A 57671-nucleotide genomic window follows, 5' to 3' on the forward strand; every position below is an offset into this window, starting at 1 on the left:
GCCCGCTCGCCCCCTCCGCGTCGTGGATGCGGCGGCGGCGCCGGCCCCACAACCGCAACCTGCACCGCACCCGGCAAAACCACACGGGGCCCACCCTATCGGGGTGCCCCGCTTCTTCACTGTGGAGCTATGGAGAATTGAACTCCAGACCTCCTGCATGCCATGCAGGCGCTCTACCAACTGAGCTATAGCCCCTCGTACTGCCTGTCGCTCGGTGTCCCTTGCCGGTTCCCCTCGGCGACGTCTCAAACATTACACGGTCATGGCCCTGGTCCAAAAATCGATTTCCACCGACCACGGGCCATGTCCGTTTTAGCCTGCTTACGTCACGCTCGGGCGAACTGGTAGAACCGCTTGAGCGTGCAGTGCTCGTCGAGCAGCCGGCCGTAGATCGGCTCCCCTTCCAGCTCACGGTAGGTCTCGATCGGATCGCCTTTTATGATCAGCGCCCGTGCGCATTCCTCGCACCAGTACTGGTAGTCGGAGTTGACCGGGTCCATGTCCCGCACGATCGGCGTGCCGTTGTTGCACCAGTCGCACCGCCGCCGGTGTGCACCCATCCGTCAGCGACTCCCTCCCGCGTCGGGCCGTCGTGTCCCCCTCCGGCGGTCCGATTCTGCCATGCCGGTACAGGCCCGGCCAGCAAGCGCAAAGGGGGCAAAAGCAAGAATCCCGCCCCCAGTTGGGGACGGGATTCTGATTTTGTGGAGCTAAGGAGAATTGAACTCCTGACCTCCTGCATGCCATGCAGGCGCTCTACCAACTGAGCTATAGCCCCGCTCTCCGCCGCGCTCCCCCCGTCTCCGGTGTTCTGCGCTGCGAACAAGAAGAACTCTAGCCTGCGACCAGCCGGAAAGTGAAATCCGGGTGGCTGCCCCGGCAGGAGGGCCGCGGGGAGCTGCTCAGTCGTCGTCTCCGAGCACCGGTTCGGGGAGCGTTCCGGCGTTGTGCTCCATCAGGCGCCAGCCGCGCGCGCCCTCGCCGAGGACGGACCAGCAGCAGTTGGAGAGCCCGCCGAGGCCCTCCCAGTAGTACGAGTCCAGGCCCAGCAGACGGCCGATGGTCGTACGGATCGTGCCGCCGTGGCTGACGACGACGAGCGTCCCGCCCCGCGGCAGCCGGCCGGTGTGCTCCAGCACCACGGGCGCGGCGCGGTCGGCGACCTCGGTCTCCAGTTCGCCACCGCCCCTGCGGACCGGTTCGCCGCGCTTCCACGCCGCGTACTGCTCGCCGTACTTCTCGAGGATCTCGTCGTGCGTGAGGCCCTGCCACTCCCCCGCGTACGTCTCCCGCAGCGCCGGGGTGTGCTCGACCGTCAGGCCGGTGACGGCCGCCAGCTCGGCAGCCGTGGCCGAAGCCCGGCTGAGGTCGGAGGCCACGATGGCGTCCGGCTTCAGCGAGGCGAGGAGCCGGGCGGCGCGGCGCGCCTGCGCCACACCCGCATCGGTCAGCTCGATGTCCGTGGAGCCCTGGAAGCGTCGCTCCAGGTTCCACGCGGTCTGGCCGTGCCGCCACAGGACGATCTTCCTGGTGGTCGTGCCGGAGGTGGTCCCGCTCAGAACAGATCACCGTCCAGCTCGTCGTCGCCCGCCGCCTCGCGCAGCTTGGCGTGCTCCTCGGCCTTGCCGAGCGTGAGCTTGGCGTCCTCGGGCAGCTCGATCTCGGGGCAGTCCTTCCACAGGCGCTCCAGCGCGTAGAAGACGCGCTCCTCGCTGTGCTGGACGTGGACGACGATGTCGACGTAGTCGAGCAGGATCCAGCGGGCGTCGCGGTCGCCCTCACGGCGCACCGGCTTGGCGCCGAGCTCCTTGAGGAGGCGCTCCTCGATCTCGTCGACGATCGACTTGACCTGGCGGTCGTTGGGCGCCGATGCGAGCAGGAAGGCATCGGTGATCGACAGCACGTCGCTGACGTCGTACGCGATGATGTCGTGCGCGAGCCGGTCGGCCGCGGCCTGGGCGGCGGCGGTGATGAGCTCGATGGAGCGGTCCGTGGCGGTCACTGGCCATGCTTTCGGGTTGGCGGGCAGATCCTTACAAGGGTCTCATGTACCGCCGACACCGCCCGCGCGGAACGTCCCGCGCGGGCGCGACCGCGCCTGCGAACCCGTTCGGGGCCCGGGTCAGGATGGTTTGTAGTCCTTTCCGAGGATCACCACGACGTCCGCGTTCACCGCGTTCTCGGCCTTCTTCACGACCGTCTCGGGCAGGCCCAGCGTCTTGGCGACCTCGACGGCCCGGTCCCGCTGGGCGTCGTCCTGGTACGTGATCTGGGACGCGGCCGCCATCTTGCCGGCCTTGCCGCCGTCCACGAAGGCGTAGCCGCCGTTGAGCAGCGCGGCCCTCGCCGCCGCCTGCGCCTTGTCGTCGCCGGTGGCGTCCTTCAGGCCCACCCGGGGGGTGGCGCCGGGCTGCGTGGCCGAGACCGAGCCGCCGAGGACCTCCTTGACGACCTTCTTGTTCGTCTCGTCCGTGAGGGTGCCGTCCGGCTTCACCGCGAGGACGTCCGTGCGGTACGCGCCCACCTTGGCGTGCTCGCCGAGCCGGGACAGCAGGGCGCCGAGGGTCTGCGCGTCGAGCGCCGGGTCGAGGATCTGGCCGATGCTCTCGACCGTCACCGCCGCCGCCTTGGGATCGCCCGGCACCTTGCGCAGGACCCCTTGGAGCACCCGGCCCATGCGTTCCTGCTGCTTGGACTCCGGCTCGCCCTGGGCGCGGTACGTGGCGTACGCGACGGCCATCGGGCCGCTCAGGCTCTGCTTCTCGCCCTGCCCGACGGCGGGGGTCTTCGCGGCGTCGTCGGCCGGGACCGCGGCGTCGGTGTCGGTCTCGATGCCGCCGACGAGCTCGACCAGGTTCTCCAGGAACGGGGTGTCCAGCCGCCAGGTGCCGCCGATGCTGGTGCCGAGCACCGAGTCCAGGGACTCGCGGGTGCCGAGGCCGCCGTCCTCGACCGATTTGCCGAGGGTGGTGGCGGTGCCGTCGGCCGCGGGGACACCGAGGGCGTTCGGCAGCAGGACCGTGGCCCCCTGCTTGGCGGTGACGTTGTCGACGAGCAGCGCCGAGGAGGTGCCGCCCTTCTTCGTGTTGTGCAGGTGGACGACGATCATGTCCCGCTTCTGCGCGCCGGCGCCGGCCGTCGCGGCGGTCTTGTCCTTCCCCGGTCCGTCGAGGAACGGCAGCTTGCCCTGGTACCAGAGGTAGCCGAGGCCCGCGACGACGAACAGGGCGAGGACGACGATCAGCGCCACCACCCGGTTGCGGCCGCGGCGGCGGATCTCCTCGCGGCGCTCGGTCCGGCTCTCGGTGAACTTGAGCCAGTCGATGACGTCCTCGGAGTCCTCGTCCGGCTGGTCGATGAAGGAGAACTGCTCGGTGCGGTAGTCGGGGGCGGCGTCCGCGTCGGAGCGGCGCGGCTCGGGGACCTGCGCCGCGGGCGGCCCGGGGCGGGGCGCCGGCTCCGGCGGCGCCTGGGGGGCGGCCTGCTGCGGGGCGGTTTGCTGCGGGATCCACTGCTGGGTCTGCTGCGTGTCGTACCCGTAGGCGGGTGCCTGGGGGTACTCCTGCTGCGCGTACTCCTGGGCGGGCGGCTGCGAGGCGTAGTAGTCCTGCTGCTGCGGTTGCCGGCCGTAGTCCTGCTGCTGGTCGTAACCCTGCTGGTCGTAGCCGTAGGACCGGTCGTCGTACTGCTGCCCGTACTGCTGCGGGTCGTACTGCTGCTGCTCGTACGGCTGCTCGTACTGCTGCTGTTCGTACCGGGGCGCGGGCGGAACGGGCCGGTCGGGCTGCGCGGGCGCCGGGCCGTACACCGGCCGCCCGTACGCGTCGTAGCCGATGAGCTGCTGCTCCTGGGCTGCGTACGGGTCGTACGCGTCCTGTCGGTCGTTCACGCGGGGCCCCTCTCTCCGGAAGCTCAGGCTCCCCGGTACAGCTCACGCTTGTCGATGTAACGCACGACACCGTCCGGCACCAGATACCAGACCGGGTCCGCCTTGGCGACCCGCGCCCGGCAGTCGGTGGACGAGATGGCCAGCGCGGGCACCTCGACCAGGGAGACGCCGCCTTCGGGCAGGCCGTCGTCGGTGAGCACGTGGCCCGGCCGGGTGACCCCGATGAAATGCGCGAGGGAGAAGAGCTCGTCGGCATTGCGCCAGGTCAGGATCTGCGCGAGCGCGTCGGCACCGGTGATGAAGAAGAGGTCGGCGTCGTCGTTCAGCGCCTTCAGATCGCGCAGGGTGTCGATCGTGTACGTCGGCCCGCCGCGGTCGATGTCGATGCGGCTCACCGAGAACTGGGGGTTCGAGGCCGTGGCGATGACCGTCATCAGGTAGCGGTCCTCGGCGGCGGACACGGCGCCCTGCGACTTCTGCCACGGCTCACCGGTCGGTACGAACACCACCTCGTCGAGATGGAACAGGGCGGCCACTTCGCTGGCCGCCACCAGGTGTCCGTGGTGGATCGGGTCGAATGTCCCGCCCATGACGCCGAGCCGGCGCTTGACCGGGCCGGTAGGCATTTCCTGCTCTCCCATGAGCGCAGAGCCTACTGGCCCGGTGGAGCGGCCCGGACCCGCTTGCGAGCCCGTACGGGACACCGGTGCGAAACCGTCCGCGGTCTAGCGGTCGCGGTTCAGGCGGGTGGTGATCCAGAGCATCAGGAGCAGGATGCCGAGCGCGGCGCCACCGGTCAGGTACGGGTTCAGGCTGCTGTGGTTGCCGCCGTGCTCGGCCCCCTCCGATGCGAGGACGACCAGGTTGTGGGCGGTGGAGGAGAGGCTCATCAGGCAGGTACCTATCGAGTCGGGGGAGCGGGCGGAGACTTCGCTCACATCGTATGCGGGGGCCTGGGGCACGCTCACGTCGACTCAGGCGTTGGAGAGGATAGACGCACGGCCAGGCAGGCCGATCCAGGGGAGGGCGCAATGACGGAGAAGACGGGTTTCGAGAAGGCACCGGCGCGGGACCGCAGGAGGTTCCCCGGTATTTCCTCGCGGGCGTACGAGCACCCCGCGGACCGTTCGGCGCTGGTGGCGCTGCGGAAGCTGAGCGGCTTCGACACGGTGTTCAAGGCCCTGAGCGGGCTCCTCCCGGAGCGGAGCCTGCGGCTGCTGTTCCTGTCGGAGTCGGTGCGGGTCAGCGATGCGCAGTTCCCCCACCTCCACACGATGCTCCGCGACGCGTGTTACATCCTGGACCTGGAGAAGGTCCCCCAGATGTACGTGCAGCAGGACCCGAAGCCCAACGCCATGTGCATCGGCCTCGACGAGCCGATCATAGTGGTGACGACGGGCCTGGTCGAGCTGCTCGACGAGGAGGAGATGCGGGCGGTGGTGGGCCACGAGGTGGGCCACGCCCTCTCCGGGCACGCCGTGTACCGCACGATCCTGCTGTTCCTGACGGGTCTGGCGCTGAAGGTGGCCTGGATCCCCCTGGGCAATGTGGCGATCATGGCGCTCGTGACCGCGCTGCGGGAGTGGTTCCGCAAGTCGGAGCTCTCGGCGGACCGGGCCGGGCTTCTGGTGGGCCAGGACCCGCAGGCCTCGATGCGCGGGCTGATGAAGATCGCGGGAGGCAACCACCTCCACGAGATGAACGTGGACGCCTTCCTCGCCCAGGCCGAGGAGTACGAGTCGAGCGGCGATCTGCGCGACTCCGTGCTGAAGATCCTCAACGTGCTGCCCCGGACGCACCCCTTCACCACGGTGCGGGCGGCCGAGCTGAAGAAGTGGGCGGAGAGCCGCGACTACCAGCGGATCATGGACGGCCACTACCCGCGGCGGGACGAGGACAAGGACGCCTCGGTGAGCGACTCGTTCCGGCAGTCGGCCACGCACTACGCCGACGCGGTGCGCACCAGCAAGGACCCGCTGATGAAGCTGGTCGGCGACATCGCGGGCGGTACGGCCGACCTGGGCGGCAAGCTGCGCGACCGGTTCACCGGAGCCGGTGCGGGTTCCGGTGCGGGCGGCGGCTCGGCCGCCGGCACGGAGGGCAAGGGAGGGGCTACGGACCAGGGCTGACGGGCGCGGCCCCCGGGGTCGCGGGCGCCGCCAGTACGCCGCACAGCCCGGCCGCGCGCCGCGGGTGGCCGCTGGCGTACGGGTCGCTCGCGGCCGGGCCCACCGTGGTCGGGGCGGCTCCGGCCGGCAGCGGGCGGAAGCCCGCGGCCGGGTCGGCGGAGCAGTCCTGCGGTCCGGCCATCACGTAGGCCGAGGCGAGTTCCGCGCGACGGGCACCCAGGTCGTCCCGGTCGAAGCGCAGCCGCAGCTCGCGCCGCACCGTGAAGAGCGAGGCGCCGTCGGCGGCGGCCGGAGGCCCGGTGGCCGGGCGGACGGCGTAGACGAAGGTGTGGTCGGTGGTCACCTCCAGTACGTCGGGGGCCTGCTCCTCGAAGCCGAGGGTTCCGCTGACCCGGACCCGGGGATCCGCGACGACGGCGGTTCCCGGGTCGAAGCGGACCAGCCAGCCCGTCGCCGCGTGCCGGCCGTCTCCGGAGGGCGAGGCCATGCTCCGGTCGAACTGCGTCAGCTGGTCGGGGTCGATGAGCACCCGGACCGGGCGGGAGGCGGTGCCGGCCAGGACGTCGGGGTCCAGGGAGGACTGCACCAGGTAGTCCTTGGCGATGGACAGGGCGATGGCCACCTGGCCGTCGGTGAAGTGCGGGGTGCGGCGCACGGCGGGCATGGTGATCCCGACCGCTCCGATGCGGTAGTCGGCCGCGGGGCTCTGCGCGAACAGGTCGGCGGGCTGCCCGCCGGGTACGGGCGTGCCGGGCGCCAGCGGCACGACGGTGCTGGTGAGGGGCTCGGCCACCCCGTCGGGCGGGGGGACGTACGGGTTGCGCAGCCCCATGTAGACCGCCGTGGCGAAGGCCAGGGCGATGAACAGCACCAGCAGCCGGCCCTGTCGGGCGCCCCGGCCGGGAGGGCCGCCGCGGGAGCCCGCGCCTCCCCCGACGGACCAGATGGAGCGGCTGCGCACGGCGCGGGCGTGTTCGCCCATGCGTTCATTCGCGGAGTACTCCTGGATCCGGGCAGCCCGTACGAAGTCCTCGTCGAACACCACCGACCGGTACTCGTCCGCCCGGAACTCGTCGTCGTCACCGCCGGTGCCGTCGGGGGCGCCGTTGGGTGGATCGTCTGGTCCGGCCATCGCTTCTCCCCGCTGTCCCCGCTTCAGAGAAGCCCCCAGCTCCGGCGAAAATGCGAGTGGGGTCGTACCTTCAGGGTTGGCGGCCGACGGGGTCCATAAACGCGCCGGCGCCGCTGACTTCCCCCAATGGTGTACTGGCGGGGGCCGGAGCGGGGTCCGCCTGGCCCGAGGCGCTGCGGTAGACGGCGCTGAAGGCGAGCGCGACCATGCCGAGCCCCAGCACGAAGGCGAGGACCCAGGCGACGGGGCGGAGCCAGGGCGAGCGACCGCGGTAGGGGCGCAGGCTGCCGCCGTAGGCCCCGTACGGGCCGTCGTAGTAGCCCTGACGGTCGTGGTCCCAGCCGTGGTCCTCGTACCCGTCGGGGTGGGTGTACCCGTAGGTGTCGTCGTCGGCCGTCCATCCGCCCGCGACGGCGGTCCGGGCCGCTTCGGCCTCGGCGCGCGCCCGGTCGGCCGCCCTCTGGCGCTCGGCGGCGCTCGGTTCATGGATCTCGGCGTTCCGGACGAAGGCCTCGTCGAACACCACGGAGGCGAAGTCGTGATCCGCGCCTCCGCGGTCGTCGTCGGGCTCCCCGTCGTCCGGGAACGGCTTGCCCCCCACGTCGTCCGGCACAGGACCAAGCGTAGACCTGGGGGGCTCCTTTGGGCAGGGTGTACGGCTAATCCGGCCACCCGGTGTGGGAGGGCCGACTACCGAATGTGACCGTCTCCGGTGACGATGTACTTGGTGGAGGTGAGCTCCGGAAGGCCCATGGGGCCCCGGGCGTGCAGCTTCTGGGTGGAGATTCCGATCTCGGCGCCGAAACCGAACTGGCCACCGTCCGTGAACCGGGTGGAGGCGTTCACGGCGACCGTGGTCGAGTCGACCAGCTGGGTGAAGCGGCGGGCGGCGGCCTGTGAGGTGGTGACGATCGCCTCGGTGTGGCCGGAGGTCCAGCGGCGGATGTGGGCGACCGCGTCGTCCAGGGAATCCACGACGCCGGCCGCGATGTCGTAGGACAGGTACTCGGCGGCCCAGTCCTCGTCGGTCGCGGGCAGGGCGGTGACCTTGCTGTCCCGGGCGGCCGCGAGGACGCGGTCGTCGCCGTGCACGGTCACTCCGGCGTCGGCGAGGGCGTCGAGGGCGCGCGGCAGGAAGGCGTCGGCGATGTCGCGGTGGACCAGGAGGGTCTCGGCGGAGTTGCAGACCGAGGGCCGCTGGGCCTTGGAGTTGACGAGGATGTCCACGGCCATGGCGAGGTCGGCCTGGGCGTCGACGTAGACGTGGCAGTTGCCGGTGCCGGTCTCGATGACCGGGACCGTCGACTCCTCGACCACCGTCTTGATGAGGGAGGCTCCGCCGCGCGGGATGAGCACGTCGACGAGGCCGCGGGCGCGCATCAGCTCGCGGACGGAGTCGCGGGACTCCCCCGGGACCAGCTGGACGGCGTCGGCGGGCAGGCCCGCGCCCTCGACGGCGTCGCGGAGGACGGCGACGAGTGCGGTGTTGGAGGCGTAGGCGGAGGAGCTGCCGCGCAGGAGGACCGCGTTGCCGGACTTGAGGCAGAGGGCGGCGGCGTCGACGGTGACGTTGGGGCGGGCCTCGTAGATGATGCCGACGACGCCGAGCGGGACGCGGACCTGGCGGAGGTCGATGCCGTTGGGCAGGGTGTTGCCCCGGACGACCTCCCCGACGGGGTCGGGGAGGGCGGCGACGTCCCGCACGTCGGAGGCGATGGCGGCGACGCGCTCCGGGGTGAGGGTGAGGCGGTCGATGACGGTCTCGCTCGTGCCGGCGGCCCGCGCCTTGGCGGTGTCGACGGCGTTGGCCTCGACGATCTCGGCCGTACGGGCCTCCAGCGCGTCCGCGACGGCCAGCAGGGCCGCGTCTTTGGCGGACCGCGGGAGTGGGGCGAGGACGGCGGCGGCCGTGCGGGCGGCTCGCGCCGTGGCGAGGACGGGCGAGGTGGCGGTGGCGTCGTCGAGCGAGGTCATGCGGCCAGGGTAGTCCCCGGCCGGGCCGCGGCCGGCGGGGTCCCACCCCCCGAGACACCGGCGGGGCCGGAGATCCCTGGGGCTCCGCCCCAGACCCCGCGCCTCAAACGCCGGCGAGGCCGGATCTTGCGCAGCGGGGCCGGATGAATGCCCGCGGAGGGAAGGAATCCCGCACGGGTGGGGCGCCCTCACCGGCCGGTGCGGCCCGTGAGGGTCGGGGCGCCCGTCGGGGTCGGGGCCCGTCCCGGCGGCCAGGGGTGCGGGGTCAGTACGGGTGTACGCCCACCGGGTGGGCCGGGGGCGGGCCGTAGCCCTCCGCCACCCGCTGGTGGTAGGTGGCGCGGTCGATGACCTCCAGCCCGACGATCTCCCAGGGCGGCAGCTGCGCCGACGAGCGGTGCTCACCCCACAGCCGCAGGGCGACAGCCGCGGCGTCGTGGAGGTCGCGGGCCTCTTCCCAGTAGCGGATCTCGGCGTGGTCGTCGGCGTAGCGGCTCGTCAGCAGGAAGGGGTGGTCGTGGGCCAGCTGCTCCAGTCCGCGCCGGACCTCGGACAGCGGCGCCGGCTTGCCGGAGACGCTCAGGGTGACGTGCCACAGGCGGGAGTCGTGGTCCGGCTCCTGCTCGTGCCCGCCGCCCTCACCGTCCCCCGTACCGACGCTGGTCAGCGCTCGTCTCACCAGCCGCCTCCTGTCTCCGCTACGCGTGTCCACCCGCCCCTCACAGTTGACCAGTCCCCAGGCCCCCGCGCGGCGGTTTTACCGAACCTCAGCCCTGCAGCAGGACGAGATCGTCGCGGTGGACGACCTCCCGCTCGTACGCGGGTCCGAGTTCCCGAGCGAGCTCGCGGGTGGAGCGGCCGAGCAGCTGCGGAAGCTCTTTGGCGTCGAAGTTGACCAGGCCGCGCGCGACCGCCCGGCCCGAGGTGTCGCGCAGCTCCACCGGGTCCCCCGCGATGAAGTCGCCCTCGACGGCGGCGATGCCCGCGGGCAGCAGAGAACTGCCGCGCTCGGTGACGGCGCGGACCGCGCCCTCGTCCAGGACGAGGTGCCCCTGGGGGGTGGAGGCGTGCTGGAGCCAGAGCAGCCGGTCGCCGGAGCGGCGGCCCGTCGCGTGGAAGTGGGTGCCGGTGGCGCGCCCGGCCAGGGCGTCGGCGGCCTGGCTGGCGGAGGTCAGCACCACGGGGATGCCGGCGGCGGCGGCGATCCTCGCCGCCTCGACCTTGGTGACCATGCCGCCGGTGCCCACGCCGGCCTTGCCCGCGCTGCCGATGGAGACGTGCGCGATGTCCGCGGGGCCGCGGACCTCGTCGATCCGGGTGGTGCCGGGCAGGGAGGGGTCGCCGTCGTAGAGGCCGTCCACGTCGGAGAGCAGCACCAGCAGGTCGGCCCGTACGAGGTGGGCGACGAGGGCGGCCAGGCGGTCGTTGTCGCCGAAGCGGATCTCGTCCGTGGCGACGGTGTCGTTCTCGTTGACGACGGGCAGCGCGCCCATGGCGAGCAGCTGGTCCAGGGTCCGGTAGGCGTTGCGGTAGTGCGCCCGCCGGCTGGTGTCGTCGGTGGTGAGCAGGACCTGTCCGACGCGGATGCCGTAGCGGGCGAAGGAGGCGGTGTAGCGGGCGACGAGCAGGCCCTGCCCGACGCTGGCGGCGGCCTGCTGCCGGGCCAGGTCCTTGGGGCGGCGGCGCAGGCCGAGCGGGGAGAGGCCGGCGGCGATGGCTCCGCTGGAGACGAGGACGATCTCCTTCTCGCCGCCGCCGCGCGCCTTGGCCAGGACGTCCACCAGGGCGTCCACCCGGTCGGCGTCGAGGCCGCCCGCCGCCGTGGTCAGGGAGGAGGAGCCGACCTTGACCACGATCCTGCGGGCGTCCACGACACCTTGCCTAGCCGCTGACACGTATGTCCCCTTGCCCCTTGCCGAATGCCTGTGACCTCAATCTACGGGGTGGCCGGGAGGGGCTGCGCGGGGGTTTCAGACCCTGGACGACCCGCCCGGACCGCCGTGCCCGCCCTGACCGCCCCGCCCGACCTCGCCGGTCCGGCCGACCTCGCCGCCCCGGCCCGCCTCACCGGTCGTCCGGTCCGCCTCACCCGCCTCACCCGCCTGCCCCGCCGGTCCCGACCGCACGGGTTCCGGTTCCGCCTTCCCGCCCCGGGCGCCGCCCGGGACGAGGATCTTGCGGGAGAGCAGGTAGGTGAAGGGGATGGCCACGACCGCCGCGACCAGCGGGGCGATCCGCGTGCCGAGGCCGGCCCAGGTCACCAGGGCGTACAGCCCCACCGACTGGACGACGTAGTTGGTGACGTTCGTCAGGGGGAAGAGCAGGAACTTCTTCCAGGTGGGGCGGGTGCGGTAGGTGAAGTAGGTGTTCATGAAGAACGAGCCGACCATCGAGAGCAGGAAGGCGAGGGTGTAGGCGGCGAAGTACGGCATCCAGGGGTGCATGAGCAGGTACAGCAGGTAGAAGGTGCCGGTGTTGACGGCCCCCACGAGGCCGAAGCGGAAGAGCTGGCCGAGCTGTTGCCTTCTGCTCATCTGGTGCCGCGCTCCGCGCTGTGCTCGACGGCCGTCGCCTCTGCGGCCGGGCCGGACCTCCCCGGTTCCGCGGTCAGCGCCACGCGCGGGACGGGGTCGGAGCCGTGGGCTTCCTTCACCAGGAAGTGCGGCCGCCGCTTGGTCTCATAGTAGATGCGCCCGATGTACTCGCCGATCAGGCCGAGCATGATCATGTGTACGCCGCCGAGCCCCACGATGATCGCCACGAGGGTGACGTACCCCGGCGACTCGACGCCGTTGGTCATCGCCGCGACCGTGATCCACAGCGCGTAGAGCGCGGTCAGGGCCACCAGCGACACGCCGAGCCAGATGCCCGTCCGCAGCGGCCTGTTGTTGAAGGAGATCAGGCCGTCCATGCCGTAGTTCAGCAGGGCGCCGAACTTCCACTTCGTCTCGCCGGCCTCGCGCTGCGCGTTCCGGTAGTCGAAGTGGACCGTGTCGAAGCCGATCCAGGAGAACAGGCCCTTGGAGAAGCGGTTGTACTCCGGCAGCGACAGCAGCGCGTCCACGGCCGGACGCGAGAGCATGCGGAAGTCACCGACCCCGTCGGCGAGTTCCACGTCCACCCAGCGGTTGACCCCCCGGTAGTACAGCCGGCTGAGCACGGAGCGGACCTTCTTGTCCCCCTCGCGCGAACGGCGGGCGATGATCTGGTCGTGCCCCTGCCGGTGGTGCTCCAGCATGGTGGCGATGAGCTCCGGCGGGTGCTGGAGGTCGGCGTCCATGATCACGACGGCGTCGCCGGTGGACACGCGCAGGCCGGCGAGCATGCCGGCCTCCTTGCCGAAGTTGCGGCTGAAGGAGACGAAGCGGGTCCGCTCGCCGTGCTCGGCCGCGATCTTCCGCAGTTTGCGCAGCGTGCCGTCGCGGCTTCCGTCGTCGACGTAGCAGACCTCGTAGTCGACGGGGAGGGCGTCCAGGACCCTGCGGATCTCCACGTCGAAGCTGTCGATGACGGCTTCTTCGTTGAAGCAGGGGACAACTACGGACAGCTTGGTCATGAACACATCCTGCTGGGTCCGAACGGGTGATTGCCGACGACCGGACCTGCCACTCACCTCTTCCCCAGAACCCGCATGCCGAGCGTCGGCCTGCCTGAGTCGAGTGCGGTACGCGGTAGCTTTGACTGGTTAAGCGGAATCAGCTGAGCGAAACGAATCGAAGGGATCGAGGTGCACGTGCCCGACGTCTCCGTGGTCGTCATCGTCTACAACGACGCAGAGCGTCTGTCGACAGCAGTCCAGTCGGTTTTGGACCAGACCCTGCACGGGGTCGAGGTCGTGATCGTCGACGACTGCAGCAAGGACAGGTCCTTCACCGTCGCCCAGGAACTGGAAGCCGCGCACCCGGGGAAAGTGCGCGCGTTCCAACTTCCGGAGAACAGTGGGGGCTGCGGCGCCCCGCGCAACCACGGCATCGCGCAGGCCACCGGCACGTACGTCATGTTCCTGGACAGCGACGACGTGCTGGAGCGCAACGCCTGCCGGAACATGCTGGACGCCGCCGAGCGGACCGGCTCCGACCTGGTCTCGGGCATGTGCGTGCGCGTGCACCTCGAAAACCGGTGGGGCAAGACCACCGAGTGGTACCCGTGGATCTACTCGCGCACGCGCACGCTGGAGTCGATCACCGAGTTCCCCGACCTGCTGGTCTACGACACCCTCTCCACGAACAAGTGCTACCGGCGCTCGTTCCTGTTGGAGCAGGGCCTGGAGTTCCCGGTCGGCATCCACTACGAGGACCTGCTGTTCTCGGCGCAGGCGTACGTGGCGGCCCGGCGCATCACGCTGATCCCGAACCACGTCTACTTCTGGAACGTGATCGAGAAGGCCTCCGCCAAGTCGATCAGCAACCGGCGCCACGAGATCGCGAACTTCGTCCACCGGATGGAGATCCACCGCCGGGTGGACGAGCTGCTGGCCTCCAAGGGCCACACGGACATCAAGTCCGCGAAGGACGCCAAGTTCCTCAAGCACGACCTGGTGCTGCACCTGCGCGACCTGCCCCTGCTGGGCGACGCGTACCGCCAGGAGTTCGCCCGCCTGGCCAACGGCTACCTCGCCGGGATCGACCCGGCCGCGTACGAGAACGTCACGCGCCTCCAGGCGATCTGCGCCTACCTGCTCGGCAAGGAGGACTGGGACAACCTCCTCCCGGCCGCCGACGCCATGACGAACAAGGGACGGCTCTCCTCCCCCCTCGCCGAGCGCGACGGCCGCATCTACTGGTGCGCGCAGCACATTGACAACCCGGACGACACCGAGGCCCGCCGGATACTGGACGTCACCGGGGACGGCTTCCACACCACCCCGCTCTCCTCGCTCCAGCTGGGCAACCGCCTCACCTCCTACGAGGACGACGGGCGCGGCACCGTCACGCTGTCCGGCGCCGTCGTCAACCCGCTGGGCCGGATCCGGCCCGACGCCGAGCTGACCGCCACGCTCGAATTCCGGGCCCGGCGGCAGATCGGCGTCCGCTCGTTCAGCTTCCCGATGGCAACCGTGCGCCACGCCGGTGACACGATCGAGTGGAGCGGCAGCGCCGACATCGGCGGCACCGTCCGCCCGCTCGGCATCATCGACGCCGTGTGGGACGTCCGGCTCCGGCTGAACGCCGGGCGCGACCGCGTCACCACCCGCGTGTCGGTCGGCGCGGTCGACCTGGAGTCGGCGTCCCGGCTGCGCGTGCGCCCGCGGCTGACCCGGCTGGTCTCCGACCGCTTCGAGCCGGAGGTCACCAAGAAGGGCAACCTCTCCTACGTCCTGACCGCCGAGGGCGCCGCGGCCGTCCGCACCCAGACGCTGATCAACAACGCCATACACGGCAAGGCCGCCGGAGTGGTCAAGCGGGGCCTGCGCAAGGCCCTGCGGACCCGCCGGAACATGGGCTCGGGCGAGCAGAAGGTGAAGCTCTACCACGAGGTCTTCTCGAAGCTGCCCGTCAAGAAGGGCACGGTCGTCTTCGAGAGCCACATGGGCAAGCAGTACAGCGACAGCCCCAAGGCGATCTACGAGGAGATGGTGCGCCAGGGCGTCCCCTTCGAGGCGATCTGGTCGTACGCGGGCAAGCCCACCGGCTTCCCCAAGGAGGCCACCCTGGTGCGGCGCTGGAGCTGGCCCTACCTGCGGGCGCTGGCCCAGGCCGAGTTCTGGGTGGACAACCAGGGGTTCCCGCTGGCCCTCGCCAAGCGCCCGGGCACCACGTACATCCAGACCTGGCACGGCTCCGCGCTCAAGCGCATGGGCTTCCACGAGCCCCGCACCAAGGCGCAGGGACGGGCCGGCCAAGACCGGTTCCAGGCGGCCGTCGACCGCTTCGACCACTTCCTGATCCGCTCGGAGCACGACACCCGCACCCTCGCCAAGGGCTTCCGGCTGCGGGACGAGGTGCTGCTGCGCACCGGCTACCCGCGCAACGACGCCCTCGTCGAGGCGCACCGGTCCGAGGCGCAGAGCGGCGAGCGGGTGCGCGGCCCGCTCGCCGCGGAGCTGGGCATCGACCCGGAGAAGAAGGTGCTGCTGTACGCGCCGACGTTCCGGGCGAACGCGGACGGCGCGGTGGAGGGCTTCGAGTTCCCCTTCGACGTGGAGGAGTTCGCGGACCGGCTCGGGGACCGCTTCACCCTGCTGGTGCGGACCCACTACCTCAACAGCGTCTCCCTCCCGCCGTCCGTCGCGGGCCGGGTCCTCGACGTGTCGCGGCACCACGACATCACCCCGCTGCTGGCCCTCGCCGACGGTCTCATCACCGACTACTCGTCCGTGATGTTCGACTACGCGGCCCTGGACCGGCCGATGCTGTTCTTCGCGTACGACTACGAGAAGTACGCCACCGACATCCGCGGCACGTACTTCGACCTGAAGGAGAAGGCCCCGGGCCCGGTGGTGGCCACGGCGGACGAGCTGCTGCAGGCGCTCTCCGCCTTCGAGGAGGCGGACGCCAAGTACGCCGAGGCCCGCCAGCGCTTCCTCACCGAGTTCGGCGAGTACGACCGCGGGGACGCCGCGCGCCAGATCGTCGAGAAGTTCTTCACCAGGAGCGGCAAGTGAGCCAGCAGACCGCCACCCCGGGCGGCCGTGACATCTTCCTCGTCTCCAACAACGTCGACGAGCTCGGCGGCGTGACCACCTGGTCGCACCAGATGGCCCGGCTGTTCACCGACCGCGGCCACCGGGTGCACATCGTCGGCATCGCCCCGGTCGCCGAGGAGATCCGGCAGAAGCTCCCGGCGGACCTGCCGTACGCGACGACGACCCTGTACGCGTCCCAGCCGCCGCCGGCGCGCCGGCTCCAGGGCCTCAAGGGCCGGCTGAACGCGCCCGAACGGCGCCGCCAGGCGGCCCGGCGCGCGCTGATGCGGACCAAGGCCGAGCAGCTGAGCGAGCTGTTCCGGGCGGCCGCACCGGGCGCCGTCGTGATCGTCACCCAGGTGTGGGCGATGGAGTGGGTGGCGCTCGCCGACACCAAGGGGCTCAGCGTCATCGGCATGAGCCACGAGTCGTTCGAGGCCAGTCAGAAGTCCAGCCGCGGCGACCGGGTCCGCCGCCACTACCGCGAGGCGGACCGGCTGCTGGTGCTGACCGCCGAGGACGCGGACCTGTGGATCCGGGCGGGCATGGAGAACGTCGGCAGCATGCCGAACCCGCTGCCCTTCATGCCGGAGCAGCCCGCTCCGCGCACCGAGAAGGTCGTCGCCAGCGTCGGCCGCCTCGCGTTCGAGAAGGGCGTCGACCTGCTGCTCGACGCGTGGGCGGACGCCGCCCCGCACCACCCCGACTGGGTCCTGCGGATCTACGGCGCGGGCATCGAGGAGCCGACCCTGAGGGCGCACTGCTCCTCGCTGGGGCTGGACGACTCCGTGGAGTGGATGGGCAGTACGGACGACGTGCTGGGCGCGCTGCGCGGGGCCTCGGTCTTCGCGCAGGCCTCCCGGGCCGAGGGCTTCCCGATCACCCTGCTGGAGGCGATGGCGGCGGGCGTCCCGGCGGCGGCGTTCGACTGCGCGCCGGGTGTGCGGGAGATCGTCACGCACGGCGAGGACGGCCTGCTGGCCCGGCTGGGCAACACCATGGAGCTGGCCGGGCACCTGGACGCCCTGATGGCGGACCGCGAACTGCGCGACCGGCTCGGCGAGTCGGCCTTCCGCTCGGTGCAGCGGTACTCCAGCGCCGGGATCACCGACCGGTGGGAAGAGCTGTTCGCCTTCCTGGAGCGCTGACCGGCCCCGCCCCGGACACGACGCGGCCGCCCGCCCCCGACACCTCGGGGGCGGGCGGCCGCGTTACGACCGGGGGTCAGGCCTTGCGGTGGGCTTCCCAGCCGGCCCAGGCGGAGGTGACCATCTCGCGGACGTCGTGGCGGGCCTTCCAGCCCAGCTCGCTGCCGATGCGCTCGGCGGAGGCCACGACCTTCGCCGGGTCGCCGGGGCGGCGCGGGGAGACGACCGGGGCGTAGTCGTGCCCGGTGTTCTCGTTCAGGAGCTCGACCATCTCCCGGACGGAGACGCCCTCGCCGCGCCCGATGTTGACGGTCAGGTCCTTGTAGTCGCCGGCCGCGGCCCACTCGGCGAGCTTGCGGGCCGCCACCACGTGGGCGTCCGCGAGGTCCGCGACGTGGATGTAGTCGCGGACGCAGGTGCCGTCCGGGGTCGCGTAGTCGTCACCGAAGATCTTGGCGCCCTGGCCGGCGTCGTAGCGCTCGAAGACCATCGGGACCAGGTTGAAGACACCGGTGTCGGCGAGCTCGGGGGTCGCGGCCCCCGCCACGTTGAAGTAGCGCAGGCAGGCGGTGGAGATGCCGTGCGCCTTGCCGGCCGCGCGGACCAGCCACTCGCCGGCCAGCTTGGTCTCGCCGTACGGGCTCAGCGGCGCGCAGGGGGTGTCCTCGGTGACAAGCTCCACGTCGGGCATGCCGTAGACGGAGGCCGAGGAGGAGAAGAGGACGTTGCGGATGCCCGCGGCGGCCACGGCCTGGAGGAGGACCGCGAGGCCGCCCACGTTCTCGTGGTAGTAGTACATCGGCTTCTCGACGGACTCGCCGACCTGCTTCTTGCCCGCCAGGTGCACCACGCCGGTGATCCGGTAGTCGGCGATGGTCTTGTCGAGGACCAGCCGGTCCAGGACCGAGCCGATCACCAGCGGTACGCCCTCCGGGACGCGGTTCTCATTGCCCGTGGAGAGGTCGTCGAGGACGACCACCTGCTCCCCCGCGAGCAGCATCGCCCGGACGACGTGCGCGCCGATGTATCCGGCGCCCCCGGTGATCAGAAACGTCATGTGTGTCTCCCTGGTCCTGTCCGTGTTCTGGCGCTGAGGTCGTGGTGCTCAGCCCGACGCGCGACCCGCCCGGGCCCGGTCGAATCGGTTGCGTACGAGGTACAGCGCGCCCGCGGCGCCGGGTGCGAGGCGCAGGGCCAGCGCTCCGGAGGCCGTGCGGTACGGCTGCGTCAGCAGGACACCGTACCGGCTGCTGGGCAGGGCCCGGCGGCGGAGCAGCGGACTGCGGGGGCGCAGCGGGGTGAGCAGGGAGCTCCCGTCGGCGCACTCCACGCCCACCTCCACGTTCCACGTCTGGAGCCGGCGCAGGCCCTGGGTCCGGCCGGTGGAGGCCAGGTCGGCGAGGCGGAAGGGCAGCAGGGCCGTCCAGCCGCCGTCCCCGTCGGGGGTCAGCTCCACCGGCTTGGCGAGCACGGGCTCACCGCCGGCGCGGGGCAGGAAGCGCAGCTGCGCGGTGCGGGGTGCGGACGCGCCCAGGCGCCCGTACAGGTCGTGCAGCCGGACGCGCACGGCCGCCTTGCCGGCCGGTTCGGCGTCCATGGTCACCGGCAGGGCGGCGGTCGGCAGGGCGAGCAGCCCGTCGAGCGGGACGGGGAGCTCCGCGCTCCACACCGGGGTCCCGCCGGGGGCTACCGCGTACGGGGGCAGCAGCCGGGGCGGCTCGGCCGCGAGGCGGGTGAGCCGCTCGACGTCGGCGGGCGGTGCCTCGGCGGCGCGCAGCACCCGTACGATCCAGCGGGCGTGCGGGGCGGCGGCCTCGATGTCGGCTTCGGCGAAGGTGTCGAGGTACTCGCGGGTCAGGGTCCACCAGGCGCGCTGGTACTCCGGGTCCTTGCCGAGCTCGCGCAGGTACATGCGCAGGTCGTACTCCAGGAACTTCACCTGGCAGGCGCGGCCCAGCTCCGGGGAGGCGTGGGCCAGGATCCGGGAGGCGGCGCGGTGTGCCTCGATCCGGGAGCGCCAGTTGCCGACGTCCTTGCGGTCCAGGGAGATCGACACCTGGGCGGCGGCGCGGCGTACGTGCCAGACGTAGACGAGGTCGCCGGTGACGGCGATGCGGGGGGCTGCGGCGAGGACGCGGGCGGTGAACACGAAGTCCTCGTAGACGAAGCGGCCGTCGGGGAAGCGCAGGCCGTGCTTGTCGAGGAAGGCGCGCTCGTAGAGCTTGTTGACGCAGAGGGTGTCCCGGACGAGGTCGGGCCGGTCGGCCGGCCGCTCGATCACGTCTCCGGGGGTGTGCAGGCCGGGCATCCACGGCACGTCGTGCTGCTGGGGCAGCTCGCGGCGGACCGCCGATCCGACGGTGACCGGGGTGCGGTGCAGGACGGCCGTGCGCACCAGGCCGTCGGCGGCTCCCGGCGGCAGGACGTCGTCGCTGTCTAGGAAGAGGACGTACGGAGCGGTCGCGAGCGCGATCCCGTCGTTGCGGGGCGTGCCGCACCCCCCGCTGTTCTCCGCGCGGTGCAGGACCTTCAGGCGGGGGTGGACGGCGGCGAGGTCGTCCAGGACCCGACCGGTGCCGTCGGACGAGGCGTCGTTCACGGCGATCACCTCGGCGACCACCGGGCCCTGGGCGAGAGCCGAAGTAACGGCCTCGCCCACGAGCCCGGCGTCGTTGTACGCAATGATCACGACGGAAACCGTGGGCGCGTTGCTGCTGTTCACCCTGTGGATCCTAGGGGACCCGTGTAAAGGCACCTTCAAACCCGAACCGGGCCCGTCGTGGGAGAACGACTAGAACGGCTTGAACTCGTCGTACTCCTTCTGCACGGAGTCGCGCTCCGCTTCCTTCTCCTTGCGGCGCGTGGTCGCCGGACGCGGAGCCTCCAGACGGTGGTCCTCGCCGCGGCGGCCCAGCATCTCGGCGCCGGCCATCATGGTCGGCTCCCAGTCGAAGACGACCGCGTTCTCCTCGGAGCCGATGGCGACGCCGTCGCCCGCACGGGCGCCGGCCTTGCGCAGCGCGTCCTCGACGCCGAGGCGGTTGAGGCGGTCGGCGAGGTAGCCGACGGCCTCGTCGATGTTGAAGTCGGTCTGGCGGACCCAGCGCTCCGGCTTCTCGCCGCGCACCCGGTAGACCTCTTCGACCTCGTCGTAGGCGATGGTGAAGCCGCTGTCGTCCACGGCCTTAGGCCGGATGACGATGCGGGTCGCCTCCTCCTTGGGCTTGCGGGCGCGCGCCTTGGCGATGACCTCGGCGAGGAAGAAGGACAGCTCCTTCAGGCCGGTGCGGTCGACCGCGGAGACCTCGAAGACCTTGTAGCCGCGTGCCTCCAGGTCCGGGCGGACCATCTCGGCGAGGTCCTTGCCGTCGGGGATGTCGACCTTGTTGAGGACGACGAGGCGCGGACGCTTCTCCAGGCCGCCCCCGTAGATCCGCAGCTCCTCCTCGATCACGTCGAGGTCGGCCAGCGGGTCGCGGTCGGACTCCAGGGTGGCGGTGTCCAGGACGTGCACGAGGATCGAGCAGCGCTCGACGTGGCGCAGGAACTCAAGGCCGAGGCCCTTGCCCTGGCTGGCGCCGGGAATGAGGCCCGGGACGTCGGCGATCGTGTAGACGGTCGAGCCGGCGGTGACCACGCCCAGGTTCGGGACGAGGGTGGTGAACGGGTAGTCCGCGATCTTCGGCTTGGCCGCGGAGAGCACGGAGATCAGCGAGGACTTGCCCGCGCTCGGGAAGCCGACCAGCGCCACGTCGGCGACGGTCTTGAGCTCCAGGATGACGTCGCCGCCGGTGCCGGGGACGCCTAGGAGCGCGAAGCCGGGCGCCTTGCGGCGCGCGGAGGACAGCGCGGCGTTGCCGAGGCCGCCGCGACCGCCCTCGGCAGCCACGAAGGTGGTGCCCTGGCCGACGAGGTCGGCGAGGACGTTGCCCTCCTTGTCGAGGACGACGGTGCCGTCCGGCACGGGCAGGATCAGGTCCGTGCCGTCCTTGCCGGAGCGGTTGCCGCCCTCGCCGGGCTTGCCGTTGGTGGCCTTGCGGTGGGGGCTGTGGTGGTAGTCGAGCAGGGTGGTGACCGCCTGCTCCACCACCAGGATCACGTCGCCGCCACGGCCGCCGTTGCCGCCGTCGGGGCCGCCGAGCGGCTTGAACTTCTCCCGGTGAACGGAGGCGCAGCCGTGGCCCCCGTTACCCGCGGCGACATGCAGCTCGACGCGGTCCACGAAGGTGGTCATGGTTGTTCCTCCAGATACAGCGGGAATTTCCCGGAAAGCCCGGGGGGTAGGCCTTGCTACCCATTGAACGTCTCTACGTGACAACGCGCCGAGGGCGGACCTCTCTTCCCGGCCTGAGCCGGGAAGAGCTGAGATCCGCCCTCGGGAAGTTACGAACGCCTGTGATCAGCCGAAGCTGGATCAGGCGGCCGGAACGATGTTGACGACCTTGCGGCCACGGTGCGTGCCGAACTCGACCGAACCGGCCTGCAGCGCGAACAGCGTGTCGTCGCCACCACGGCCCACACCCGAACCGGGGTGGAAGTGGGTGCCGCGCTGGCGGACGAGGATCTCACCAGCGGAAACGACCTGACCGCCGAAGCGCTTCACGCCGAGCCGCTGGGCATTGGAGTCGCGCCCGTTCCGGGTGGACGATGCGCCCTTCTTGTGTGCCATGTCTCAGTCCCTCTTACTTCGCAGCCGTGGGGATACCGGTGACCTTGATCGCCGTGTACTGCTGGCGGTGACCCTGGCGACGGCGGTAGCCGGTCTTGTTCTTGTACCGCAGGATGTCGATCTTGGCACCCTTGTGGTGGTCCACGATCTCGGCCTGGACCTTGATCCCGGCAAGCACCCACGGGTCGCTGGTCACGGCTTCGCCGTCGACAACGAGCAGGGTCGAGAGCTCGACCGTGTCGCCGACCTTGGCAGTGGAAATCTTGTCAACCTCAACGATGTCACCAACAGCAACCTTGTGCTGGCGACCACCGCTGCGCACGATGGCGTACACGCGGATCTCTCTCTCGCTCGATTCGGGAACCCCTGAAGCCAGCCGGCCCCGCGACAGACGCCGCAGGCCGGCCTCCCCCACACCGCGAGGCGGGACGGGAGGTGAGGTGCTCAGTGGACGGCGGGCACATAGACACGCCAGCGGCCCAGGTTACGGGCCCCGGTCGGAGGGGTCAAACCGGGGCCCGTGTCCGCTATCCGGCAGCCGGAAGCGGCGACACCGGCCAGCACCCCGGGTACGGGTTGACGACCTTGCGCGAAATCACCGAGCGGTACAAGGGGATGGACTGGTCCAAGAACGCATCCCCATTCTCGCCGTAGTGCTCGGGGAACCCGTACACCCGCCCGGGGAAATCAAGTAAGCCGCCCTCGCTGAGAAACTCCACTCGCCTCCGCTTCCAGGACGGAGATTCCCTCCACGGCCAGTCCATCGAGAATTCTCAGACCTTCCCTCTCCGAAATCGGATACGGGCCGTCCCCACACGTCGAATTTCGACATCGGGAGGTCTTCCCATCGCGCCAGTCGTTCCCGCGCCCTGACCACATAGGGATCCTGCGTGTCCGCGGAAGCCGATCTCAGCATCTCCCACATGTCTCTGTTACCTGCCATTTCGACCGCAGCCGCACCCTACTCGCAGGGATACCCACGTACCCGGTTTGCAGTGAGGCATAATCCATCACGGTCGTGATCTGATCGTGCATCCGATGCGCGACGCCTTCAAGGTTCAGGTCACAGTTGTGAATGAGAGCAGGCGCCGACCCGACTGCCACGTAAGAGGCGTGGACCCCTTCGATGGAGAGGTCGTACGTCTCCCTGGCCCCCTCGAAGAACCGCGTGGCGACCCGTGCGACGGTCAAGCCGTCGGTGTACGCGGGAGCGTCCCGGGACGGGGATCGCCCGCCTGCCCAGGAACGAGTCGTGTCGTACCGCTGCTCGGTGAGCTTGGTCTCGGTGGTGGCCGGGCCGTCCATGCCGTCACGACGCGGTCGAGCTTGTCGCAGTCGATCTCGGTCAGGGCGAAGGCCGAGGCTGTGGCCGCGAGGACCACCGGGCCGGAGCGATCACGTGCACAGGAAACGGCCCTGCCCGGCACCGAAGGGTGCCGGGCAGGGCCGTGGGAGCGCGGACCGCGGGATCTAGGCCTCGGTGGGGGCCGAGACGGACGGGAGCGCCTGCTGCTCCGCCGCCGCGGTCTTCTTCGTGGCCCGCTTGGTCGCGGTCTTCTTCGTGGTGGCCGCCTTCTTGGCGGTCGCCGTAGTGGCCTTCTTCGCCGCCGTCGCCTTCTTGGCGGTGGTGGCCTTCGCCGCGGTCGCCTTCTTGGCCGGAGCCTTCTTGGCAGCCTTCTTCGCGGGGGCCGCGTCCTGCGCCGGAGCGGCTTCCGCGGCCGGGGCGGCCGGCTCTGCCGCCTCGGTCACCGGGGCGTCGACGACGACCACGGCCGCCTCGGCGGCGCCTGCCGGGGAACCGGCGGGCGCGGTGGCCTTGCGGGTGGCACGGCGGCGCGGGCGGGCCGGAGCGGCGTCCGCGACGGGCGCCTCCTCGGCGACGGCCACCGGGGCCGGCTCGGGCTCGACGACGGCCTCGACGACCGGCTCGGGCTCGACCACCGGCGCGGGCTCGGCCACCGGCTCCGCGAAGGCCTCGGCGGGGGCGCCCGCCGGAGCGGTCGCCTTGCGCGTCGCCCGGCGACGGGTACGGCCCTTGGGGGCCTCCTCCGCCGGGGACTCCGCGACGGCCTCGGCCACGGGGGCCGCAGCGGCCGGAGCGACCGGCGCCGTCCCGTGCGGCTCGGCGACCGGCTCCGCGACGGCCTCGGCCACGGGGGCCGGGGCGGCCGCACCGCGCGGGGCGCCCGCCGGAGCGGTCGCCTTGCGGGTGGCGCGGCGGCGGTTGCGGCGGCCGCTCACGCTCGCCTCGGCCTCGGCGGGACTGCTGTACAGCTCCTCGTCCGCGACGAACTCCGGCTCGGGCAGTGCCCGCGGAGCGGCGGCCTCGGCCACCACCTCGGCGTCGGTCTCGGCCTCCGCCTCGACGGTCTCGGTGTCGTGGTCGTGCTGGTCGAACTCGGACTTGCCGCCGCGCCGCTTGGCGCGCTTGCCGTTGCCACCGCCGCCGACCACGGTCGGCGTCTCCATGTGCACGATGACGCCGCGGCCGTTGCAGTGGACGCAGGTCTCGGAGAAGGACTCCAGCAGGCCCTGGCCCACCCGCTTGCGGGTCATCTGGACCAGGCCCAGCGAGGTGACCTCGGCGACCTGGTGCTTCGTACGGTCGCGGCCCAGGCACTCCAGCATGCGCCGCAGGACCAGGTCGCGGTTGGACTCCAGGACCATGTCGATGAAGTCGATGACGACGATGCCACCGAGGTCGCGCAGCCGCAGCTGGCGCACGATCTCCTCGGCCGCCTCCAGGTTGTTCCTGGTGACGGTCTCCTCGAGGTTGCCGCCCTGACCGGTGAACTTGCCGGTGTTGACGTCGATGACGATCATCGCCTCGGTCTTGTCGATCACAAGCGAACCGCCCGAGGGCAGCCACACCTTGCGGTCGAGCGCCTTGGCGAGTTGCTCGTCGATCCGGTACGTCGCGAAGACGTCGACCTCGGAGGTCCAGCGGGACAGCCGGTCGGAGAGGTCCGGGGCGACGTGCGCGACGTAGCCGTGGATGGTCTCCCAGGCCTGGTCGCCGCTGACGATGACCTTCGAGAAGTCCTCGTTGAAGATGTCGCGCACGACGCGGACGGTCATGTCCGGCTCGCCGTACAGCAGGCTCGGCGAAGACGTCGAGATCTGCTTCGACTTCTTCTGGATGTCCTCCCACTGGGCCTGCAGGCGCTCGACGTCGCGGCGCAGCTCGTCCTCGCTCGCGCCCTCGGCGGCGGTGCGCACGATGACGCCCGCGTCCTCGGGGACGATCTTCTTGAGGATGGTCTTCAGGCGCGCGCGCTCGGTGTCGGGCAGCTTGCGGCTGATGCCGGTCATCGAGCCCTCGGGCACATAGACCAGGTAGCGGCCGGGCAGCGAGACCTGGCTGGTCAGGCGAGCGCCCTTGTGGCCGATCGGGTCCTTGGTGACCTGCACCAGGACCGACTGGCCGGACTTGAGGGCGGACTCGATGCGGCGCGGCCCGTTGGCCATGCCGAGCGCCTCGAAGTTGACCTCGCCGGCGTACAGGACCGCGTTGCGGCCCTTGCCGATGTCGATGAAGGCGGCCTCCATCGACGGCAGCACGTTCTGGACCTTGCCCAGGTAGACGTTGCCGACGTACGAGGTGGCTTCTTCCTTGTTGACGTAGTGCTCGACGAGCACGTTGTCCTCGAGGACGCCGATCTGGGTGCGCTCGCCGGCCTGGCGGACGACCATCACGCGCTCGACGGCCTCACGGCGGGCCAGGAACTCGGCCTCCGTGATGATCGGGACGCGGCGGCGGCCCTGCTCGCGGCCCTCGCGGCGGCGCTGCTTCTTCGCCTCCAGGCGGGTCGAGCCCTTGATGGACTGGACCTCGTCGGAGGAGGTGGAGGTGGACGCGGACTCCGCGCGCTCGCGGGCCGGGCGCGGCTCGCGGACCTTGACGACGGTGCGTACGCCGTCGTCCTCGCCGCCCTCGGCGGCGTCGGCGGCGGAGTCACCGCTGCGGCGGCGACGGCGACGGCGACGACGGCTGGAGCTGGAGCCGAGCGCGCCGGTGTCGTCGTCCTCGTCGTCCTCCTGCTCCTCGGACTCCTGCTCGGCGGCCGGTGCCTCGGCGTCGTCCTCGGCGGACTCGTCGAGGTCGGCGGACTCACCGCGACGGCGGCGACGGCCACCGCGGCGGCGGCGGCGCGACGGGCGCTCGCCCGAGTCGTCTCCGTCGTCGAACTCGGTGGTGTCCTCGTCGAGCTCGGCGGTCTCGGCCTCCGGCTCCTCCTGGGCGAGCACCTCGGGCAGGGAGACCGGGCCGCTCTCGGCGACCGGGGCGGCCTCGGCGGCACCGCGCCCGCGGCGACGGCGACGGCCGGCGGGCTGCGGGGCGGGGGTCTCGACGACCTCTGCCGGGGCGGCGGCCTCGGTGAGCTCGTCCTCCTCCTCGACCTCGTCGGCCGGGTCGGCGGCGCGGGCGGCCGCGGCCGCCATGGCGGCCGTCTCGGGGGTCTGGAACATCGGCTCGGCGAAGACCGGGGCCTGGAAGACGGCCACGGCGGGACGCGTGGCGCGGCGCGAGCGGGCCGGGGTGGCGGGCGCCTCGGCCTCGGCGGCGGCGGGCTGCGCGGCGGCGGCGGGCTGCGCGGCGGCGGCGGGGGCGGTGGTGGCCGGGGCGGTGGTGGCCGGGGCGGTGGTGGACCGGGTGGCGCGGCGGCGGCCGCCGCGCTTCGGGGAGTCCACGGCGTCGGCGACGGTGACGGCGCGGGCGGCGGCCTTCGGGGCCTCCTCCGCGACGGCGGGGGCCTCGTCCGCGGCGGGCTGCACGGCGGCGGCCGGCGCGGCGACGGCGCGGGTGGCACGGCGGCGGGTCCGCGGCGCCGGGGCGGCGGACTCCTCGGCGGCGACCTCGTCGGGGGCTTCGGCGACCGGCGCGGGCGCAGCGGCCTCGGGCGCAGCGGCCTCCATCGGAGCGGTGACGGCAGCGGCCGGAGCCTCGGGGGCGGTCACGGCACGCGTGGCACGGCGACGGGCACGGGGAGCGGCGGCGGCCGGAGCCTCCTCCTCGACCACCGGCGCGGGCGCGGCGGCCTCCACCGGAGCGGCGACAGCAGCGGCCGGAGCCTCCGGCGCGGTCACGGCACGCGTGGCACGGCGACGGGCACGGGGAGCGGTCGCCGGAGCGGCCTCCGCCTCGGGCGCGGCGGGGGCCTCGGCGGCCGGGGCCGCAGCGGCCTCGGCCGGAGCGGCGACGGCAGCGGCAGCGGCAGCGGCAGCGGCAGCGGCCGGAGCCTCGGGGGCGGACACGGCGCGCGTGGCACGGCGGCGGGCACGGGGAGCGGCGGCGGCCGGAGCAGCCTCCGCCTCGGGGGCGGCCGGAGCGGCCTCGGCCACCGGGGTGGTCTCGGCGGCGGTCGCGCCGGGCGGGCCCGCCGGCCGGGAGGCGGCGCGGCGACGCCTGCGCGGGGGCAGGTTGTCGCTGGGGCTGCCGCTGTCGGCGTTACCGGGGGTGGTGGTGTCGTTTTCGTTGTTGAGCATTGCGGGCGGTTCTCCCGTCACGCTCCCGGGCGCCGCGGCTGACATCCGGTCCGGCTCGGATCCGCGTAATGAGCGCGGAACCGGCCTCCGGGGCGCGTTCGCCACACGGGAGCTGTAGTCCATGGCCGCCGGTTCCGTACGTGTGTGTGCGTACGGCCTGGCGGAAGTCTTCAGGTCAATGCGCTGCCCGACCCAGGTGGCTCCCGAGTACCAGGGCTGCGCGACGACGACGATCCCTACGCGGCGGGACCTTCCGGCGCCTTCGCGTCGGCCACTACGGCGGCCGTTTGTGGGGCGGCCGTATCGGCCTCGCGGTCGGGCGCGAGCGGGTCGGTCACCGTGCCGGACTCCTCGTCGAAGAGCCCCTGCGCCAGCCTGGTCACCGCTGAGGGGACCGGCGGCGCCAGGTCGGCCACAGCTCGGAGACCGGACAGGACGTCGTCGGGTCGCACGGCAGGTGTCAGATGCCGAACAACCAGCCGCAGTATCGCACAGGCATTGTCCAGAGGCCTATCAACCTGGGCGGGAAGCGCTTCCAGACTGACCACCGCGCCGCGTGTGTCGAAGGTCCGCATGCCGTTCTTGGTCCGGCGCTGGACCTCCACCGTCTCGGCGGCGAGGAAGGCCGCCACGGCGCGTTCGGCCTCGGCCGGGTCCACGCCGTCCAGGCGCAGCTCCCAGACGGAGGCGGTGAGGCGGTCGGCGAGGCCCGGGGTGCGGGCCTCCACGGCGTCGATGATGTCGAGGCCGGTCGGCATCGACTCGTCGAGCAGTTGGCGCAGCTTCTCGGGATCGCGCTGCGCCGCGAGGGCGATCTCCAGGTACTCGGCCTCGCTGCCTGTCCCGGTCGGGGCGGCATTGGCGTACGAGACGCGGGGGTGCGGGGTGAAGCCCGCCGAGTACGCCATGGGCACCTCGGCACGGCGCAGGGCCCGCTCGAACGCCCGCTGGAAGTCGCGGTGGCTGGTGAACCGGAGGCGGCCGCGCTTGGTGTAGCGCAGTCGGATGCGCTGCACCACCGGTGCGGGTGGCGGGCCTTCGGGCTGTCGCTTGCCCAGTGGTTCTTCTCCTTGTGCGGGGCTCCGCGACCGGCGCGTCGCCCTGAGGTCTGTGAGGCCCGCCGGCCACGCCCCGCCTCCGGCTCACCCCTGCCGTTCAGGGAGGGAGATCACGGGAGCGGGCGTGTTGCCTGAGGCCTTCGTACTACTTAGAGTACGCGCCCGTGACCTCACCGGTTCCCGGGAAGGGGTACCGAAGAGCGCCTGCCGTACGCCCGCCCGCGTCGCCCGCACCGCGGCGCGTGCGGTGCGCCACACCTCTCGCGCGACATGCCCGGCGGGAGTGGCGACCTGCCGGTAGGCCCACGCCACGGGCCGGGCGACGAGCCCGCGCCACAGCAGGAGCAGTCCGCGCCCGGCGGCCCGGCTGACGCGCCCGGCCAGCCGCCAGGCGGCGAGGAGGACGTGTCCGATCGGCGTGAGCACGTACGGGAGGCCCCCACCGTTGCGGGTGGGGGCCCCTCGATGCGCGGGCGTTACGCGGTGGCCGCGGTGCGGGTCACTTCGCGACCGGCTGCTTCACGACCGGCTACTTCACGACCGTGAGCGGCAGCAGCTTCTTGCCGGTGGGGCCGATCTGGATGTCGAGGTCGAGCTGCGGGCAGACGCCGCAGTCGAAGCACGGGGTCCAGCGGCAGTCCTCGACCTCGGTCTCGTCGAGGGCGTCCTGCCAGTCCTCCCAGAGCCAGTCCTTGTCGAGACCGGAGTCCAGGTGGTCCCAGGGCAGGACCTCCTCGTACGTGCGCTCGCGGGTCGTGTACCAGGCGACGTCCACGCCGTACGCGGGCAGCGCCTTCTCGGCCGCCTCCATCCAGCGGTCGTAGCTGAAGTGCTCGCGCCAGCCGTCGAATCGGCCGCCCGACTCGTACACGGCGCGGATGACGTCGCCGACGCGGCGGTCGCCGCGCGAGAGCAGGCCCTCGACGACGCCCGGCTTGCCGTCGTGGTAGCGGAAGCCGATGGAACGGCCGTACTTCTTGTCCCCGCGGAGCTTGTCCCGGAGCTTGCCCAGACGGGCGTCCGTCTCCTCCGCCGACAGCTGCGGAGCCCACTGGAACGGGGTGTGCGGCTTCGGCACGAACCCGCCGATCGACACCGTGCAGCGGATGTCGTTCTGGCCGGAGACCTCGCGGCCCTTGGCGATGACGTTGACCGCCATGTCGCCGATCTGGAGCACGTCCTCGTCGGTCTCGGTCGGCAGGCCGACCATGAAGTACAGCTTCACCTGGCGCCAGCCGTTGCCGTACGCCGTGGAGACGGTCCGGATCAGGTCCTCTTCCGAGACCATCTTGTTGATGACCTTGCGCATGCGCTCGGAGCCGCCCTCGGGGGCGAAGGTCAGGCCCGAGCGGCGCCCGTTGCGGGTGAGCTCGTTGGCCAGGTCCACGTTGAAGGCGTCCACGCGGGTCGACGGGAGGGACAGGCCCACCTTGTCGTCGGTGTAGCGGTCCGCGAGGCCCTTGGCGATGTCGGCGATCTCGGTGTGGTCCGCGGAGGACAGCGACAGCAGGCCGACCTCCTCGAAGCCGGTCGCCTTCAGCCCCTTCTCGACCATTTCGCCGATGCCGGTGATGCTTCGCTCCCGCACGGGGCGCGTGATCATGCCGGCCTGGCAGAAACGGCAGCCGCGGGTGCAGCCGCGGAAGATCTCCACCGACATCCGCTCGTGGACGGTCTCGGCGAGAGGGACCAGCGGCTGCTTCGGGTACGGCCACTCGTCGAGGTCCATGACGGTGTGCTTGGACACGCGCCACGGCACGCCGGAGCGGTTCGGGACGACGCGGCCGATGCGGCCGTCGGGCAGGTACTCGACGTCGTAGAAGCCCGGGACGTACACGCCGCCGGTCTTCGCGAGGCGCAGCAGGACTTCCTCGCGGCCGCCCGGGCGGCCCTCGGCCTTCCAGGCGCGGATGATCTCGGTCATGTCGAGGACGGCCTGTTCGCCGTCGCCGATGACCGCGCAGTCGATGAACTCCGCGATCGGCTCGGGGTTGAAGGCCGCGTGGCCGCCCGCGAGGACGATCGGGTGGTCGACGGTGCGGTTGCGGGCCTCCAGCGGGATGCCCGCGAGGTCCAGCGCCGTGAGCATGTTGGTGTAGCCGAGCTCGGTGGAGAAGGAGAGCCCGAAGACGTCGAACGCCGACACGGGGCGGTGCGAGTCGACGGTGAACTGCGGCACCTTGTGCTCGCGCATCAGCTCTTCGAGGTCCGGCCACACGCTGTACGTGCGCTCGGCGAGGACGCCCTCGCGCTCGTTCAACACCTCGTACAGGATCATGACGCCCTGGTTGGGCAGCCCGACCTCGTACGCGTCCGGGTACATGAGCGCCCAGCGGACGTCACAGGCATCCCAGTCCTTGACGGTGGAGTTCAGCTCTCCGCCGACGTACTGGATCGGCTTCTGGACGTGCGGAAGCAGGGCCTCGAGCTGAGGGAAGACCGACTCGGTCATCACGCGACTTTCGTGAAGCGGGCAGGGGGCGACTCTCAAGCGTACCCCGGGGCACAGCCGCCCCCTCCCGCATGATCATCCGAGGGCGGCCCACAGCGCCGGGTCGGCCGCCTCCGCCCAGACGTCGGGGAGTTCGCGTTCGCGGAGGTCGGCCAGGGCCTCCTCGCGGCCGTACAGGACGCCCCAGGTGAAGCCCGGTTCCCCGGCTCCCTGCGCCTGGGCGGCGAGGCCGCGCAGGGCTTCGCGGGCCACCACGCCGTCCTGGTGGTCGCCGAGCAGGGACTGGACCGACTTCACCGCCTCGGCGAGCCGCTTCGCCGGTTTCCCGAGTGCGGGGACGGCCGCCTCGGCCGCGTAGCGGGCGCGCTTCGCCGCCTTGCGGGCGTCGTGCAGGGCCAGGTCGCGGTCGTGGCCCTGCTCCATGGCCAGCGCGTCCCCGACCCGTCCGGCGAGGCGCTCGAAGTCGCGGAGCACGGCCGCGGGCAGCACCTCGCGCGCGGGCCGGGCGGCGGCGTCGCGCAGCGGCGGGTCGTCCAGCAGTACGTCGAGGGCGTCGAGCAGGGCGACGTACCTCTTGCCGTCGAGCACGGCCAGGGCCCGGCGCCGGGATCCGGCGCGGCGGGTGGCGTTCCACACGCGCAGGCGGCTGCGGACCGGGCCGGTGACCAGGGTGCGCGTCAGCTCGCCCAGGCGAGTCTGGATCCGCTCCAGGAGGACCTCCTGGTCACGGTCGACGCCGAGTTCGGCGGCCAGCCAGCGCAGCTCCTCGCCGACCGGGTCGGTGGCGTCGCGGTCGAGCACCTTGCGGTAGGTCTTGAAGGCGCTGCGCAGCCGGCGCGTGGCGACCCGCATCTGGTGGACGGAGTCCGGCAGGTTCCGGCGGACGGCCGGGTCCTGGGCGACGAGGGTGTCGCGCTGCGCGCGCAGGTACGCGAGCACGTGGGCGCCCGCCGTGCCGTCGGGGCCGCCGCCGGGCCGGGCGGGGGGCTCGGCGCCCGTCTCGGCGAGGGCGCGGGCGAGTTTCGAGGGGGCGTCGGAGACCTTGAGCCCGGCCTTGCGGAAGGTCTTCTCGACCGCGTCGAGCAGCGCGGGGTCCACTCCGTCGGCGAGTTCGACCTCGACCTCGGTCCAGGCCGCGGCGGCGTCGCCCCGCTCGGCGCGGACCGCGTCGGTGGCCAGTTCGGCGAGGAGGGCGCCGTCGGCGTCGAGGAGGTGGCTGACCCGGCGCGAGGAGACCAGCCTGACCTGCGGGGCCAGGCCGGCGCCCCGGACCCGGGAGCGCACCAGTGCGGCGAGGGAGGCGGGGAGGGCGTCGCCGAGCGGGGCCCCGATCTCGTCGCGGACCCCCGGGGAGACGGGCAGTTTGAGGTGCCAGCCGGCGTCCGCGCCACCGGTTCTGCGGCGCAGGGTGAGACCGTCGGCGGCGAGCCGCCGGTCGGGGGTGTCGTAGTAGACGGCGTCGAGTTCGACGGTGCCCTGGTCGGTCACGGCCGTGATGCCGGCCGTGCCCGTCAGGTCCGGCACCTCGCGCCGGGCCGGCCCGGAGCCCTTCTTCCCGGTCCGCATGAACTCGAATTTCCGCTCGATCTCGCGCTTCGTGTCCGCCATAAACCGAATTTAGTCCTGAACGGGACACGGCTCCAGGGTGAACGGGGCATTAGGCCGACAACGGCCGCTGCACCTTGATCGACTGCAACAGCCCGACCGCCACCCAGACGGCGAACATCGAGGACCCTCCGTACGAGACGAAGGGCAGCGGAAGCCCGGCCACCGGCATGATCCCGAGGGTCATTCCGATGTTCTCGAAGGACTGGAACGCGAACCAGGCGATGATGCCGGCGCACACGATGGTCCCGTACAGCTCGGTGGTCTCGCGGGCGATCATGCACGCGCGCCACAGGATGACGCCGAGCAGGACGAGGATGAGCCCGGCCCCGATGAAGCCGAGCTCCTCCCCCGCCACCGTGAAGACGAAGTCGGTCTGCTGCTCCGGCACGAACTGGCCGGTGGTCTGCGAGCCCTTGAAGAGCCCCGAGCCGGTCAGGCCGCCCGAGCCGATCGCGATGCGGGCCTGGTTGGTGTTGTAGCCGACGCCCGCCGGGTCCAGCTCGGGGTTGGCGAAGGCGGCGAAGCGGTTGATCTGGTACTCGTCGAGGACGCCGAGCTGCCAGATCAGGACGGCGCCGCCGACGCCGGAGCCGAGCAGGCCGAGGACCCACCGGTTGGAGGCCCCGGAGGCCAGCAGCACGCCGAGCACGATGACGACCATGACCATGACGGAGCCGAGGTCGGGCATCAGCATGACGATGCCCATGGGGGCTGCCGCCAGGCACAGGGCCTTGACGACCGTGCGGTGGTCGGGGTGGGCGAGGTCTCCCGCGTCCACCCGGGTGGCCAGCAGCATCGCCATGACCAGGATGATCGTGATCTTCACGAACTCGGAGGGCTGGAGGGAGAATCCGCCGCCGATCACGATCCACGCGTGGGCGCCGTTGATGGTGGCGCCGAGCGGGGTGAGGACGGCGAGGATCAGCACCAGCGAGAGCCCGTACAGCGCGGGCACCGCGCCGCGCAGGGTGCGGTGGCCGAGCCAGACGGTGCCGATCATCAGGACGAGGCCGATGCCGGTGTTCAGCGCGTGCCGGAAGAGGAAGTAGTACGGGTCGCCCTGGTTGAGCTGGGTCCGGTTGCGGGTCGCCGACCACACCAGCAGGGCGCCGATGAGGGACAGCGCGAGGGCGGACAGGAGTATCGGCCAGTCGAGCCGGCGCACGACCGAGTCGCGGGCGGTGAGCCTGGCCACCGCCCCGCGCTGCTCGGGCGCGTACCGGGAGACGGAGAACTTGTTGGCGGTCTGCATGTCCTTCAGTCCTGCCGTGCGGGGGGTGGTCCGGCGAGTGCGGGCGGCGCGACATCCTCCGGGGACGGCGGCACGTACGGCTTGATGTCGGGGGCCTCGATGGATCCGTCGGGCAGGATCCGGGGCAGTTTCGCCTCCGGCTTGAGCAGCAGGGCCTGCTTCGGGTCCTGCTTGCCCTCCATGTCGAGGCCGTAGATGGCGTTGTAGATGCTGCGGACGGCGGGGCCCGAGGCTCCGGAACCGGTACCGGCCTGGGAGATGGTCATGACGATCGCGAAGTCGTCGGTGTACGTCGCCAGCCACGAGGTGGTCTGCTTGCCGTAGACCTGGGCGGTGCCGGTCTTGGCCCGCATCGGGATCTTGTCCAGCGGCCAGCCGCCGAACCGCCAGGCGGCGGTGCCGCCGGGCTCGACGACGGAGCGCAGGCCCTTGTCGAGGTCGCCGATGGTCCGGGTGTCGATCGGCAGCCTGCCGTGGGCCTGGGGTTTGATCATCTCGACGCGCTTGCCGTCGGCGCTGATCACTGCCTTGCCCACGGTGGGGTTGTAGAGGGTGCCCCCGTTGCCGATGGCCGAGTAGGCGGTGGCCATCTGGATGGGGGTGACGAGGACGTCGCCCTGGCCGATGGCGAAGTTGATGCTGTCGAACGCCTTGAGCTGATTGCCTTCGAGGCAGCTCTCGTAGGCGATCTGTTCGACGTAGGTGCCGCCCTTCTTGCCCTGCTTGCACCAGGAGTTCTTGTTGGCCGCCCAGAAGTTCTTCTTCCAGCGGCGGTCGGGGATGCGGCCGGTGACCTCGTTCGGCAGATCGACCTGCGTCTCGGAGCCGAGCCCGAATTCCCGGGCGGTCCGGTAGAACCAGTCGTGGGCGTCCTTCTTGGGCTGGAGGCCGCCGTCGCGCTGCCACTCCTTGTGCCCGAGGGCGTAGAAGACCGTGTTGCAGGAGAACTTGAGGGCGTCGCCGAGGGTGATGGGGCCGTGGCCCTTGGACTCGAAGTTCGCGAAGCTCCGACCTCCGAGGCTGTACGAGCTGCTGCAGTTGTACTTGTCGCCGAAGGCGTAGCCGGCCCGCACGGCCGCGCTGGCCGACACCACCTTGAAGATGGAGCCTGCGGGGGCCTGGCCCTGGATGGCCCGGTTGAGCAGCGGGTAGTTGGACTTCTGGCTGGTGAGCCTGGCGTAGTCCGCAGCCGAGATGCCGCCGACCCAGGCGTTGGGGTCGTAGTCGGGCTGGGAGGCCATCGCGACGACCCGGCCGGTCTTGACCTCCATGACGACGACGGCGCCCGAGTCGGCCTCGTACTTGCGGCCCGTGATCTTGTCGGTCTCGTTGCGGACCGTCTTCATCGCCTGGTGGAGCTCGTACTCGGCGACGGCCTGGACCCGGGAGTCGATGCTGGTGACGAGGGTGGACCCGGCCACGCCCGGGTCGGACTTGGTCTGGCCCATGACCCGGCCGAGGTTGTCGACCTCGTACGAGGTGACCTGCGCCTTTCCGCGCAGCTCCTTGTCATAGGTGCGTTCGATTCCGGAGCGGCCCACCTGATCGGAGCGCAGGTGCGGCGAGTCGGTGTCCTTGGCCTTCTGGATCTCGTCGTCGGTGACCGGGGAGAGGTAGCCGAGCACCTGCGCGGTCCGGGTCCCGCCGGGCGCCGGGTAGCGGCGGACGGCAGTGGGTTCCGCGGTGATGCCGGGGAACTCCTCGGGGCGTTCGCGGAGCTGCAGCGCCTGCTGCGTGGTGGCTTCGAGCGTGACCGGGATCGGCTGGTACGGGGAGCCGTTCCAGCAGGGCGCGGGGGTCCGGGAGTCGCAGAGCCGGACCTTGTCCATGACCTCTCGGGGGCTCATGTCCAGGACGCCGGCGAGGCGGGTCATGACGCCCTTGCCCTTGTCCGGCATCTTCATCAGGGCGGTACGGCTGGCGGACACGACGAGGCGGGTCTCGTTGTCGGCGAGCGCGACCCCGCGGGCGTCGAGGATCGAGCCGCGCACGGCCGGCTGGACGACTTGCTGGACGTGGTTGCTCTTGGCCTCGTCGTAGTACTCCTGCCCGTTGCGTACCTGGAGGTACCACAGGCGCCCGGCGAGGGTGAGGAACATCGAGAGGACGAGTACCTGGATCATGACAAGCCTGATGCGCACCCGGGAGGTGCGGCCGGTTTCCGGAGAGTTGGTCACCGCTGCTCCCTCGTCACAGTTTCTTGACGCTCTTCACGACCTTGACGCCCTTTATGCGGCCGGCCCGGTTGGCGCGTCCGCGCGCGGACTTCATGCGCAGGCCGCCGCGCTGGCTGCCGATGCGCAGGCCGGTGCCGCCGGCCAGCCAGCCGGAGGAGACGTCCTTGCGCTGGGCCGGACCGCCTCCGGCCTCGACGGCCATCGGGTCGCTCTCGGCCCGCCGGGCCAGCGCCATGATGAACGGCACGGTGAAGGGCGCGAGGAGCAGGTCGTACAGGGTGGCGGTGAACAGCAGGCCGGTCAGGCCCACGTGGCGGGCGGCGGTGTCGCCCACGAGGGCGCCCACTCCCGCGTAGAGCAGGGTGGAGGCGACCGCGGCGCCGACCACCGTCAGCATCGGGCCCCAGGCGGAGCGGAACCGCCCGCTGTCGGGGCGGACCAGGCCCGCCACGTAGCCGATGAGGCAGAGCACGAGCGCGTACCGCCCGGCGGCGTGGTCGGCGGGCGGGGCCAGGTCGGTGAGGAGGCCGGCGGCGAAGCCGATGAGGGCGCCGGTGACGTGCCCGTACACGAGTGCGAGGGCGACGACCGTGAGCAGGACCAGGTCGGGTACGGCGCCGGGCAGTTGGAGCCGGCCCAGGACGGTGACCTGGACGACGAGGGCGACCACCACGAGGGTGGCCGAGAGCAGGATCCGGTTGAAGCGCATGGGCGGTCTGCTCCTACTCGTCGGCCGGCTTGCCGGCCACACCGGCCGACGCGGACGGGGTGACCGTCACGGTGACGGTCGGGGTGGGCTTGGGGGCCTCGGGCTTGGGGGGCAGGACGGCGTCGCGCGGGTCCTCGCGCGGCGGCATGACGACGACGCCGACGATGTCCAGCCGCGAGAACGCGACGGCCGGCTTCACCCATACGGTGCGGGTGAGGTCGCCGCGCGAGGGATCGACCTTGACCACCTCGCCGATCGGCACGCCGGGCACGAAGGGCTTGTTGCCGCGCGAGCCGAAGGTCACGAGGCGGTCGCCGGGGTTGATCTTGGCTTTGCCGTTGAGCATCTGGACGGACATCGCGCGGTCGCCCTGGCCGGTGGCGAAGCCGAGTTCGCCGGTCTTCTCCAGCCGGGTGCCGACGGTGAAGTCGGGGTCGTTGGCGAGGACGACGGTGGCCGTGTCGGGGCCCACGGTGGAGACCCGGCCGACGAGTCCGTCCCCGTTGAGGACGGTCATGTCGCGCTCGATGCCGTCCTTGCTGCCGGCGTCGATGGTGACGGTCCAGGAGAAGCCCTGGGCCGCTCCTATGGCGATGACCTCGGCGCCCTTGATTCCGTACTGTCCGGCGCCGGCCCGCTTGAGCATCTCGTCGAGCTCGCGGATCCGGCTGCGGTTCTGGTCCTCGCTGCCCAGCGTGGCCTTCAGACGGGCGTTCTCGCGCTCCAGGACGGCGATGCGGTTGTGGCGCTCACTGGAGTCCCGTACCGCCCCTATGGCGTTGGCGACCGGGTCGACGGCGGTCGACACGCCCTTCTCGACCGGGCCGAAGACCGTTGCGGCGGCTTGCCGGGCACCGTCGACCGGAGACTCCTCGCCCGCTCTGATGTCCACCGTGATCAATGCGAACGCGATGGCGATCAGAAGCACCAGGAGCAGCCGGCTTTCTCGTGTGTCCCTCACGTGCGGCGGCGTGCCTTCCTCGTAGAGATGTGCGAGCGGCGCGGAGCCGCTCCTGTGGAGCCGGTGCTGTCATCGGGGCGGTGGCTCCGCTCCGTTGGAGCCGGGGCTCGCACAGGTCTTTTGCCTGTATATCAACGATCCGCCGCACGGGCTCGGCAGCACCCGTACGGCGGATTCCTGTGTTCCGCGCGGTCCCCGGCCCCGGGGGCCGCATCAACGGCGGGGCTGGGCGTCCAGGACCTGCTGGAGCGCCTCGAACTCCTCGACGCACTTGCCGGAGCCGAGCGCGACGGAGTCGAGCGGATCCTCGGCGATGTGGATCGGCATGCCCGTCTCGCGGCGCAGCCGCTCGTCGAGGCCGCGCAGCAGGGCGCCGCCTCCGGTGAGGACGATGCCGCGGTCCATGATGTCGCCGGAGAGCTCCGGGGGGCACTTGTCGAGCGTCGTCTTGACCGCGTCGACGATGGCGTTGACGGGTTCCTCGATGGCCTTGCGGACCTCCGCGGCCGAGATGACCACGGTCTTGGGCAGGCCCGAGACGAGGTCGCGGCCCCGGATCTCGGTGTGCTCGTCCTTGTCGAGGTCGTACGCCGAACCGATGGTGATCTTGATCTGTTCGGCCGTGCGCTCACCGAGGAGGAGCGAGTACTCCTTCTTGATGTGCTGGATGATCGCGTTGTCGAGCTCGTCGCCGGCCACCCGGATGGACTGCGCCGTGACGATTCCGCCGAGGGAGATGACGGCGACCTCGGTGGTGCCGCCGCCGATGTCCACGACCATGTTGCCGGTGGCCTCGTGGACGGGCAGGCCCGCGCCGATGGCGGCGGCCATGGGCTCTTCGATGATGTGCACCTGGCGGGCGCCGGCCTGCGTGGACGCCTCGATGACGGCACGTCGCTCCACTCCCGTGATGCCGGAGGGCACGCAGACCACGACGCGCGGACGGGCCAGATAGCGGCGCTTGTGGATCTTGAGGATGAAGTACCGGAGCATTCGCTCGGTGATCTCGAAGTCGGCGATCACGCCGTCCTTGAGGGGCCGCACGGCGACGATGTTGCCGGGCGTGCGCCCGATCATCTTCTTCGCTTCGGTGCCGACCGCCAGGATGCCGCCGGTGTTCGTGTTGATGGCGACCACGGACGGCTCGTTCAGGACGATCCCCCGGCCCCGCACGTACACCAGCGTGTTGGCGGTCCCGAGGTCGATCGCCATGTCACGGCCGATGAACGACATGTAGTTCCCCTTGTTCCCCATGAGGAGCGTCTGGCCTTCCAGTTGATAGCGGCTGCTGTCAGGTCGGCGAGGTGGGTGTGTGGGTGGAGGCCCCATCGTAGTGCCGGGAGTACGGACACCGCGCGACGGGACTCCGGCAATCCATCCGGAGCGGATACCCGCCCCCTTAGTGGTGACGTCGTGTTCTGCCCAGTCGTTCCCGGTCGCCGCCGGATATACCGGAGGGCGACCGAAATTACTTCGGTCGCCCCAGGTCATGAGCGCTATTTGGCTGATGTCACGTCAGTGAGGGAGTGCTCACAGAGCGGGGAAGAACAGCTTCAGCTCACGTGCGGCGGACTCCTCGGAGTCGGACGCGTGGATCAGGTTCTCGCGGGTGACGGTGCCGAAGTCGCCCCGGATGGAGCCGGGCGCCGCGGCGATCGGGTCGGTGGGTCCGGCCAGCTGGCGGACACCCTCGATCACGCGTTCCCCTTCCACCACCAGGGCGACGACGGGACCGCTCGACATGAAGCCCATGAGGGGCTCGTAGAACGGCTTGCCCTTGTGCTCGCCGTAGTGCGCCTCCAGGGTCTCCTGGTCCAGCGTGCGCAGCTCCAGCGCGGGAACGGTCCAGCCGGCCTTCCGCTCGATGCGGCCGATGATCTCGCCGATCAGGCCGCGCCGGACGGCGTCGGGCTTGAGCAGGACGAGGGTGCGCTGGGTCATGGTGCGGCTCCTTGCGGCATACGGGTGCGGTGGGACGAATCTACAGGGCCGATACGGTGAACCGTCACGCAGCGTCAGGCGCCGCGGGCGACTCCTGCGCGGTCGCCCAGCGGGCCTTGATCGCGTCGATCCTGCGCCCGTAGTGCACCGAGCACCACCACAGGCCGGCGAACACGGCGCCGAGGAAGAACATCGTCGGGACGACGAACCCGCTCGCGATCAGCCCGATCTGCAGCGCCCAGCCCAGCTGCACCGCCCCGGGCCGCGAGAGCATCCCGCAGAGCAGCACCGACAGCAGCATCGTGACGCCGCAGACCGTCCAGACCTCCGTCTGGGTCAGGTCCGGGTTCTTCATGGCCACCAAGCCCGCGAACCCGATCACGAAGAACTCGCCGATCAGCGTGCTCGCACACAGCGTGCGCATCCTCAGCCCCTCTTCAGCAGCAGGCGGGCCTCGCCCACCGTGATCACGGAACCGGTCACCAGGACCCCGGCCCCTCCGTACTCGGCCTCTTCCTCCGCCAGGGTGATCGCCGCCTCCAGGGCGTCATCGAGCCGCGGCTCGACCTGCACCCGGTCCGCGCCGAAGACCTCGACCGCGACGCCCGCCAGCTCGTCCGCCCCCATGGCCCGGTGACTGGAGTTCTCCGTCACCACCACCTCCGCGAAGATCGGCTCGAAGGCCTCCAGCACCCCGCGGACGTCCTTGCCCTCGCTCGCGGCCACGACCCCGACCAGCCGGCTGAAGCCGAACGACTCGGTGACCGCCTCCGCGGTGGCCGCCGCGCCCGCCGGGTTGTGCGCCGCGTCGAGGACCACCGTCGGGCTGCGCCGCACGACCTCCATCCGGCCCGGCGACGTCACCGAGGCGAAGGCCTTCCGTACGGTGTCCACGTCCAGCACCCGCGCGTGCTCCTGGCCGACGCCGAAGAAGGCCTCGACCGCGGCCAGCGCCACCGCCGCGTTGTGCGCCATGTGGGCGCCGTACATCGGCAGGAAGATCCCGTCGTACTCGCCGCCCACGCCGCGCAGCGTCAGCTGCTGCCCGCCGACCGCGACCTCGCGCGAGACGACGCCGAACTCCATGCCCTCGCGGGCCACCGTCGCGTCGACCTCGACGGCCTTCTTCAGCAGCACCTGCGCCGCGTCCACCGGCTGCTGCGCCAGGATGACGGTGGCGCCCTGCTTGATGACGCCGCCCTTCTCCTGGGCGATCTCGCCGGGGGTGGAGCCGAGCCGGTCGGTGTGGTCCAGGCTGATCGGGGTGACCACCGCGACCGAACCGTCGATGACGTTGGTCGCGTCCCAGGTGCCGCCCATGCCGACCTCGACGACGGCCGCGTCGACCGGCGCGTCCGCGAAGGCCGCGTACGCCATCCCGGTGAGCACCTCGAAGAACGACAGCCGGTACTCCTGCGCGGCGTCGGTCATCTCCACGTACGGCTTGATGTCGTGGTACGTCTCCACGAACCGCTCGGCGGTGATCGGCGCCCCGTCGAGGCTGATCCGCTCGGTGACCGACTGGACGTGCGGGCTGGTGTAGCGGCCGGTGCGCAGCTCGAAGGCGTTCAGCAGGCACTCGATCATGCGGGCCGTGCTGGTCTTGCCGTTGGTGCCGGTCACGTGGATCGAGGGGTACGCGCGCTGCGGCTCGCCCAGCAGGTCCATCAGCGCCGCGATGCGCGTCACGGACGGCTCCAGCTTGGTTTCGCCCCAGCGGGTGGCGAGCTCCTGCTCCACCTCCTGGAGCGCCTTCGCGATCTCCGGGTCGGTGGGGTGGGCGGGTACCGGGTCCCCCTGCGGCGGTCCGGCCTGGGCGCGCAGGGTGCGGCTCCCGGCCTCGATCACCGCCAGGTCGGGATCGCGGTCGGACTCTTCCGCCACCATCCGGTCGAACTCGTCGGGGAGGTGGTCAAGATCGTCGGGGCCGTGGTTCTCGGGCTGCTGCTCACTCACGGGCCCAGTCTACGGACGGTGGCCAGCGGGACCTTCGACCCGGTCGTTTCGGGACCTTCGGCGTGCGGGGCGACCAGATCGTTATGCAAGCCTTGCGAGCAGGAGATTGGGGAACAAATGCCGCAGGCGCGCAGTGAAAAGACGGGGCCCGACAAGACAGCTTCCAGCCGCGACATAGGAATCGACCTGGGGACCGCCAACACCCTCGTCTACGCCCGGGGGCACGGAATCGTCCTCAACGAGCCCTCCGTCGTCGCCGTCAGGGCCGGTACGACCACCGCGCTGGCGGTCGGCGCGGAGGCCAAGGAGACCATCGGCCGCACTCCCGGCTCCATCACCGCGATCCGCCCCCTCAAGGACGGCGTGATCTGCGACTACGAGGCCGCCGAGGAGATGATCCGGCACTTCGTCCGCAAGGCGGTCCCCGGCCGGCGGACCCGCACGCGGATGGTGATCTGCGTGCCCTCCGGCGTCACTCCGGTCGAGCGGCGGGCCATCGTCCACGCCTCGACCCGGGCCGGAGCCAAGACCGTGCACCTGATCGAGGAGCCGATGGCCGCGGCGATCGGCGCCGGGCTGCCGGTGGCCGAGGCGCGCGGCTCGATGGTGGTGGACATCGGCGGCGGCACCTCCGAGGTCGCCGTCATCTCACTGGGTGGCATCGTCACCTCGCGCTCGCTCCGGGTCGGCGGCGACCGGCTCGACGCGGCGGTCATCGACCACGTCCGCAAGGAGCACGCGCTGCTCATCGGCGAGCGCACCGCCGAGGACGTCAAGGTGGCCATCGGATCGGCGTGGCCCGTGCCCGACCGGCCCGAGCTGGAGACCCGGACCTTCACCGTGCGCGGCCGCGAGAGGGTCGGCGGCATGCCCAAGACCCTCCAGCTGACCGCCACCGACGTACGGGCGGCGCTCGACGAGCCCGTCGAGGCGATCATCGCGGCCGTCCGCGCCACCCTGGAGGAGTGCCCGCCGGAGCTGTCGGGCGACGTGATGGAGCACGGCATCGTCCTGACGGGCGGCGGCGCGCTGCTGCCGGGCCTGGACCTGCGGATGGCCTCCGCGACCGGCATCCCCGTGTTCGTCGCGGACAACCCGCTGGACTGCGTGGCCCTGGGCTCCGGCAAGTGCGTCGAGGACCTGGACACCCTGGAAGGGGCCCGGTTCGCCTCCGGGGTGCTGCGTGCCTGACCCGTACGGCCCTCAGCCGTGCGGCAGGGTCGCGACCACGAGGTACGACCCGTCCGTGCGGGTGGCGGTCAGGGTGCCGCCCAGGCTCCGGACCCGCTCCGCCATGCTCGCCGTGCCCGAGCCCGCCGAGACCGGGGCGCGGCCGGGGGTCCGGTCTGGCAGCCCGTTGCTCACGGCTATCCGCACCTGCGGGCCGTCCGCCGCGACCGAGACCTCGATGGTCTCCCCGCGCGCGTGCTTGGCGGCGTTGGTCAGGCACTCCTGGACCACCCGGTAGACCGCCGCCTGGCGCAGCGGCGACAGCGCGTGCGCGTCCGGGTCCAGGACGAGCCGTACGGGTGACCCGGCGCGCCCGCTCTCCTCGGCGAGGGCCGGCAGCCCGTCGACGCCCGGGGTCGCGGCCCGCTCCCCGCGCTGCACGATGATCTCGTTGAGCACCAGGTGGGCCCGGCGCGCGGTGTCGGCCAGCTCCTCGAAGTCCTTGGCGTACGCCGTCCGGCGCGCCCGTACCGACAGCACCTCGGAGCGTACGGTCAGCAGGGTCAGCTCCCGCCCGACGAAGTCGTGGACGTCGCGGGCCACGGAGGTGCGCTCCTCCTGGACGGCCTGGAGCACGGCGGACTCGGCCCGCCGGGCGGTGAGCTCGGCCACCAGGTCGTGGCGGTAGGCGGCGATCCCGACGGCCGAGGCGAGCACCCCGATGGGCACGACCAGGCTGAGGAAGGCGCTGAGGGTCTCGATCCGCGGCTCGGGCCAGCCCGGCAGCAGGAACATCACCAGTGCGAAGGCAACGTAGGCCAGGGTGGCCAGGATCCCGGCCCGGCGCCCGCGGTAGCGGCCCACCGAGTACAGCGCGAACTGGCTCAGGGTCAGCTCGTGCAGCCAGCCGAGGAACAGGAGCGCGGCGAGGAGGGAGAGCCAGGGCATCCGGCGCCGCACCAGCAGGGTCGAGCAGCCCGCGGCGAGGACACAGGCGGCGAGCAGGCCGTTGAGCGAGTTGTCCGCGGCGGCCAGGCCCGGCAGGTCCAGCGACATCAGGCCCAGGCAGCCGAGCGCGGTGAGCACGTCCAGCGCCCTCGGAGAGCCCGCCCAGCACTCGGCGAGCCGACGGCCGGTGGCCACGGCCCAGTGGAGCGCCGAGGCGACGGGCTTGACGTGCATGCCCTCCATCATCCGTGGTCGGCCGGTCCGACCGGATCCGGGCGGACCGGATAAAAAGTGATATGAGGCACTCCGGACGGGCCGGACCCAGATTCGGACGACCCCGGGTACGGGAGGCCTTCCGCTCTGCCGTCGCCCCGCCCGACGTTCGTAGGGTCGGGGCAATGGGCACCCGATGCCCCCGCCCCGTCCGGCCCACCCGGGGCACGGCCCTGCTCCTGCTCGCCCCCGGACCTCTCCCCCGGCGGGCCCTCACGCGCAGAAGGCCCCCGCACCGGACGACGGTGCGGGGGCCTGGGCGTACCACCGGGTCCTAGGCGGGCGGCAGCGCGTCCAGCTGGGCCTGGATCCGGACGATGTCCGCCCCGGCCTTGGCCAGCCGGCCCTTGATCTTGTCCACGACGTTGTCGGGGGCCTTGGCCAGGAAGGCCTCGTTCCCGAGCTTCGCCTCGGCCTGCTGCTTCTCCTTCTCGGCGGCGCCGAGGTCCTTGGAGAGCCGCTTGCGCTCGGCCGCGACGTCGATGGTGCCGGACAGGTCGAGCGCGACGGTGGCCCCGCCGACCGGGAGGGTCGCCGTGGCGCTGAACTCCCCGCCCTCGGGCTGGAGGCGCAGCAGCTGGCGGATCGCCGGCTCGTGCGCGGCCAGCGCCGTACCGGCCAGGTCCAGGCGGGCCGGGACCTTCTGGCCCGGCTGGAGGCCCTGGTCGGCGCGGAAGCGGCGGACCTCGGTGACGACGGCCTGGAGGTTCTCGATCTCGGCCTCGGCGGCCTCGTCGCGGAAGCCGCTGTCCTTGGGCCAGTCCGCGATGACCAGGGACTCGCCGCCGGTCAGGGTGGTCCACAGGGTCTCGGTGACGAACGGGACCACCGGGTGCAGCAGGCGCAGGGTGGTGTCCAGGACCTCGCCGAGGACGCGGCCGGAGACCTCGGCGCCCTCGCCGCCCGCGAAGAAGGTCGTCTTCGACAGCTCGACGTACCAGTCGAAGACCTCGTCCCACGCGAAGTGGTAGAGGGCCTCGCTGAGCTTGGAGAACTGGTAGTCGTCGTAGTACGCGTCCACCTGCGCGACCGTCTCGTTCAGCCGGGACAGGATCCAGCGGTCGGTCGCCGACATCTTCTCGACCGGCGGCAGCTCACCCTCGATCGTCGCGCCGTTCATCAGCGCGAAGCGCGTGGCGTTCCAGATCTTGTTGGCGAAGTTGCGGGAGGCCTGGACCCAGTCCTCGCCGATCGGGACGTCGGTGCCGGGGTTGGCGCCCTTGGCCAGGGTGAAGCGGACGGCGTCGGAGCCGTACCTGTCCATCCAGTCCAGCGGGTCGACGACGTTGCCGAAGGACTTCGACATCTTCTTGCCGCGCTCGTCGCGGACCAGGCCGGTCAGCGCGATCGTCTTGAAGGGGACCTCGCCGTCCATGGCGTACAGGCCGAACATCATCATCCGGGCGACCCAGAAGAAGATGATGTCGTGGCCGGTGACCAGGACGTCGGTGGAGTAGAACTTCTCCAGGTCCGGGGTCTTCTCCGGCCAGCCCAGCGTGGAGAACGGCCACAGGCCGGAGGAGAACCAGGTGTCGAGGACGTCGGTGTCCTGCGTCCAGCCCTCACCGGTCGGAATCTCGTCGTCCGGCCCGACGCAGACAATCTGACCCTCGGGGCCGTACCAGATCGGGATCCGGTGGCCCCACCACAGCTGGCGCGAGATGCACCAGTCGTTGAGGTTGTCGACCCAGTCGAAGTACCGCTTCTCCATCTCCTGCGGGTGGATCGTGACGCGGCCGTCGCGGACGGCGTCGCCCGCCGCCTTGGCGAGCGGCTTGACGCCGACCCACCACTGGAGGGACAGCCGCGGCTCGACCGTGGTGCGGCAGCGCGAGCAGTGCCCGACGGAGTGCTGGTACGGGCGCTTCTCCGCGACGATGCGGCCCTGCTCACGCAGGGCGCCGACGATCGCGGACCGCGCCTCGAAGCGGTCCAGGCCGAGGAAGGGGCCGTGGACGGTGATGACGCCGTGCTCGTCCATGACCGTCATGTTGGCCAGGCCGTGCCGCTGCCCGATCGCGAAGTCGTTCGGGTCGTGCGCGGGGGTCACCTTGACGGCGCCGGTACCGAACTCCGGGTCGACGTGCGTGTCGGCGACGACCGGGATGGTCCGGTCGGTCAGCGGCAGCTTGATCTGCTTGCCGATCAGGTGCGCGTAGCGCTCGTCGTCCGGGTGGACGGCGACGGCGGTGTCACCGAGCATCGTCTCGGCGCGGGTCGTGGCGACGACCAGGGCGTCCTCGCCCTCGCCGTACCGGATCGAGACGAGCTCGCCCGCGTCGTCCTGGTACTCCACCTCGATGTCGGAGATGGCCGTCAGACAGCGGGGGCACCAGTTGATGATGCGCTCGGCCCGGTAGATCAGGCCGTCGTCGTAGAGCTTCTTGAAGATCGTCTGGACGGCCTTGGACAGCCCCTCGTCCATGGTGAAGCGCTCGCGCGACCAGTCCACGCCGTCGCCGAGGCGCCGCATCTGGCCGAGGATCTTGCCGCCGTACTCTTCCTTCCACTGCCAGACGCGGTCGACGAACTCCTCGCGGCCCAGGTCGTGGCGGGACTTGCCCTCCTCGGCGAGCTGCTGCTCGACCTTGTTCTGGGTGGCGATGCCGGCGTGGTCCATGCCCGGCAGCCACAGCGCCTCGTACCCCTGCATCCGCTTTCGGCGGGTCAGGGCGTCCATGAGCGTGTGCTGGAAGGCGTGCCCCAGGTGCAGGGAGCCGGTGACGTTCGGGGGCGGGATGACGATCGTGTACGGGGGCTTCTCGCTCGCGGGGTCGGCCGTGAAGTACCCACGCTCCACCCAGCGCTCGTAGAGCTTTCCCTCTACCTCGGCCGGCGCGTACTGGGTCGGCAGTTCGGAGTCGGGGGCGCTGGGTTTCTGCGTGTTCTCGGTCACGGGGCACAGTTTAGAGCGGTAACAGTCCAGTCATGAAACCGGTATTCCAGGGGCCCGCCGCCCTGCCCGCCCCCGGCTTCCGTCAGGATGTGAGGGACGCATAAACAACCTCATTGGGGGACGCGGGATGAGCTACAACCAGCCAGGGCCGTACGGACAGCAGCCGCAGCAGCCCGGTCCGTACGGGCAGCAGCCCCCGGCCCCGGGCCCCTACGGCCAGGGCGCGCCCCAGCCCGGGTACGGCTACCCGCAGCAGCCGGGCGTCCCCCCGCAGGGCTACCCCCAGCAGCCGGGGTACCCGCAGCAGCCCCCGCAGCCGGGCTACGGCTACCCGCAGCAGCCGGGCGTACCGCCGCAGGCCCCGTACGGCGGGATGCCTCCGCAGCAGCCCCCGAAGAAGTCCAAGGCCCTGGTGATCGTCGCCGCGGTCGTCGCGGTCGCGGTGATCGCGGGCGGCGGCTGGTACTTCCTGAGCGGCGGCGGCTCGGACGGCGCCGTCGCGGCCGACACCAAGGGCTACAAGCTGGTCGCCCCGGCCGCGGTCGACGACTTCAAGCAGAACCCGAACTACGGGAAGAGCAAGAACGAGTTCACCGAGACAGAGAAGAAGGAAGCCGAGGCGGCGGGCATCAAGAACCCGGTCCAGGTGGGCATGAACTACCAGGCCGGCGACCCGAAGAACCCGCTGTCGGCCAAGATCCTCAACTTCCAGGGCCTCTACGGCGAGCTCGCCGACCCGGAGAAGAGCGTCGACGGCTACTTCGCCATGGCCAAGACGAACATCGCCAAGGAGGACAAGGACACCGAGATCGAACTCATCGGCAGTCCCCAGGCGATGACCCCGGCCGGCTTCGAGGGCGCCGTGATGAAGTGCCAGAACTTCAAGTTCAAGGCGAAGAAGGCCACCACGAAGGGTCCCCAGGAAGCCACGCTCCCGATCTGCATCTGGGGTGACTTCAGCACCCTGAGCGTGGTCACCGCCACCGACGCGGCCTCCGTGCTCGCCGGCAAGGCGGGCTACACCCTGGAGCAGACCGCGGAACTCACCGCGAAGCTCTACAACACCTCCCGCGTCAAGGTCTGACCCGGCGCAACGCGAGAGGGGCGCCCCCGGCCGGGGGCGCCCCTCTCGCGTGCTTCCGTTACTGCCGTGCGGTTAGGCCGACTTCTCGTGCGGGCCCTGGTCCTTCGGGACGATCCGCGGGACCAGCGTCGGGTTGACGTTGGAGCGGACGACGTCCGAGGTGATGACCACGCGGGCCACGTCCTTGCGGGACGGGACCTCGTACATCACCGACATCAGGACCTCTTCCATGATGGCGCGCAGGCCGCGCGCGCCGGTCTGGCGGAGGATCGCCTGGTCCGCGATGGCCTCCAGCGCCTCGCGCTCGAAGTCCAGTTCCACGCCGTCGAGTTCGAACAGGCGCTGGTACTGCTTCACCAGTGCGTTGCGCGGCTCGATCAGGATCTGGAGCAGGGCCTCGCGGTCCAGGTTGTGCACGGAGGTCAGGACGGGGAGGCGGCCGATGAACTCGGGGATCATCCCGAACTTCACCAGGTCCTCCGGCATGACCTCGTGGAACTGGTCGCTGGCCTCGATCTCGCGCTTCGAGCGGATCGTCGCCCCGAACCCGATGCCCTTGGCTCCCGCACGCGACTCGATGATCTTCTCCAGGCCGGAGAAGGCGCCGCCCACGATGAAGAGCACGTTCGTGGTGTCGATCTGGATGAACTCCTGGTGCGGGTGCTTCCGGCCGCCCTGCGGCGGGACGGAGGCGGTCGTGCCTTCCAGGATCTTCAGCAGGGCCTGCTGGACGCCCTCGCCGCTCACATCGCGGGTGATCGACGGGTTCTCGCTCTTGCGGGCGACCTTGTCGATCTCGTCGATGTAGATGATCCCGGTCTCGGCCTTCTTGACGTCGTAGTCGGCCGCCTGGATCAGCTTGAGCAGGATGTTCTCGACGTCCTCGCCGACGTACCCGGCCTCCGTCAGCGCCGTCGCGTCCGCGATGGCGAACGGAACGTTCAGCATGCGCGCGAGGGTCTGCGCCAGCAGGGTCTTGCCCGAACCGGTCGGACCCAGCAGCAGGATGTTGGACTTCGCGAGCTCGATCGCGTCGTCCCGGCCCTGCGCGCCGCCGTTCTCGCCGGCCTGGACCCGCTTGTAGTGGTTGTAGACCGCTACGGAGAGCGCCTTCTTCGCCGGCTCCTGGCCGACGACGTAGCTCTCCAGGAACTCGTAGATCTCACGGGGCTTGGGGAGTTCCTCCCACCGGACCTCCGAGGTCTCCGCGAGTTCCTCTTCGATGATCTCGTTGCAGAGGTCGATGCACTCGTCGCAGATGTACACACCGGGTCCTGCGATGAGCTTCTTCACCTGCTTCTGGCTCTTTCCGCAGAACGAGCACTTGAGCAGGTCGCCGCCGTCACCGATGCGTGCCACGAGGTGCTTCCCCTTCGCCTGGGAGACGCCTGGTTCAGCGCTCCTGGTGCCTCATATCCGACGGTACCTTGCCGGGGGCCCCGTGCGGGGCCCCCTTGACGTGGTTCACATCGCCGAATGCGGCGGCGCGCCCACGCCAACTGGCGGCAAGAATCAGGCCGAGCTCTTGCGGGTGGAGATGATCTGGTCGATCAGGCCGTACTCCAGCGCGCCCTCGGCCGTGAGGATCTTGTCGCGCTCGATGTCGTCGCGGATCTTCTCCAGCGGCGTCGTCGAGTGCTTGGCCAGCATGGACTCCAGCTGGTCACGCATGCGCAGGATCTCGTTGGCCGCGATCTCCAGGTCGGAGAGCTGCTCGCGACCGGTGCCGCCGGAGGGCTGGTGGATCAGCACGCGGGCGTTCGGCAGGGCCATGCGCTTGCCGGGGGTACCGGCGGCGAGCAGGACCGCGGCGGCGGAGGCCGCCTGGCCCATGCAGACCGTCTGGATGTCCGGCTTCACGAACTGCATCGTGTCGTAGATCGCCGTCAGCGCGGTGAAGGAGCCGCCGGGGCTGTTGATGTAGATCGAGATGTCGCGGTCCGGGTCCATCGACTCCAGGCACAGCAGCTGCGCCATGACGTCGTTGGCGGAGGCGTCGTCGATCTGCACGCCGAGGAAGATCACGCGCTCCTCGAAGAGCTTCGCGTACGGGTCGTACTCGCGCACGCCCTGCGAGGTGCGCTCGACGAAGCGCGGGATGACGTATCGGTTGTTCACCTGCGGACCGGTGTGGAGGCCGCTCGCGGGAGAGAGGTTGTTCATGTACATCGAGGTGTTCACCATCCTGGTGGCGTTCTGCGGGCTGTCGGCTGCCGGGTACTGACGGGGGGGTGCCGGGATCAGGCCCCGGTGCCGCCGCCGCCCGGAACGTTGGACGCGGCCGAGATGATCTCGTCGATGAGGCCGTACTCCTTGGCCTCCTCGGAGGTGAACCAACGGTCGCGGTCACCGTCGCGGATGATCGCCTCGACAGTCTGGCCCGAGTGGAACGCGGTGATCTCGGCCATGCGCTGCTTGGTGCGCAGCAGGTACTGGGCCTGGATCTTGATGTCCGACGCGGTGCCCCCGATGCCGGCGGAGCCCTGGTGCATCAGGATGTCGGTGTTCGGCAGGGCGAAGCGCTTGCCCTTGGCGCCGCCGGTGAGCAGGAACTGGCCCATGGAGGCCGCCATGCCCATACCGATGGTGACGACGTCGTTCGGGATGTACTGCATGGTGTCGTAGACCGCCATGCCGGCCGTCACGGAGCCGCCGGGGCTGTTGATGTACAGGAAGATGTCCTTCTCCGGCTCGGCGGCCAGGAGGAGGAGCTGCGCCGTGATCTTGTTCGCGATGTCGTCGTCGACCTGCTGGCCGAGGAAGATGATGCGCTCGCCGAGCAGCCGGTTGTAGACATGGTCGCCGAGGCCGCCGCCGATGGACGGCTCACCCGCGGCGTAAGGCTTCAGATTCGTCACGTATCCACCTGCTCGTCTCCGACGGCCATGTGCCGTCTCAGCGTCTCGTTCTGGGGCGCGGCCCGACCGGTGCGGACAAGTCCGCCGGCTCCGGGTACTCCCGTGCCCTCGTATTCATGGACCCTAACGCGCAGGTAGGACAACGCCATCCCGCTTCCCGAACTGTTCGCTCGGAGCGCAAGGTGCGCGGGCCTCCCGGAGGCCGTGCAGAAGGGCCCGGACGCCGTCGCGTCCGGGCCCTTCGAGGCACTGCTCAGCGGGCTGCGCCCGGGGTGTTACTTGGCCTCGTCGGCCTTGTTCTCGTCGGCCTTGTCCTCGTCGGCGTCGACGGCGGCCGTCTCGACCTCGGCGACCGTCTCGGCGGCGTCCTCGTCCTCTTCGTCGGAGAGGTCGACGACCTCGCCCTTCGTGTCGACGACCTTGGCGGACTCGACGACGACCGCGAGGGCCTTGCCGCGGGCGACCTCGCCGACCAGCATCGGAACCTGGCCGCCTTCGACGACGGCCTGGGCGAACTGGTCGGGGGACATGCCGGAGGACTGCGCACGCCGCATGAGGTGCTCGGTGAGCTCCTCCTGGTTGACGCCCAGCTTCTCCTTGTTGACCAGCGCGTCGAGGACGAACTGGGTCTTGATGCCCTTGACCGCCTGCTCGGAGGTCTCGGCGTCGAACTCCTCGACCGTCTTGCCCTGGAACTCCAGGTACTTCTCGATGGTCAGACCCATCTGGCCGAGCTGGTGGTGCTCGAGGTTGTGCTTGCGGGTCTGGACCTCGTCCGCGAGGAGCTTCTCGGGGATCGGGACCTCGACGAGCTCCAGCAGCTTCTCCAGGACGCGCTCCTGGGCCTGCGTGGCCTGGTCGAACTGCTTCTGGTTCTCGAGGCGCTTGCGGCTGTCGGCCTTGAGGTCCTCGAGGGTGTCGAACTCGCTCGCCATCTGCGCGAACTCGTCGTCCAGCTCCGGCAGCTCACGGGCGGAGACCTTGGTGACCTTGACGGTGACCTCGGCGTCCTTGCCCTCGGCGGAGCCGCCCTTCAGCTGGGAGGTGAAGGTGGCCTCGCCACCGGCCTCCAGGCCCTTGACGGCCTCGTCGATGCCCTCGAGGAGCTCGCCCGAGCCGATGGTGTAGGACACGTCGGACGCGACGCCGTCCTCCAGCACCTCGCCGTCGACCTTGGCCTCGAGGTCGAGGGTGACGACGTCGCCGTCCTCAGCCGCGCGCTCGACGTCCTTGGTGGACGCGAAGCGGCCGCGGAGCTGCTCGACGGCCTTCTCGATGTCCTCGTCGGACACCTCGACGGCGTCGACCTCGACCTCGATGCCGGAGTAGTCCGGGATCTCGATCTCGGGGCGGACGTCGACCTCGGCGGTGAAGGCCAGCAGTTCGCCGTCCTTCAGCTCCGTGATGTCGACCTCGGGCTGGCCCAGCGGGTTCAGGTCGGCCTCGTTGACCGCCTCGGTGTAGAACTTCGGGAGGGCGTCGTTGACGGCCTCCTCCAGCACCGCACCGCGGCCGAAGCGCTGGTCGATGACGCGGGCAGGGATCTTGCCCTTGCGGAAGCCCTTCACCGTGACCTGCTGGTTGATCTTCTTGTACGCCGCGTCGAGGCTGTCCTTGAGCTCCTCGAAGGGCACCTCAACAGTGAGCCGAACCCGAGTCGGGTTCAGGGTCTCCACGGCGCTCTTCACGGTTCGGTCTCCTTGTGGCTGACTGCTGGGGGTTCTGCCTTCGCGCTGTGATATCAGCGGTTCCGGCGGACTTCGGCCCGGTACATCAGACACACGGGCACGCAGCTTGCATAGTAACCGCAAGCGGCAATCAGCCCACAACGCGATCTTGTGGCGGCCCTCTGTGGATCTGAGGAGACGCTGCCGGTGGTCGGGGTGGCCGGATTCGAACCGACGACCTTCCGCTCCCAAAGCGGACGCGCTACCAAGCTGCGCCACACCCCGTCGGTGCGACACGTAGGGTACATGCCCGGAGACCCTCCGATGCACGGTATTGCGGACGCTGCCGTCGGCACGCGGCGCCACAGCCGCGCAATGCGGTGTGCGTTTGCCCGGCGCGACCCGCTAGGATGCTGTCCGTGCCACGGTCTCCGGACTCGTGGCGCGCACGCTGCGGGTGTAGCTCAATGGTAGAGCACTAGTCTTCCAAACTAGCTACGCGGGTTCGATTCCCGTCACCCGCTCTGAAGTGAAAAGGGCCAGGTCAGAGGACATCTCCTCCACCTGGCCCTTCGCCGTTCCCGGGGCCCCGATCAGCCCCCCGTGCCCCATGCCGCGCGCATGCCTCCCCGTACGATCAACGCGCATCGTCTAGGGGTAGGGGGATCGCATGAGCGCAGGCATGGCATTTGCCGTCAGCGGCGACAGGGAATGGATCATCCGCAACGCCGAAGGGCGGAAGTCCGACTGGCAGGAGGTCGCGCCGCCGGCCCTGGCCCCGGCCACCGAAGTCGAGGGCTGATACGTCCTTATGAGCCAAGGCCAGGCCGCAGGGATTCCCCCGCCGCGCATGCGTGGCGGGCGCGGCTCGGGGAGGCTCGGGCGGTGTTCTGCGGCGCTCCGTGCCGGGCTGCCGGGCGTGGATTCCACGATCGCGTGACGGGGCTTCTGGAAGAGGCCGGCGCCGTCAGGGGCGCTGCGGATGTGGAAGGGCCGGGTCGCGGGGTGGTCCCGCGGCCCGGCCCTTCCACGCGCCGCCCGGAGGCGGGCGGTTAGAGCTTGATGTTCGCGATCATCGTCGCGAGGGAGTTCAGGAAGCGGTTCACGTCGTCCGCGATCGAGCTGGACGCCAGGAAGAAGCCGAAGAGGGCCGCGACGATGGCGGGGCCCGCCTTGATGTGGTTGCCGCGGATCAGCACCACCAGGATGACCGCCAACAGAACCACCACTGACAGCGAAATGGCCACTACTGATCACACCTTCGGTCGTCCCCTGGTCGGCCCGGGGCGCACGGCCGCGCACGCCCCCATGCACCATCCTCCCACCAACAGGCCCCGGCTATCCGTCCCGTGGGGAATCACCGCTGTTCCGTTTCCGTCAACCCCACCCGCGTTACGCACATTTCGGGCAAGCGCCGGTCCTTATGGGGCGGTGAGGCCGAGCAGGGCGCGGACGTGGGCGTACTTCGCGGTCAGTCGCTCGCGGGTGGGGGCGTCCAGTACGGAAAGCCGTACGGGGTCGGCGTTGTGCGCGAGGTCCGACTCCTTGACCAGGAGGGCGCCCGGGGTCGCGAGGATGCGGGCCGCGTACGTCTCCAGCGGTTCGCCGGGACGCTTGGTGACCGCGAGGACCATCTCCTTCACCGGCTGCGGCAGGGCGGCCGCGTCCAGCCAGGTCAGGCTGAGGGCCTCGTCCTCGATCGCGTCGTGGAGCCAGGCCGCCGCCTGCTGTTCCGGGGTGCCGCCGCGCAGGCGGACGCCCTCGGCCACGGCCGCGAGGTGCTCGGCGTAGGGCCGGCCCGACTTGTCGGTCTGGCCCTCGTGCGCGGCGCGGGCCAGGGCCTCGACCTCGATGAGCGTGAGGGGCTGCTGCGTCATGCGGTCTCCCTTGCTGCCGTACGGAGTGCCTCGGCGGCCCGGTGCGCGTCCGCCTGCGTGGTACGCCAGTTGGAGAACGCCGCGCGCAGGGCCGGGGTTCCCGCGTAGTGGGTGGGGGTGACGAAGACCTCCGCCGAGGCTGCCTCCCGGAGCGCGGCGAGCCGGGCGGCGGTCGGGTCCTGGGCGAGGGTGAAGCAGACCACGTTCAGGCGGACCGGGGCGAGGAGGCGGAAGACCGGGTCGGCGGTCAGCCGCTCGCCGAGGACGCGGGCGCAGGCGATGTCGCGCTCGACGATCTCCCGGTGGCCCTCGCGGCCGTAGGCGCGGAGCGTGAACCAGGCGGCGAGGGCGCGCAGCCGGTGGGAGTTCTCCGGGGTGAGGTGAACCAGGTCGGGGTGGTCGCCGAGGGGGCCGAGGTAGGCGGCGGAGTTCTGGAAGACGCGGGCCTGGAGGTCCTGTCGGCGGGTGAACTGGACGGCGCTGTCGTAGGGGACGTTCAGCCATTTGTGGAGGTCGACGCAGAGGGAGTCGGAGGCGTCGAGGCCGGCGGCGAGGTGGGCGTGGGCCGGGGAGAGGGCGGCGAAGGCGCCGAAGGCCGCGTCGGTGTGCAGCCAGAAGTCGTGCCGGGCCTTGAGGGCGGCGACGGCAGGGAGGTCGTCGAAGTCGACCGTGTTGACGGTGCCCGCGTTGGCGACGACCACGGCCGGGCCGGGCGTGTCGGCGAGGACCCGGTCGAGGGCGGCCGGGTCGACGGCCTCGCGGCCGGGCAGGGTGGGGACGCGTACGAGGGAGTTGCGGCCCAGGCCGAGGACCGAGAGGGCCTTGGCGATGGAGGAGTGCGGGGCGGCGGAGAGGACGCGGACCTCGCCGAGGGCGGCCACCCCGTCCTCGGCCGGGGAGACTCCCGCCCGCTCGCCCAGCCATTCGCGGGCGATCGCCAGGCCGGCGGTGTTCGACATGGTGGCGCCGCTGACGAACGTGCCGGTGTGGGCGGCGGAGAGGCCGAACAGGTCGCGGAGCCAGCCGACGGTCTCGCGTTCGAGGTCCTGGCCCGCGCCGTCGAGGGCGGAGTTGGAGTTCTGGTCGTGGGCGGCGGTGAGCCAGTCCCCGGCGAGGGCGGCGGGGGTGGCTCCTCCGGTGACGAAGCCGAGGTAGCGGGGGCCGGCCGAGGCCGACAAGCGCGGCGCCCAGCGGTCCTGGAAGGCGGCGAGGGCGGCGGCCGCGCCGGTGCCGTGCTCGGGGAGGGGCTCGGGGTCGTGCGGGGCCGCGGGGGCGGCGGCCGCCTGTACGACGGGGCGGGCGTCCAGGGTCTCCAGCGCGGCGGTGGCGGCGCGGCGGGTGGCGTCGAGGAGGTCGGGGAGCCGGGCGAGGTCGGCGGCGAGCGTACGGTCCATGGGGGCACGGTAGGCGGCGCCCGGGCCGCGGGGGCGGGCCAATCGGCGGCGAGTGGCCCGCGGCGGCCTCCGCCCCGGCCCGGCGGCGTCCGCGACCCGGTGGCCGCCGATCGCCCCCGGCGGTGGGGGTGCGCACACCCCGCCGCGGGGAACCGCCCCGGGGCGGCCTGGAGACGTGCCCCGCCGGGCTGCCCGACGGCCAAGGTCAAGCGGCCAAGTCCGTGGGCAGCCAGGCGGGCAAGGTCCGCTGGGGAGGCTGCGAGGACCGGACGTCCGGGCGGCCCGCCGGCCCGGACCAGGCCGTCAGACGCAGCGGCGGGCCGGCGGACCGGCCCGCTCGGGGGCAGTGGCCCGGCCAGCGGGGCGGGCCGGGGGTGCGGGCCGGGTGGGGGGGCGGCGGGGGTGGGCAGGGGGCCGCGCAGCCGCAGGGCAGGCGGCGGCCGCGTAGCCGTGGACAGCGGCGAGGCAGGCGGGGTGGTGGATGTGGCGTAGCCGTGGACAGCAGCGAGGCGGGAGGGGTGGTGGGTGTAGCCGTGGGGCGGGAGGGGTGGGTTAGGCGGAGCGGCGGATGAGGAGGAGGGCTCGGTCGTCGTTGACGTCCTTGGCGACCTTCTCGATCAGGTGCCAGGCGGCGCCGTCCCAGCCGGCGGAGACGTAGCGGTCGGCCTCGCCGGTGAGGCGGTCGATGCCCTCGCTGATCTCGCGGTCGGAGGTCTCGACGAGCCCGTCGGTGAAGAGCATCAGGACGTCGCCGCGCCTCAGGTTGCCGCGGGCCGGGGTGAACTCGGCCCCGTCGTAGACGCCGAGCAGGGGGCCCTCGCCGGTCTTCTCCTGCCAGCGGCCGGTGCCGGCGGAGAGCTGGAGGGCGGGGAGGTGGCCGGCGGACAGGAGTTCGTAGTCCCCGGTCTCCAGGTCCAGGACCAGGTGGATGGAGGTGGCGAAGCCCTCGTCCCAGTCCTGGCGGAGCAGGTAGCCGTTGGCGGCGGGCAGGAAGCCGTGCGGTGGCAGCGCGCCCAGGAGTCCGCCGAAGGCGCCGGAGAGGAGCAGGGCGCGGGAGCCCGCTTCCATGCCCTTGCCGGAGACGTCGGTCAGGACGATCTCCAGGGTCCGGCCGCCGTTGGTGCGGGCGGCGACGACGAAGTCGCCGGAGAAGGACTGGCCGCCGGCCGGGCGCAGGGCCATCTCGTGGTGCCAGCCGCGCGGCAGCGCGGGCAGCTTGCTCTGGACCCGGATGCGTTCGCGCAGGTCGAAGAGCATGGTGCCGCCGCGTCTCCAGGGCACGCCGACGCGGCTGCGGAACTGGGCGATGACGAGCCCGAAGAATCCGCAGGCCGCGACGACCAGCACGGTGCCGGGGGTGACCCGCGCCGGGCCCTGGGTGTAGGGGCCGAGGACGAGGGCCTCGACGATCAGCGCGGCCGCGGAGGCGGCGTACAGGGCGAGCAGGCTGGCGGGCCGCAGCAGCAGGCCGCCCGCGACGATCGGCAGGACGAGCGCGGAGGGCGAGAACCAGACCGGGAGCATGAGCGTGCCGCAGGCGATCGCGGGAATGGTGAGGAGGAGACCGCCGAACGCCAGCCAGTCGGAGGCGTCGCCGCGGAAGTAGTCGACGGCGGATTTGCGCAGTGCGGTGCGTGCCCGGTGCCACAGCATGCGCATCCGGGCCGTGAGGGTCTCGACGTGTGCTCCGGCCATTGCTTCGGGACCCTATCCATCCTGGCTGTGGATGCGCAGGGGTACCCCCGGACCTGAGCCCCGGCCTGCGGTCCCCGGGCGCCCGAAAAGCCGTCGACTGCGGCGGAATGCCCTGATAGGGATGGGCACATGGCCCTTGAGATGCGCGTATTGCAGTCCGATGAGTGGGATGTCTGGTACGACCAGCTGGAACTGGCGTTCGGTGGTGTGCCGGAGTCCCCGCAGGAGCGGAACCTCTACGCGGCGCTGACGGAGGCGGAACGTTCGCTCGGCGTCTGGGACGGCGGGACGTGCGTGGGTTCGGCGGGCGCCTTCACCTTCCGCCTCTCGGTTCCCGGCGGCACGCTCGTGCCGGCGGCCGGGGTCACGATGGTGGGCGTCTCCCCCACCCACCGCCGGCGCGGGGTGCTCACCTCCCTGATGCGGCGCCAGCTGGACGACGTCCGGGCGGCCGGCGAGCCGCTCGCCGTGCTGACGGCGTCGGATCCGGCGATCTACGGGCGCTTCGGCTACGGCACCGCGGCGTACTCCCTCTCCGTGGACATCGACACGAGCCGGGTCCGCATGGTCGCGCCGCCGGGCACGGACGCGGTGCGGCTGCGCCTCGTCGACCCCGAGGAGGCGCTCGCCGCCTGCGAGAAG

46 protein-coding genes, 4 tRNA genes and 1 pseudogene (1 of these 51 cut by a window edge) are annotated in these 57671 nt (G+C 71.3%); 8 read left to right on the forward strand and 43 right to left on the reverse strand.

Translation table 11 applies throughout. The annotated features are described in order from the left end of the window. Positions 1–122 precede the first annotated feature (122 nt). From ACFWTC_RS26475 to ACFWTC_RS26510, 8 genes are all read right to left on the reverse strand, one after another. Positions 123–195: transfer RNA gene (locus ACFWTC_RS26475), tRNA-Ala, on the reverse strand. 131 nt (positions 196–326) lie between these two features. Further along, the gene (locus ACFWTC_RS26480; protein WP_267718557.1) at positions 327–560 is read right to left on the reverse strand and encodes a hypothetical protein; all 234 of its coding nucleotides are present in this window, start codon (positions 558–560) and stop codon (positions 327–329) included. 145 nt (positions 561–705) lie between these two features. Then, positions 706–778, reverse strand: a tRNA-Ala gene (locus ACFWTC_RS26485). A gap of 124 nt (positions 779–902) precedes the next feature. Beyond that, positions 903–1559 carry a histidine phosphatase family protein gene (locus ACFWTC_RS26490; RefSeq protein ID WP_383915409.1) on the reverse strand — a complete coding sequence of 219 codons (657 nt, stop codon included), beginning with the start codon at positions 1557–1559 and terminating at the stop codon, positions 903–905. Further along, a complete protein-coding gene (gene rsfS / locus ACFWTC_RS26495) occupies positions 1556–2002 on the reverse strand; it encodes a ribosome silencing factor (RefSeq protein WP_267718558.1) in 447 nt (148 codons plus the stop codon). Before rsfS ends, ACFWTC_RS26490 begins: the two co-directional genes overlap by 4 nt. 120 nt (positions 2003–2122) lie before the next feature. After that, entirely contained in the window at positions 2123–3889 is a 1767-nt protein-coding gene (locus ACFWTC_RS26500; RefSeq protein WP_384028008.1) for a LytR C-terminal domain-containing protein, read from the reverse strand. Positions 3890–3912: 23 nt separating this feature from the next. Then, positions 3913–4530, reverse strand: coding sequence for a nicotinate-nucleotide adenylyltransferase (gene nadD, locus ACFWTC_RS26505; RefSeq protein WP_383915257.1), 618 nt, complete (start codon positions 4528–4530; stop codon positions 3913–3915). A gap of 84 nt (positions 4531–4614) precedes the next feature. Beyond that, entirely contained in the window at positions 4615–4779 is a 165-nt protein-coding gene (locus ACFWTC_RS26510) for a hypothetical protein (RefSeq protein WP_267718561.1), read from the reverse strand. Positions 4780–4920: 141 nt separating this feature from the next. Between ACFWTC_RS26510 and ACFWTC_RS26515 the strand changes: the two genes are divergently transcribed. Next, complete coding sequence (locus ACFWTC_RS26515) at positions 4921–6018, forward strand: M48 family metallopeptidase (protein WP_383915256.1); 1098 nt, start codon at positions 4921–4923, stop codon at positions 6016–6018. Here ACFWTC_RS26515 and ACFWTC_RS26520 read toward each other — a convergent pair. The 7 genes and pseudogenes from ACFWTC_RS26520 to ACFWTC_RS26550 all read right to left on the reverse strand — a co-directional run bounded on the left by ACFWTC_RS26520 (position 6002) and on the right by ACFWTC_RS26550 (position 12680). Then, entirely contained in the window at positions 6002–7150 is a 1149-nt protein-coding gene (locus ACFWTC_RS26520; RefSeq protein ID WP_383915255.1) for a hypothetical protein, read from the reverse strand. The two genes, ACFWTC_RS26515 and ACFWTC_RS26520, sit on opposite strands and share 17 nt — an antisense overlap. Before the next feature lie 70 nt (positions 7151–7220). Beyond that, on the reverse strand, positions 7221–7763 hold the full coding sequence (locus tag ACFWTC_RS26525) for a hypothetical protein (protein WP_383915254.1): 543 nt from the start codon (positions 7761–7763) through the stop codon (positions 7221–7223). A gap of 77 nt (positions 7764–7840) precedes the next feature. Continuing rightward, positions 7841–9124 (reverse strand): glutamate-5-semialdehyde dehydrogenase, encoded by a 1284-nt coding sequence (locus ACFWTC_RS26530; protein ID WP_383915253.1) that lies wholly within the window; start codon positions 9122–9124, stop codon positions 7841–7843. 265 nt (positions 9125–9389) lie between these two features. Then, the gene (locus ACFWTC_RS26535) at positions 9390–9836 is read right to left on the reverse strand and encodes a hypothetical protein (protein ID WP_383915252.1); all 447 of its coding nucleotides are present in this window, start codon (positions 9834–9836) and stop codon (positions 9390–9392) included. Positions 9837–9891: 55 nt separating this feature from the next. Continuing rightward, positions 9892–11019, reverse strand: coding sequence for a glutamate 5-kinase (gene proB, locus ACFWTC_RS26540; protein ID WP_383915251.1), 1128 nt, complete (start codon positions 11017–11019; stop codon positions 9892–9894). A gap of 225 nt (positions 11020–11244) precedes the next feature. Continuing rightward, positions 11245–11658 (reverse strand): annotated as a pseudogene (locus ACFWTC_RS26545) (GtrA family protein); the annotation flags it as partial. Further along, a complete protein-coding gene (locus tag ACFWTC_RS26550) occupies positions 11655–12680 on the reverse strand; it encodes a glycosyltransferase family 2 protein (RefSeq protein WP_383915250.1) in 1026 nt (341 codons plus the stop codon). The gene ACFWTC_RS26550 and the pseudogene ACFWTC_RS26545, both read right to left, overlap by 4 nt. A gap of 171 nt (positions 12681–12851) precedes the next feature. Here ACFWTC_RS26550 and ACFWTC_RS26555 point away from each other — a divergent pair, with 171 nt between their 5' ends. Together ACFWTC_RS26555 and ACFWTC_RS26560 are read left to right on the forward strand one after the other, a co-directional pair. Further along, positions 12852–15728, forward strand: a complete 2877-nt coding sequence (locus tag ACFWTC_RS26555) for a CDP-glycerol glycerophosphotransferase family protein (protein ID WP_384028009.1) — start codon at positions 12852–12854, stop codon at positions 15726–15728. Beyond that, a complete protein-coding gene (locus ACFWTC_RS26560; protein ID WP_383915248.1) occupies positions 15725–16897 on the forward strand; it encodes a glycosyltransferase in 1173 nt (390 codons plus the stop codon). Before ACFWTC_RS26555 ends, ACFWTC_RS26560 begins: the two co-directional genes overlap by 4 nt. A gap of 76 nt (positions 16898–16973) precedes the next feature. On the opposite strand, the gene galE is transcribed toward ACFWTC_RS26560, so the two are convergent. The 17 genes from galE to ACFWTC_RS26645 all read right to left on the reverse strand — a co-directional run bounded on the left by galE (position 16974) and on the right by ACFWTC_RS26645 (position 41167). Beyond that, positions 16974–17954, reverse strand: coding sequence for a UDP-glucose 4-epimerase GalE (gene galE, locus ACFWTC_RS26565; protein WP_383928040.1), 981 nt, complete (start codon positions 17952–17954; stop codon positions 16974–16976). Between the two features lie 48 nt (positions 17955–18002). Next, the gene (locus ACFWTC_RS26570; RefSeq protein WP_383928038.1) at positions 18003–19619 is read right to left on the reverse strand and encodes a glycosyltransferase family 2 protein; all 1617 of its coding nucleotides are present in this window, start codon (positions 19617–19619) and stop codon (positions 18003–18005) included. A 69-nt stretch (positions 19620–19688) separates the two neighbouring features. Beyond that, on the reverse strand, positions 19689–21131 hold the full coding sequence (gene obgE, locus ACFWTC_RS26575) for a GTPase ObgE (protein WP_383928035.1): 1443 nt from the start codon (positions 21129–21131) through the stop codon (positions 19689–19691). 180 nt (positions 21132–21311) lie between these two features. After that, entirely contained in the window at positions 21312–21566 is a 255-nt protein-coding gene (gene rpmA / locus ACFWTC_RS26580; protein ID WP_030013081.1) for a 50S ribosomal protein L27, read from the reverse strand. A 13-nt stretch (positions 21567–21579) separates the two neighbouring features. Continuing rightward, positions 21580–21900 (reverse strand): 50S ribosomal protein L21, encoded by a 321-nt coding sequence (rplU, locus tag ACFWTC_RS26585; protein ID WP_383913250.1) that lies wholly within the window; start codon positions 21898–21900, stop codon positions 21580–21582. A 1136-nt stretch (positions 21901–23036) separates the two neighbouring features. Then, positions 23037–27053, reverse strand: coding sequence for a ribonuclease E/G (locus tag ACFWTC_RS26590; RefSeq protein ID WP_384074677.1), 4017 nt, complete (start codon positions 27051–27053; stop codon positions 23037–23039). A 236-nt stretch (positions 27054–27289) separates the two neighbouring features. Next, the gene (locus ACFWTC_RS26595; protein WP_383928029.1) at positions 27290–28069 is read right to left on the reverse strand and encodes a TIGR03936 family radical SAM-associated protein; all 780 of its coding nucleotides are present in this window, start codon (positions 28067–28069) and stop codon (positions 27290–27292) included. Positions 28070–28640: 571 nt separating this feature from the next. Then, positions 28641–30566, reverse strand: a complete 1926-nt coding sequence (locus ACFWTC_RS26600) for a TIGR03960 family B12-binding radical SAM protein (RefSeq protein WP_383928026.1) — start codon at positions 30564–30566, stop codon at positions 28641–28643. A gap of 72 nt (positions 30567–30638) precedes the next feature. After that, positions 30639–32171, reverse strand: a complete 1533-nt coding sequence (locus ACFWTC_RS26605; protein WP_383928023.1) for a CHAD domain-containing protein — start codon at positions 32169–32171, stop codon at positions 30639–30641. Between the two features lie 49 nt (positions 32172–32220). Further along, positions 32221–33423, reverse strand: a complete 1203-nt coding sequence (gene rodA / locus ACFWTC_RS26610) for a rod shape-determining protein RodA (RefSeq protein WP_383928020.1) — start codon at positions 33421–33423, stop codon at positions 32221–32223. A 5-nt stretch (positions 33424–33428) separates the two neighbouring features. After that, the gene (gene mrdA / locus ACFWTC_RS26615) at positions 33429–35600 is read right to left on the reverse strand and encodes a penicillin-binding protein 2 (protein WP_383928017.1); all 2172 of its coding nucleotides are present in this window, start codon (positions 35598–35600) and stop codon (positions 33429–33431) included. Positions 35601–35613: 13 nt separating this feature from the next. After that, positions 35614–36309 carry a rod shape-determining protein MreD gene (gene mreD, locus ACFWTC_RS26620; protein ID WP_383928014.1) on the reverse strand — a complete coding sequence of 232 codons (696 nt, stop codon included), beginning with the start codon at positions 36307–36309 and terminating at the stop codon, positions 35614–35616. 13 nt (positions 36310–36322) lie between these two features. Continuing rightward, complete coding sequence (gene mreC / locus ACFWTC_RS26625; protein ID WP_383928011.1) at positions 36323–37270, reverse strand: rod shape-determining protein MreC; 948 nt, start codon at positions 37268–37270, stop codon at positions 36323–36325. Positions 37271–37483: 213 nt separating this feature from the next. Continuing rightward, positions 37484–38503, reverse strand: coding sequence for a rod shape-determining protein (locus ACFWTC_RS26630; protein ID WP_112453164.1), 1020 nt, complete (start codon positions 38501–38503; stop codon positions 37484–37486). A 297-nt stretch (positions 38504–38800) separates the two neighbouring features. Next, entirely contained in the window at positions 38801–39211 is a 411-nt protein-coding gene (gene ndk / locus ACFWTC_RS26635; protein WP_383928008.1) for a nucleoside-diphosphate kinase, read from the reverse strand. 64 nt (positions 39212–39275) lie between these two features. Further along, positions 39276–39635 (reverse strand): DUF4233 domain-containing protein, encoded by a 360-nt coding sequence (locus tag ACFWTC_RS26640; protein ID WP_383928005.1) that lies wholly within the window; start codon positions 39633–39635, stop codon positions 39276–39278. 2 nt (positions 39636–39637) lie between these two features. After that, positions 39638–41167, reverse strand: a complete 1530-nt coding sequence (locus tag ACFWTC_RS26645) for a bifunctional folylpolyglutamate synthase/dihydrofolate synthase (RefSeq protein ID WP_383928002.1) — start codon at positions 41165–41167, stop codon at positions 39638–39640. Positions 41168–41284: 117 nt separating this feature from the next. Here ACFWTC_RS26645 and ACFWTC_RS26650 point away from each other — a divergent pair, with 117 nt between their 5' ends. After that, positions 41285–42358 carry a rod shape-determining protein gene (locus ACFWTC_RS26650; RefSeq protein WP_384028011.1) on the forward strand — a complete coding sequence of 358 codons (1074 nt, stop codon included), beginning with the start codon at positions 41285–41287 and terminating at the stop codon, positions 42356–42358. Positions 42359–42370: 12 nt separating this feature from the next. Here ACFWTC_RS26650 and ACFWTC_RS26655 read toward each other — a convergent pair whose 3' ends face one another. Together ACFWTC_RS26655 and ACFWTC_RS26660 are read right to left on the reverse strand one after the other, a co-directional pair. After that, positions 42371–43519, reverse strand: a complete 1149-nt coding sequence (locus ACFWTC_RS26655) for a sensor histidine kinase (RefSeq protein WP_383927996.1) — start codon at positions 43517–43519, stop codon at positions 42371–42373. Between the two features lie 313 nt (positions 43520–43832). Further along, the gene (locus ACFWTC_RS26660) at positions 43833–46454 is read right to left on the reverse strand and encodes a valine--tRNA ligase (protein ID WP_384028012.1); all 2622 of its coding nucleotides are present in this window, start codon (positions 46452–46454) and stop codon (positions 43833–43835) included. Positions 46455–46581: 127 nt separating this feature from the next. On the opposite strand from ACFWTC_RS26660, the gene ACFWTC_RS26665 reads away from it, so the two are divergent. After that, positions 46582–47538 carry a hypothetical protein gene (locus ACFWTC_RS26665; protein WP_384028013.1) on the forward strand — a complete coding sequence of 319 codons (957 nt, stop codon included), beginning with the start codon at positions 46582–46584 and terminating at the stop codon, positions 47536–47538. A gap of 72 nt (positions 47539–47610) precedes the next feature. Here the strand turns inward: ACFWTC_RS26665 and clpX are convergent, their stop codons facing one another. From clpX to ACFWTC_RS26690, 5 genes are all read right to left on the reverse strand, one after another. Further along, positions 47611–48897, reverse strand: a complete 1287-nt coding sequence (clpX, locus tag ACFWTC_RS26670) for an ATP-dependent Clp protease ATP-binding subunit ClpX (protein WP_351597473.1) — start codon at positions 48895–48897, stop codon at positions 47611–47613. 153 nt (positions 48898–49050) lie between these two features. Further along, positions 49051–49722: an ATP-dependent Clp protease proteolytic subunit gene (locus ACFWTC_RS26675; RefSeq protein WP_384028014.1), complete on the reverse strand. Its 672-nt coding sequence runs from the start codon at positions 49720–49722 to the stop codon at positions 49051–49053. Positions 49723–49778: 56 nt separating this feature from the next. Then, complete coding sequence (locus ACFWTC_RS26680) at positions 49779–50396, reverse strand: ATP-dependent Clp protease proteolytic subunit (protein WP_053674923.1); 618 nt, start codon at positions 50394–50396, stop codon at positions 49779–49781. Positions 50397–50671: 275 nt separating this feature from the next. Beyond that, complete coding sequence (tig, locus tag ACFWTC_RS26685; RefSeq protein WP_383927984.1) at positions 50672–52084, reverse strand: trigger factor; 1413 nt, start codon at positions 52082–52084, stop codon at positions 50672–50674. Between the two features lie 187 nt (positions 52085–52271). Then, positions 52272–52348: transfer RNA gene (locus ACFWTC_RS26690), tRNA-Pro, on the reverse strand. Positions 52349–52516: 168 nt separating this feature from the next. Between ACFWTC_RS26690 and ACFWTC_RS26695 the strand changes: the two genes are divergently transcribed. Together ACFWTC_RS26695 and ACFWTC_RS26700 are read left to right on the forward strand one after the other, a co-directional pair. Further along, positions 52517–52587, forward strand: a tRNA-Gly gene (locus tag ACFWTC_RS26695). A 146-nt stretch (positions 52588–52733) separates the two neighbouring features. Next, positions 52734–52865 carry a hypothetical protein gene (locus ACFWTC_RS26700; RefSeq protein ID WP_384028015.1) on the forward strand — a complete coding sequence of 44 codons (132 nt, stop codon included), beginning with the start codon at positions 52734–52736 and terminating at the stop codon, positions 52863–52865. Between the two features lie 250 nt (positions 52866–53115). Here ACFWTC_RS26700 and ACFWTC_RS26705 read toward each other — a convergent pair whose 3' ends face one another. From ACFWTC_RS26705 to ACFWTC_RS26720, 4 genes are all read right to left on the reverse strand, one after another. Beyond that, complete coding sequence (locus tag ACFWTC_RS26705) at positions 53116–53310, reverse strand: hypothetical protein (RefSeq protein ID WP_150519620.1); 195 nt, start codon at positions 53308–53310, stop codon at positions 53116–53118. A gap of 174 nt (positions 53311–53484) precedes the next feature. Further along, positions 53485–53940 (reverse strand): HD domain-containing protein, encoded by a 456-nt coding sequence (locus ACFWTC_RS26710; RefSeq protein ID WP_383927977.1) that lies wholly within the window; start codon positions 53938–53940, stop codon positions 53485–53487. Next, positions 53937–55334 (reverse strand): pyridoxal phosphate-dependent decarboxylase family protein, encoded by a 1398-nt coding sequence (locus ACFWTC_RS26715; RefSeq protein WP_384028016.1) that lies wholly within the window; start codon positions 55332–55334, stop codon positions 53937–53939. The genes ACFWTC_RS26710 and ACFWTC_RS26715 overlap by 4 nt, the downstream gene beginning before the upstream one ends. Positions 55335–55886: 552 nt before the next feature. Then, positions 55887–57029 carry a PP2C family protein-serine/threonine phosphatase gene (locus ACFWTC_RS26720; RefSeq protein WP_383933075.1) on the reverse strand — a complete coding sequence of 381 codons (1143 nt, stop codon included), beginning with the start codon at positions 57027–57029 and terminating at the stop codon, positions 55887–55889. Positions 57030–57158: 129 nt separating this feature from the next. Here ACFWTC_RS26720 and ACFWTC_RS26725 point away from each other — a divergent pair, with 129 nt between their 5' ends. Further along, positions 57159–57671, forward strand: partial view of a GNAT family N-acetyltransferase gene (locus ACFWTC_RS26725; RefSeq protein ID WP_383933073.1) — the 5' portion only. 723 nt of this gene lie beyond the right edge of the window; the window shows 513 of its 1236 coding nt (coding positions 1–513); the start codon lies at positions 57159–57161; its stop codon lies off the right edge, out of view.

Source organism: Streptomyces sp. NPDC058619, from assembly GCF_042717785.1.
Lineage (GTDB): Bacteria > Actinomycetota > Actinomycetes > Streptomycetales > Streptomycetaceae > Streptomyces.

Coding starts and splice junctions, on each gene's coding strand:
- ACFWTC_RS26655 (WP_383927996.1), bottom strand. CDS start 43,519: ATGCACGTCAAGCCCGTCGCCTCGGCGCTCCACTGGGCCGTGGCCACC.
- galE (WP_383928040.1), bottom strand. CDS start 17,954: ATGACGTTTCTGATCACCGGGGGCGCCGGATACATCGGCGCGCACGTC.
- ACFWTC_RS26480 (WP_267718557.1), bottom strand. CDS start 560: ATGGGTGCACACCGGCGGCGGTGCGACTGGTGCAACAACGGCACGCCG.
- ndk (WP_383928008.1), bottom strand. CDS start 39,211: ATGACCCAGCGCACCCTCGTCCTGCTCAAGCCCGACGCCGTCCGGCGC.
- ACFWTC_RS26515 (WP_383915256.1), top strand. CDS start 4,921: ATGACGGAGAAGACGGGTTTCGAGAAGGCACCGGCGCGGGACCGCAGG.
- ACFWTC_RS26510 (WP_267718561.1), bottom strand. CDS start 4,779: ATGAGCCTCTCCTCCACCGCCCACAACCTGGTCGTCCTCGCATCGGAG.
- ACFWTC_RS26520 (WP_383915255.1), bottom strand. CDS start 7,150: ATGGCCGGACCAGACGATCCACCCAACGGCGCCCCCGACGGCACCGGC.
- ACFWTC_RS26675 (WP_384028014.1), bottom strand. CDS start 49,722: ATGGTGAACACCTCGATGTACATGAACAACCTCTCTCCCGCGAGCGGC.
- ACFWTC_RS26590 (WP_384074677.1), bottom strand. CDS start 27,053: ATGCTCAACAACGAAAACGACACCACCACCCCCGGTAACGCCGACAGC.
- ACFWTC_RS26700 (WP_384028015.1), top strand. CDS start 52,734: ATGAGCGCAGGCATGGCATTTGCCGTCAGCGGCGACAGGGAATGGATC.
- ACFWTC_RS26720 (WP_383933075.1), bottom strand. CDS start 57,029: ATGGCCGGAGCACACGTCGAGACCCTCACGGCCCGGATGCGCATGCTG.
- rpmA (WP_030013081.1), bottom strand. CDS start 21,566: ATGGCACACAAGAAGGGCGCATCGTCCACCCGGAACGGGCGCGACTCC.
- ACFWTC_RS26715 (WP_384028016.1), bottom strand. CDS start 55,334: ATGGACCGTACGCTCGCCGCCGACCTCGCCCGGCTCCCCGACCTCCTC.
- ACFWTC_RS26665 (WP_384028013.1), top strand. CDS start 46,582: ATGAGCTACAACCAGCCAGGGCCGTACGGACAGCAGCCGCAGCAGCCC.
- rodA (WP_383928020.1), bottom strand. CDS start 33,423: ATGCAGACCGCCAACAAGTTCTCCGTCTCCCGGTACGCGCCCGAGCAG.
- ACFWTC_RS26550 (WP_383915250.1), bottom strand. CDS start 12,680: ATGACCAAGCTGTCCGTAGTTGTCCCCTGCTTCAACGAAGAAGCCGTC.
- ACFWTC_RS26605 (WP_383928023.1), bottom strand. CDS start 32,171: ATGGCGGACACGAAGCGCGAGATCGAGCGGAAATTCGAGTTCATGCGG.
- obgE (WP_383928035.1), bottom strand. CDS start 21,131: ATGACCACCTTCGTGGACCGCGTCGAGCTGCATGTCGCCGCGGGTAAC.
- ACFWTC_RS26710 (WP_383927977.1), bottom strand. CDS start 53,940: ATGACGCAGCAGCCCCTCACGCTCATCGAGGTCGAGGCCCTGGCCCGC.
- mreD (WP_383928014.1), bottom strand. CDS start 36,309: ATGCGCTTCAACCGGATCCTGCTCTCGGCCACCCTCGTGGTGGTCGCC.
- ACFWTC_RS26630 (WP_112453164.1), bottom strand. CDS start 38,503: ATGTCGTTCATCGGCCGTGACATGGCGATCGACCTCGGGACCGCCAAC.
- ACFWTC_RS26640 (WP_383928005.1), bottom strand. CDS start 39,635: ATGCGCACGCTGTGTGCGAGCACGCTGATCGGCGAGTTCTTCGTGATC.
- ACFWTC_RS26530 (WP_383915253.1), bottom strand. CDS start 9,124: ATGACCTCGCTCGACGACGCCACCGCCACCTCGCCCGTCCTCGCCACG.
- ACFWTC_RS26650 (WP_384028011.1), top strand. CDS start 41,285: ATGCCGCAGGCGCGCAGTGAAAAGACGGGGCCCGACAAGACAGCTTCC.
- nadD (WP_383915257.1), bottom strand. CDS start 4,530: ATGGGAGAGCAGGAAATGCCTACCGGCCCGGTCAAGCGCCGGCTCGGC.